Origin of the sequence: Sphingomonas sp. 4RDLI-65 (genome assembly GCF_049472435.1) — a bacterium.
GTDB lineage: Bacteria > Pseudomonadota > Alphaproteobacteria > Sphingomonadales > Sphingomonadaceae > Sphingomonas.
Genome location: NZ_JBCEBT010000012.1, coordinates 1 through 57,191 on the forward strand (window position 1 = coordinate 1; position 57,191 = coordinate 57,191).

The following is a 57,191-nucleotide window of genomic DNA, read 5'->3' on the forward strand; positions in this document are numbered from 1 at the left end:
GGGGTGGGSCATAGCCGCAACCGCGACGCTTGCGGCTATGCCCCCCGGATCCCTCCCCCGAAGAGGAGGGGTTCCCGCTCCCGTTACGCCTCGTCCTTGCCCTCATACGCCTCGACGACGCGCCCGACGATCGGATGCCTGACCACGTCGCCGACGGTGAAGCGGCACATCGAGATGCTCTCGAGCCCCTCCAGTCGCCGCACCGCATCCCCCAGCCCAGACGCGGCCACGCCCCCAGGGATATCCACCTGCTTGGGATCGCCGCAGATCACCATGCGGCTGTTCTGGCCGAAGCGCGTCAGGAACATCTTCATCTGCGCGGGCGTGGTGTTTTGCGCCTCGTCGAGGATCACGAACGCATCCGCCAGCGTCCGGCCGCGCATGAAGGCGATCGGCGCGACCTCGATCTCGCCGCTGGCGATCCGCCGCTCGACCTGCTCGGCGGGGAGACAGTCGTACAGCGCATCGTACAGCGGACGCAGATACGGATCGACCTTCTCCTTCATGTCGCCGGGCAGGAAGCCCAGCCGCTCGCCCGCCTCGACCGCGGGCCGCGACAGGATCAGCCGCTGGACGCTGCCGGTGATGAGCTGCTGCACCGCCTGCGCGACCGCGACGTAGGTCTTGCCCGTGCCTGCCGGCCCGAGCGCGAAGATCATGTCGTTGTTGGCCAGCTCGCGCATGTAGTGCGCCTGTGCCGGCGTGCGCGGCACGATCGTCTTCTTCCGCGTCCGGATCATGATCGGCGGGGCGGCACCACCGCCTGCATCGGCGCGGATGATGCCGGCCAACACCGGCTCGTCCGCCATCGCGATCGACGCATCGACGAGGCCGGTATCGACATCCTCGCCGCGCTGGATCCGCGCATAGAGATCGTGGAGCACGTCGCGCGCCTTGGCGACCTGTTCGGCGGTGCCCTCCAGGCCGATCTTGTTCCCTCGCGCGGTGATGTAGACGCCGAGGCGGTTTTCGAGCGCCACCAAATTCTGATCGTACTGGCCGAAGAGCCGGACGAGGAGCTGGGGCTTGTCGAACAGCAGCTCGACACGGGCGCGGTCACCGGACTGGGCGGGAACGGGTTTACGGCTCATACGGTCCTTTCAGGGTGTCAAAGGTTACGCCTGGAAGCGTCGAACCGTAACCTTTGAAAGGAAGATGAGGAGCGGGGCGGCGACCTTCAACCAGCGCCGCGACGGCGGGGTGGAAGAGCATCGGATCGCACGGGCGCATCTGCATCGCAGACGAGTGTGACAGGTGGTCGGGGTGTAGGACAGAGGAATCTTTTGTGGAGCGCGGGAACGTCGGGTGTCATTGCCCGGGGGCTTAAGCAAGCCGCACGCAAATGAGCGGAATGTCGAGTATGGCACGGTAATCGCAGCGAAAACTCGTACCACCCCGGCGAAGGCCGGGGCCCAATTGGAAAGGTCGATGTAACGAGGGATCGTCCGCCGTTATTTCCGTCCCCCAATTGGGCCCCGGCCTTCGCCGGGGTGGTGTCAATTGGACGGTATCAGGCAGCCTCGCGCACCCGCTCGATCCCGGTCAGGGAATTGGGTCCAGCAGCCGCGAGCGTCACCTTGACAAGATCGCCGATCGCATGGTCACCAATCAGGTGGACCGATTGCAGCCACGGCGACTTGCCGATCAGCTGGCCGGGGAGCTTGCCGGTCCGTTCGAGCAGGACGGTACATGTCCGCCCGACGGTAGCGGCATTGAACGCGTGCTGGTCGCGGTTGAGCGCGGCCTGGAGGCGCTGGAGGCGTTCGTCCATCACCGATTCCGGGACCTGCTCGACGATCGATGCCGCAGGCGTGCCGGGGCGGGGGCTGTATTTGAAGCTGTACGCCTGCGCATAGCCGACGGCGTCGACGAGGCTCAGCGTGTCCTCGAACTCGGCGTCGGTCTCGCCGGGAAAGCCGACGATGAAGTCGCCCGACAGCGCGATGTCGGGGCGGACTGCGCGGACGCGGTCGAGCAGGCGGAGATAGGAGTCACGGGTGTGGCTCCGGTTCATCGCCTTCAGTACACGGTCGCTGCCGGCCTGCACGGGGAGGTGGAGGAAGGGCATCAGGCTCTCGATGTCGCGGTGCGCGTCGATCAGGCCCTGCGTCATGTCGTTGGGGTGGCTGGTGGTGTAGCGGATCCGCGCAAGGCCGGGGATGCGGTCGAGGTCGCGGATCAGGTCGTGCAGCCCGCGCTCATTCTCCGACCACGCGTTGACGTTCTGGCCGAGCAACGTGATCTCGCGCGCGCCGGCATCGACCAGCGCCTTCGCCTCATCGACGATCGCTGCGAACGGGCGGCTGATCTCCGCGCCGCGCGTGTAGGGGACGACGCAATAGGTGCAGAATTTATCACACCCTTCCTGCACGGTGAGGAACGCCGAGGGCGCGACCTTCCGCCGCGCCGGCAGCGCGCCGAATTTCGACAGCAGCGGCATGTCGGTGTCGAGTGACGGCGTCCCCGCGGCGGCCTTCGCGACGAGGTCTGGCAAATTATGATAGGCCTGCGGGCCGACGACGATGTCGACCTTGGCGCGGGTGAAGATCTCCTCGCCCTCGGCCTGCGCGACGCAGCCGGCGACCGCGATCATCGGCGTCTTGCCCGACTTGCGACGCTGGTCCTTCCGCAGCCGACCGATGTCCGAATAGACCTTTTCGGTGGCGCGTTCGCGGATGTGACACGTGTTGAGGACGACGACATCAGCGTCGACCGCGTCGGCCTGGGTGAGGCCCTGCGCGGCCATCAGCTCGGCCATGCGCTCGCCGTCATAGACGTTCATCTGGCAGCCGAACGACTTTACGTGGAAGGTTTTGGGAGGGGACATGCCGGGGGCCCTACCAAATTTGCGGGGCCGGGGGGAGGGGGCTCTCGAACCCCTCTCCCGTACGGGGAGAGGGAGGGGCCCGCCCGCGCTTGCGGGTGGGAGGGTGAGGGCACGCCCGCCAAGACACGTGCCCTCACCCTCCCGTCGCCAAGCGGCTCCTCCTTCCCTCTCCCCCGAGGGGAGAGGGGTTAAGTGATCACTTCTTCGCAGCCGCCGGCACGACCGCCATCGTCCAGTCCTTCTCCGGCCGCAGATACTTCGCCGCGGTCGCCTGCAACTCGACCGGCGTGGTGGCCACCAAGTCCGAAGCGATCCGCTGCGTCGCCGCGATCCGGCGCGGATCGAACGTTGCCCCGCCAAGCTGCTGCAACCAGAACTGGTTCCCGGTCGAGGCGCGCAGGATATACTGCCCCATCGGCTTCTTGATCCGGTCGAGCTCGTCCGCCGCGATCGGCGTGGACACCAGCTCCGCCGCAATCTGCCGCGCGATTTGGAAGAAGAACGCCACCTTGTCCGGCGCCACCTGACCGATCGCGACCATCCGGCCGCCCGTCGCCATCCCCACCGGCCACTGGCTCGACACGTTGGGGCTGTAGCTCGCGCCCGCCGCCTGCCGCAGTCGCTCGAACAGCCGATCGCTGAACACCTGCGCCAGCACGTCGAGACGCCGCGCCTCGACGATATTGTCGATCCCGCCACCGGTCGGCCAGGCGATCACCGCCGCCGCCTGGTTCTCGGGCCCGGTATGCGCACGCATCACCGGGGTCGTGTTGTGCGCGGGGAAGCCGACCGGCGCACCGACCGTCGACACCGCCGTCCGCGGCTTCATCGCCCCGAACGACTTGGCGACCGCGGCGATCGCCTCTTCTGTCTTCACGTCGCCGAAGATCGAGACCTCGATCGGCCCGGTCTTCAGGATCGGTTCCCAGAACGCCCGGAAGTCCTTCGCATTCAGCGCCTCGACCGTATCCTTCGACGGCGTCCCCCAGCGCGGATCGCCCGCGCGGAGCAGCCCTTCGAGATCACGCGACAACACGCCGTCGGGCGACGAATCATACCCTGCGAACCCGGCGAGTGCCGCCACCCGAGCGCGCGCGATCGGAGCGGGATCCCAAGCCGGGAACGCCAGCTTCGATGCCATCAGCCGCAACTGGTCCGAATAATCCGCCGGCGACGTGATCGCGCCGAGCGTGAACGCATCGTCGTCGATCCCGAAATCGAGCCCGATCCGGCGCCCGGCGGTCAACTGATCGAGATCGCCCTGGTCGAGCTTGCCGATACCCCCTGCGACCAGCGCGAGATCACCCGCCCACGCCGGGGTCGGCCGGTTCGACGGGATCGCGGTATAGCCGCCGCCGAACCGCACGCGCACATACACGCGCCCCGTTTCGCCGGCGTTCGGGAACAGCAGCACGCGCGTGCCGTTGACGAAGTTCACCTGCTCCATGTCGAACGCGGCGATCTTCTCGCGGCTGGCGACCTTGCCCGGCGTGCCGAGCGACGGCAGCTTCGAGAAGTCGACCGCAGCCTGCGCGCGACGCTTGCCCGCCAGCCCCGAAACGTCCGCCTTGAGCGCCGTCGCCAGCTTGTTCGCAGCCCCCGCATCGGGCGTCTGCGTATTCACCAAGGCGCGCGTTGCGGTGCCTTCGAAGATCGCCTTGCTCGACGCGAGCAGCGTGGCGGGCGTGAACATGCCTTTCGCCTTGGCGTCCTGCAAAATCTTGTACGAGGTCTCAGGCCCCGCCACCGTCTCACGGATGTCGAGCGCGCCGACCATGTCGTCCGCCTGCTTGGCGCCCGCCTCGACACGCGCAGTCTCGACGCTGGTCCGCATGATGGTGTCGAAATCGGCGTATTCGCGGTCGACCTCGGCCTGGCTCGGCGCGTTGGTCTGCGCGTCGGCGATCACCGCGCGGACGTCTTTCAACGCCGCCTCCCAGTCGGTCCCGATCGGTACGATGTTGACGCTGGTGAGGTTGGCCGAACGCGAGACGTCGTCGATCGATACGCCGGCTTGCAGGTAACTGCCGCCCGCCCGCGCGCGCGTTTCCAGACGCCGGCTGATCAGGCGGGTGGCGAGCACATCGACCAGCCGCTTCTGGTTCATAATCGCGGTGTCGTCCTTATACTCCCAAGGCCGCACCACGCCGAGCGTCACCACCGCCGGTATCGCCGGCTCGGCGATCGTCGCGGAGACCGGCGCCTTCGGGTCGGGCTTGCCGAAATCGGGCGCAGGCGTGACCGGGTCGGTGCGTTTCCAGTCGGCGAAGTTCTTGACGATCAGCCGCCCGAACAGTGCCGGATCCATGTCGCCCGAAATGATGACGACGGTGTTCTCGGGCCGATACCAGCGGTCGTGGAACGCCTTCACCGTGGCGCCGGTCGCCGCCTCCAGCGTCTTGATATTACCGATCGGCGAGCGATCCGCGAGCGGCTGCCCGGCAAAGAAGGTCGAGCGGATCGCATCGCCGAAGCGCACCTGCGGCCCCGGCTGCTCGCGCTGTTCGGCGAGCACGATAGGACGTTCGGCGGCGACCGATGCGTCGGTGATCGTCGGCTTCTCCATCATGCCCGACATGATCTTCAAACTCTCGTCGAGCCCTGCCTCGGTCGCCGACGGAAGGTCGAGCTTGAACGTGGTCGAGGTCGGCGTGGTCTGCGCGTTGGTGTCCGAGCCGAAGGTCGCGCCGAACCGCTGCCAGACGCGCTTGGCCTCACCGTCCGGCACATATTCGGAGCCGCGGAACGAGAGATGCTCGATGAAATGCGCGAATCCGCGTTCGCTGTCGGTCTCGTTCAGCGAGCCTGCGTCGATCCGCACGCGCACCGACACCTGGCCAGGCGGCACGCCGTTCTTGCGCACCGCAAAGCGCATGCCGTTGGGCAGCGTGCCGAACTTCCACTCGGGGTCCCGCGTAAGATCGCTGCCCTTATACAGCCATGCGGTCGTATCGATCCCGGTCAGCTCGGGAAGCGTCGGTGCTTCTTTTGCAGGCGTCGAGGCGACCGGTTGCGTCGCCATCTGGCCGCTCGCCGGGATAGCGAGGCCGAGGATGACGGGGAGCAGGACGGGAGCGCGATACAGGCGCGATAAGGATACCATGGCGCATCTGTAGCGTCCCCGCGCGCGCTTCGCCAGCGTCGCACCATAGAGGGCCAGCGTCGCACCACAGAGGGTGGTCGCGGCTGCCATCATTTCGTCCAACACCCGCGGTATGTCGTGGAGGAACAAGGGGATCGGCGCGGGCGACGCGCAGGGATGCAGGGTAGCAATGACGGTCGAAGCCGAACTGGGGCACGAACTGGGCCACGAATTGGGGCAGTCTTCAATGTGGCGGGATTTGGGCGAGCCGGCGGTACGGCGCAGCGCCCGCGTGCCCGATCTGAACGTCATCTCCGGCGCACCCCGGCCCGGCGCGCCGATGGTCGCCGACACCAACCGCCCGCTGATCATCCGCGTCGGCAAGCATTTGCGCGGCGTATTCGACCGGATGATCGCGTCGTCCTCGCTGGTGTCGAACGATCCGGTGCTCGACGTCCGCGATTTCGCCTGGACCGCGGGCCTGCGCGATAACTGGGCCGCGATCCGCGACGAGGCGGTCCACGTCGCGCTCCAGGGCGAGGCATCGCCCAGCCTCGCGACGATCTCGCCCGATCACCGCTCGATCGCCGAGATCGACAAATGGCGCTCGTTCTTCCTCTACGGCTACGGCTATCCGATCGAGGAGAGCCTCGCGCGCTGCCCACACACCGCGGCGGCGGTCGCACGCATCCCCGGCCTCAACAGCGCGTTCTTCTCGATCCTCGCGCCCGGCACGCACATCCCCGAGCATCGCGGCGTGACCAAAGGGCTGATCACCTGCCACCTCGGCCTGATCGTGCCGCGCGACGGCGACGTGCGTATGCGCGTCCACGACCGCGTGGTGCGCTGGGCCGAGGGTGAGACCCTGGTGTTCGACGACACGTATCAGCACGAGGTGTGGAACGACACGTGCGGCACCCGCGTGGTGTTGCTGATCCAGTTCGAACGCCCGTTACGCAACCCGGGCAAGTGGATCGCCGACCTGTTCCTCGGCATCGTCCGCCGCTCCGCCTTCGTTCAGGACGCGGTCCGCAACATCGGCAGCTGGAACGCCGCAGTGAAACAGCTCGACGTCTGACTGTTGCGTTCCCTCTAGGATGTTCCCCCGCGAAGGCGGGGGCCCAGTCTGGGCTCCCGCCTTCGCGGGAGAACAATTTTCTTCTCGAGGTTGAGCCCCTCCACACCCCCGGAAAGAATCCGTTTCCCGTTCCGCGCTTGATCCGCCGACCCCGCCGGGCCACATGCCCCTCATGCTCATCGAAACGGAATCCACTCCAAACCCGTCGACGTTGAAGTTCCTGCCGGGACGCACCGTCATGGAAGCCGGTACGCGCGACTTCGCCACGCCTGAGGAAGCCGAGGCCAGTTCGCTCGCCGATGCGATCTTCGGTCTCGGCGACGTCACCGGCGTGTTCTTCGGCCGCGATTTCGTCTCGGTCACCGCCGCGCCGGGCACCGCCTGGTCGGACCTCAAGCCCGACGTGCTAGCGATCCTGCTCGATCACTTCTCCGCCGCGATGCCACTGTTCAAGCCTGCGCGCGCCGGCTTCTCGGTGCCCTCCGACGAGCCCGCGCTGTCGGACGATCCCGCCGATGCCGACATCGTCGCGCAAATTCGTGAACTGATCGAAACGCGCGTCCGTCCGGCGGTGGCGAACGACGGCGGCGACATCGTCTATCGCGGCTTCGACAAGGGCAAGGTGTTCCTCCAATTGCAGGGCGCCTGCGCCGGCTGCCCGTCGTCGAGCGCGACGCTCAAGAATGGCATCGAGCAGCTGCTGAAATATTACGTCCCCGAAGTCACCGAAGTGAGAGCCGTTTGATGCGCGAGAAACTCGACGACGCCGTACTGGATACCGTCTTCCGCGAAGCGCGCAGCTATAACGGCTATACCGACCAGCCGGTCGCCGAGTCCGAACTGCACGCGATCTGGGACCTGATGAAGTGGGGCCCGACCTCGGCTAACCAGCTTCCCGCGCGCCTGATCTGGGTGACCAGCGACGAGGCCAAGCAGAAGCTCGCCGACGCCTGCAGCGCGCAAAACAAGCCGAAGATCCTCAACGCGCCCGTGTCGGTGATCATCGGCATGGACACCAATTTCCACGAACATCTCCCCGAGTTGTTCCCGCACGCCGATGCGAAGTCGTGGTTCGACGGCAACGCCGAACTGCGCGAGGCCTCGGCTTTCCGGAACTCGTCGTTGCAGGGTGCGTATTTCATTATCGCCGCGCGGATGCTCGGGCTCGATACCGGGCCGATGTCTGGCTTCGACGCGGGCAAGGTCGACGCGGCGTTCTTTCAAGATACGCCGGCGGTGCGGACGAACTTCATCTCGACGCTCGGGCACGGCGATCCCGCGACGATCTACGCCCGCTCGCCGCGCCCCGACTTCGCGAAGTTCAACAGTATCGCTTGATTGGGAGGGACCTGCTCCCTCTCCCTTGCGGGGAGAGGGTCGGGGTGAGGGGCGGTTGGTAAGGGCAGCGCTCGCGGCGCCCCTCACCCTACCCTCTCCCCTGAGGGGAGAGGGTAAGAAGTCATGCGCACTTTAGTCATCGAGACATCCACCACCGCCTGCTCGGTTGCGCTGATCGAGTCCGGCGCCATCATCGCCCGCGCGCACGAAGTCGTCGGTCGCGGTCATGCCGAGCGGCTCATCCCGATGATCGCCGAGCTTCCGGAAGGTGGCCGAGCAGACAAAATCCTGGTCGATTGCGGCCCCGGCAGCTTCACCGGCGTCCGTGTCGGTATCGCGGCCGCCCGCGGCCTGGCGCTCGGCTGGGGTGCGGAGATCGCTGGCTTTTCCTCTCTCCCCCTTGTCGCCGCCGCCGGTTTTTCGGACCGAGCAACCCACGATATTGCGGTCGTCATGGAAGGCGGGCATGGCGAGGTCTTCATGCAGGCCTTTGCCGCCGATCTGTCGCCGCGATCCGACATGGTATCGCTGAAGCCCGCCGCCGCGCTCGCCGCGCTGGCGGGGCGACGCGCGGTCGGCAACGGCGTCCGCTGGCTCGCTGCATTGGAAGCCCAGTTCGAAGGGGTGCTCGACCTCACCGAAGCGCTGCCCGACGCAGCCTCCGCAATCCTGCTCCCCGCGGAACTGACCGCGCTGCCGCCAAGCCCGATCTACGGCCGCGCACCCGACGCCAAGCCGTCGGTGCCGAAATAATGGCCACGCGCCAAGCCGCCACGCGTGCCGTCACGCTTCGCACCGGGGACGCACGCGATCTCGCGATCGTCGACGCGCTGATGACCGATGCGTTCGACCCGCGCTACGGCGAGGCGTGGACGCGTAGCCAATCGCTCGGCGTGCTGGCGCTCACCGGCGTTCACCTGACGCTCGCCTTCGTCGACGACGTCCCCGCCGGCTTCACGATGACCCGGTCGGTCGCCGACGAAGCCGAATTGCTCCTGATCGCGGTCGCACCCGATTATCGTCGCCGCGGCGTCGGCACCGCGCTGATCCGCGCCGCGATCACCGACTGCTCGGTCGGCAACATCGCCAAGCTCCATCTCGAAGTCCGGGCCGGCAACGACGCGGTCAAGATGTACGGCGCCCACGGCTTCACCAAGGTCGGCGAGCGCCGCGCCTATTACCGCGGCAAGACCGGCGTCGCGTATGACGCACATACATATTCGAAAGATATCAACAGCTAAGCCTTATTGCGAGTCACTATCCCTTTTCGCAACAGCGCGAACGTCCTACATGGGGTGCAACGAGGGAACACATCATGCCGCGCAAGATCGATCTGGAAGCACTCTGCAACGAGAAGGGCCTGCGCATCACCGAGCAGCGCCGCGTCATCGCGCGCGTGCTGTCGGAGGCGGACGACCATCCCGACGTCGAGAAGGTCTATGAGCGCGCATCGCAGATCGACCCCGGCATCTCGATCGCGACCGTGTACCGCACCGTTCGATTGTTCGAGGAAGCCGGCATCCTCGACCGCCACGATTTCGGCGACGGCCGCGCGCGTTACGAGCCTGCGCCCGAGGCGCATCACGATCATTTGATCGACGTCGAGAGCGGCAAGGTGATCGAATTCGTCGATCCCGAGCTCGAGCAGTTGCAGAAGGCGATCGCGGAGAAGCTCGGCTTCCGGCTGGTCGATCACCGCATGGAACTCTACGGCGTCGCGCTCGCCCGCAAGGACTGACGCGATCGGCGGCATCCGCCTTGGCGCGCGGCTGGCGGCATTGCTGCTCGCGGTGATCCTGGCGCTGCCGTTGCATGCGATGTGGCGGCTGTTCGGGCGAAAGTCGCCATGGCCGCCGCGCTTTCTGGGGCTGGTCGCGCGGATCGTTGGCGCGCGGGTTCGGGTGGTCGGCAAGCCCCTGCGTCACCACGTCGTCTTCGTCTCGAACCACCTGAGCTGGATCGACATCCTCCTCCTGTCCGGCGCGACCGGCACCGCGTTCGTCGCCAAATCCGAACTCCGCACCGCCCCGCTGGTCGGTTGGCTCTGCACGCTCAACCACACCATCTTCGTGAGCCGCGCAGACCGCATGGCGGTGACCGATCAGATCGCACAGGTCCGCGATACGCTCGCGCAGGACTGGCCGGTGACGCTGTTTCCCGAGGGCACGACGGGGGACGGCGTGACGCTACTCCCGTTCAAGGCCGCGCTGCTCGCCGCGCTCGATCCGCCGCCGCCCGGCGTGAAGGTGCAGCCGGTGCGGATCGACTATGGTGCGGCGACGCACGAACTGGCCTGGGTGGGCGACGAACTCGGCCAACATCACGCGGCACGCGTATTGAGGCGTAAAGGCACGTTCGTACCGACGCTGCACTTTGCCGAACCGTTCGACCCCGCGGAGTATGGCGACCGAAAAGCCATAGCCGCCGAAGCCCGCCGCCGCATGGAAGCGCTGTAAATCACGAATAAAGAGTGTTTCCCCGCGAAGGCGGGGACCCAGACTGGACTCCCGCCTTCGCGGGAGAACAAGGGAGTGCGTACGGCCGCCACTACAACACTAACACCACCCCGGCGAAGGCCGGGGCCCAATTGGGGGACGGTGCTAACGGAGGTTCGCGCTTCGTTACCGCGACCTTTCCAATTGGGCCCCGGCCTCCGCCGGGGTGGCGTAGCTACCGGTCGGGGTAACTCCCATCCTCAACCGCCATACAAACCGTCCAGCCGTTCCCCATAAACCTGCTTCAACACATGCCGCCGGATCTTCAAACTCGGCGTCAACTGCTCGTTCTCGATCGTGAACGGCCCATCCGCCAGCACGAACCGCCGGATCCGTTCAGTCACCGTCAGCTCCTTGTTCACCCGCTCGACCGCCGCGCCCAGCGCAGTCCGGAACTCGCTGTTCTCCGCCAGCCGCGCGAAGCTGCACGCATCGCCGTTGGCCGCGCACCATTCCTGCGTCCACTCGGGATCGGGCGCGATCAGCGCGACCATGTACGGCCGCTTGTCGCCCGCGATCATCGCCTGCGCGATCTCGGGCTGTAGCGTCAGCATGCCCTCGACCTTCTGGGGCGCGACGTTCTCGCCCTTGTCGTTGATGATCAGGTCCTTCTTGCGGTCGGTGATGCGGATCCGCCCGCGGTCGTCGATCTCGCCGATGTCGCCGGTGTGGAGCCAGCCATCCTTCAGCACCTTGGCGGTCTCGGCGTCGTTGCGCCAATAGCCGTGCATGACGAGTTCGCCGCGCACCAGGATCTCGCCGTCCTCGGCGATCCGGACCTCGGTGTCGTTGAGCGCCGGGCCAACCGAATCCATCCGGACGCCGGCCTTCGGGCGGTTGCACGAGATGACCGGCGCGGCTTCGGTCTGCCCATAGCCTTGCAGGAAGGTGAGGCCGAGCGCTTCGAAGAACAGGCCGACCTCAGGGTTGAGCGGCGCGCCGCCCGAGATCATCGCCTTCAGCCGGCCACCGAACTTCTTCGAGATCTTGGGCTTGAAGAGGGTCGCGACGGCGGCCTGCATCGGTCGGTCGATCAGGCGGAGGCGGCCGGCGTAGCGCTTGCCGCCGATGTCGAGCGCGCGGGCGAGGAGATAGGCCGAAGCGCCGCCCTGTTTCTCTATCGTCTTGGATATGCGCGTGCGGAGGACTTCGAACAGGCGGGGGACGACGAACATGATCGTCGGGCGCGTCTCCTCGATATTGGCGGCGAGCTTTTCGAGGCCTTCCGCGTAGTAGATCTGGCCGCCGAGCGAGATCGGGAAATGCTGCCCGCCGGTGTGTTCGTAGGCGTGGCTCAAGGGTAGGAACGAGAGGAAGACCTCGTCGTCCCAGCCGAAATCCTCCGAGATCACGCTCGCGCAGCCGGCGCAATTGTGGAGGATCGCGCCGTGGTGCTGCATGACGCCCCGCGGCGCGCCGCCGGTACCGCTCGTGTAGATGATGCAAGCGAGGTCTTCGCGGGCGAAGTCGGCGCGGGCGGCGGCGGTTTCGGGCGCGGTCGGGTGCGCGGCGATCAGTGCGTGCCAGTTGTGGAAGTCGATCGAAGCAGGGACCTTCATGTCCTCGAGCCCGATGACGGTCTGCGCCTGGTTCGAACGAATCACTGCGGGAAGCAGCGTTTTCGCGAGCTTGGCGGTCGAGACGATGATCGCGCAGGCGCCCGCATTCTCGATGATATGCAGGTGATCGCGTTCGGTGTTGGTGACGTAGGTCGGCACGGTAATGCACCCTGCCGCCATGATCGCGAGGTCGCTAAGGCACCATTCCGGCCGGTTCTCGCTGACCAGCATCACGCGGTCGCCGCGCTTCAGGCCGATCGTGGTTAGGGCGGTGGCGAGGCTGGCGACCTGGCGCGCGGCTTCGGCCCAGCTTGTGGCGACCCAGGTACCGCTGGTCTTGGTCCACAGGAACGGGGCGTCGCCCTTCTCCGCGGCGCGCGTGAAGAACATCGTGACGAGGTTCGGGAAGCGTTCGAGCTGGCGGGCCATTGTCTCTCCTGAACTGCTCTCTGACCGGCATTCATGCGGCTGGTCTTACGACGGCTTTGTAGCGGGCTATACCGCGTTGGATCTCCCCCGTCATGCCGGGCTTGTTCCGGCATCCACCGTTCCACGCACTCTCCGGCCTTGAATGATGCGGGACCGTGGACCCCGGAACAAGTCCGGGGTGACGGAGAGAATTATTCCGGCGCGCGCTGGAGGGTGCCGACGCGTACGATCTGGGTGACGGTACCGTCCTGGCTGATAGCGACACCTTCGCTGCGAGGGTCCGCAGCGCCGACCCATTTGCCGCCTACGCGCTCGATCGCGTTTGCCTTGAGGCCGAGCGCCGCGACCTGGACGGTCTCGCCGAGCGCCTGCAACGCCGGCACCATCGCCTCGCGCTCCGTGCCCTTTTCGACAGCGGCAACGTGGCCGGGCGCATAGAGCAGCCCCAGCGCGATCGAGTCCTGCGCGGACAGTTTCCAGTCGACCACGCCGACGATCGCCTTGGCCACCTGCGCGATGATCGTTGAACCGCCTGCCGCGCCGACTGCAAGGCGAACTTTGCCGTCGGGGCCGTAGACGATGGTAGGCGACATCGAGCTGCGCGGTCGCTTGCCGCCCTCGACACGGTTGGCGACGAGCGCGCCGTCCTTCTCGGGGACGATATCGAAGTCGGTGAGCTGGTTGTTCAGCACGGTGCCATCGACCGTCAGACCAGAGCCGAAATAGCCCTCCACGGTGGTCGTGACCTCGACGACGTTGCCGAGCGCATCGACGGTGGCAATGTCGGTCGTGCCTGCGACTTCGCTGACCGGTGCGCGGACGCGGGCAGGGGCGCCGGGGGGCGAACCGGCCGACACGTTCGCCATCGTCGTGGTCGGCGAGATCAGCGCCGAGCGTTTGGCGAGATAGGCGGGGTCGAGCATGCCCTGCACCGGCACGCGGACGAAATCGGGATCGCCGACGTACAAGTCGCGGTCGGCATAAGCGAGGCGCGAGGATTCGGCGAACAGATGCCAGGCTTGGGCGCTGTCCTTGCCGAGCTTGCCCATGTCGAAGCGTTCGAGCTGCTTCAGGATCATCAGCACGGTGATGCCGCCGGACGAGGGCGGGCCCATGCCACACACGCGGTAGACGCGGTATTTGACGCAGACCGGCGGCCGCGACTTGGCGTCGTAGCTGGCGAGATCGCCCAGCGTCATCTTCGACGGATTGCGCGCGGCGGTGTTGACCGCGGTGACGATCTTCTGCGCCTCAGGACCGACGTAGAAGCTGTCCGGACCGCGGGTGGCGATGCGCTGGAGGAGCGCGGCCTGCTCCGGATTCTTGATGATGGCGCCGATCGTCACCGGCGAGCCGTCGGGGGCGGAGAAGAGTTTCCGCGTCTCGGGCGTGATGTGGTCGCCATACGCCTTCATGCCGTTGACGAGGCGGGGGGAGGCCTGGAAACCGTTCGTCGCCAAGCGGATCGCGGGGGCGAACAGTTGCGCCCAGGAAAGCTTGCCTGACGCGCGGTGCGCGAGCGCCATGCCGCGGAGTGCGCCGGGAATCCCGACGCTGCGGCCGCCGGGTACTGCGTCCGAATGGCTGAGCGGCGTGCCGTCGGGCGCGTAGAACCAGCGCGCATCGGCAGCGGCGGGGGCCTCTTCGCGCGCGTCGATCGTGTTGAGCGTGCCGCCCGCGGCGTGGGAAATCCAGAAGCTGCCGCCGCCGATGCCGGAGCTTTGCGGCTCGACGACGTTGAGGGCGAGCATGGTGGCGATCGCCGCGTCGGTGGCGCTGCCGCCGGCACGGAGAATCTCGACGCCGGCGGCGGCCGCGCGGGGGTCTGCGGCGCTGACCATGCCTTGCTCTTTTGCCGGGGCAAGGGCCGGTTGGCGTGCCTCGGCAGCGGCGGGGGCGAGAAGGGCGAGCGCTAGGAGGGAGATCTTCATCGAGCGCGAGCCTAGCGCGGTTCGGATATGAGGCAAGCGGTCTCGCGCCCTTGCGATCCTCCCCCGCCAGGGGGAGGTGGCGCCGAAGGCGACGGAGGGGGAGGATACGGCGCAGAGGTTCCCTTTCCTCCCCCTCCGTCTGGCAAGCGCCAGCCACCTCCCCCTGGCGGGGGAGGATCGTTAAGCGTCTGTCCCTACCGCATTGGCGACCGAGGCGATGCCGTCTCGGGTCAGCAGCGCATCCAGTTCGCGCAGGATGCGGGCGGGGAGGCCTGGCCCCTCGTACACCAAAGCGGTGTAGAGCTGGACGAGGCTCGCGCCGGCGCGGAGGCGGGCATAGGCTTCGGCGCCGCTGTCGATCCCGCCGACCGAGATTAGTGGGATCGCTGCGCCGGTGGCCTTGCGGAAGTCGGCCAGGCGCTGGCGGGCCAGCGGGGCTAGCGGCGCGCCGGAGAGGCCGCCGGTTTCCTTGGCGTTGGCCGAGCGCAATCCAGGGCGAGAGATCGTCGTATTGTTGACGATCAGCGCGTCGATCCGGTTGTCGAGCGCGGCGCGGGCGATGTCGTCGATGTCGGCGGGTTCGAGGTCGGGGGCGACCTTGAGGAAGATTGGCGTCGTGCCCTTGGCGCCGGTGCAGGCGGCGAGGAGGTCGCGGAGCGCTGCACCGTGCTGGAGATCGCGCAGGCCGGGGGTGTTCGGGGAGCTGATGTTGATGGTGATGTAATCGGCGTGGGGTGCCGCTCGGGTTACGCCGTGGACGTAGTCGGCGGTGCGATCGGTCGCGTCCTTGTTCGCCCCGACGTTGATGCCGAGCACCTTGTTTCCCCGCGAAGGCGGTGACCCAGACTGGGCACCCGCCTTCGCGGGTGAACACACTCGGGCGAGTGCCGCGTCGAGGCCACCATTGTTGAAGCCGAGGCGGTTGATGACTGCACGGTCTTCGGGAAGGCGGAAGATGCGGGGCTTGGGGTTGCCGGGCTGCGCGAGCGGCGTGAGCGTGCCGATCTCGACGCTGCCCAGCCCCAACCCAAAGAACCCGTCGATCGCACGCCCATCCTTATCGACGCCTGCCGCCAGTCCGACAGGGTTAGGGAAGGCGATCCCCGCCACCGTCGTCGCGAGCCGCGGCACGCTGGGGGCGAGCGGCGTGCCGGCCTTCCCCCATGCGCCGAGCGCGGCGATGGTGAGGGTATGCGCGCGCTCGGCGTCGAGGCGGAAGAGGATCGGGTGGTAGAAGGCCATGCGCGCTCTTCGCATCGGTTAGCGCGCAGGTCAAAATCCCGCGCAAAACCGCGCTCCAGTTGCGAGTCGTTAGCATGGCTCTGCGGGTTGACGATGCACTGCACAAAGCCCATTTGTCCAATCGGATCATATCGGTCCGATTGGACTCCTAAGCCACCATGCGTCTTTCCAGCCTTGCCGACTATGCGGTCGTGATGATGAGCGCCGCGGCGCGTCATTGCGGCGGTATCGCGCGGCTGAACGCGACGCTGCTCGCCGAGGAGACCGGCGTGCCACTGCCGACCGTGCAGAAGCTGGTGAGCCGGCTATCCGCCGCAGGGCTGATCGAGAGCACGCGCGGCACTGGGGGCGGCTTCCGCCTGTCGCGCCCGCCCGCGATGATCTCGCTCGCCGACATCATCGAGGCGGTCGAGGGGCCGATCGCGCTGACCTCGTGCGTCGATGGCGCATCGCAGGATTGCTGCGTCGAGCAGACGTGCAAGGTGAAGCCGCACTGGAACGCCGTCAACGGCGCGGTCCGCGGTGCGCTTGCCGGTGTGTCGCTCGCCAGCCTTTCGCAAGCCCCGGTTTTACAGGTGCCCGCATGACGCGCGCAGCTTACCCCTTCCTCCGCGATCTCTGCGCCTCTGCGCGCAAAGATTCTTGTTCGCGCAGAGGCGCAGAGATCGCAGAGTTTTTTGAGAGCCGCGTTGCGGCGGAGATGGAATGATGGCTACCCGGAACGCAGAGGCCTATGCCGCCGCGAACAAGACGTACGAGTGGGGTTTCTCCTCGGACATCGAACAGGAATTCGCGCCGAAAGGTCTGTCGGAAGACACGGTGCGCTTCATTTCCGCCAAGAAGGGCGAGCCGCAGTGGATGCTCGACTGGCGGCTGAAGGCGTTCGCGTTGTGGCAGACGATGGAGGCGCCCGACTGGTCGAAGCTCAACGTGCCGCCGATCGATTACCAGGACGCGTATTATTACGCGGAGCCCAAGGCGAAGCCGAAGCTCGGCTCACTCGACGAGGTCGATCCGGAGATCCTGCGCGTCTACGAGAAGCTCGGCATTCCGATCGGCGAGCAGAAGATGCTGGCGGGCGTGGTCGAGGATCCGCTGAACGAGGACGGCACGCCCAAGCGGCGCGTCGCGGTGGATGCGGTGTTCGACAGCGTCTCGGTCGCGACCACGTTCCGCAAGGAATTGGAGGCCGCGGGCGTGATCTTCCGCTCGATCTCCGAGGCGATCAAGGAATATCCCGATCTCGTCCGGAAATGGCTCGGCAAGGTCGTGCCGCAGCGTGATAACTATTTCGCGACGCTGAACTCGGCGGTCTTCTCCGACGGCACGTTCGTCTACATCCCGGAGGGTGTGCGCTGCCCGATGGAGCTGTCGACGTACTTCCGCATCAACGCCGAGAATACCGGGCAGTTCGAGCGGACGCTGATCGTTGCCGACAAGGGGTCGTACGTCTCGTATCTCGAAGGCTGCACCGCGCCGATGCGCGACGAGAACCAGCTGCATGCCGCCGTGGTCGAACTGGTCGTGCTCGACGATGCCGAGATCAAATATTCGACCGTGCAGAACTGGTATCCGGGCGACGAGAACGGCGTCGGCGGGATCTATAACTTCGTCACCAAGCGCGCGCTGTGCCAGGGCAAGAACTCGAAGGTCAGCTGGACCCAGGTCGAGACCGGCAGCGCGATCACGTGGAAATACCCGTCGTGCGTGTTGCTCGGCGATGGCTCGGTCGGCGAGTTCTATTCGGTCGCGGTGACGAACAATCGCCAGCAGGCCGATACCGGCACGAAGATGATCCACCTCGGCAAGAACACGCGATCCACGATCGTGTCGAAGGGGATTTCGGCCGGGCGTTCGGACAACACGTACCGCGGGCTGGTGCGCGTCGCGCCGACCGCGGAGGGCGTCCGGAACTTCACGCAGTGCGACAGCCTGCTGCTGGGAGACCAGTGCGGCGCGCATACCGTGCCGTATATCGAGGTCCGCAACCCGTCGGCGCAGATCGAGCATGAGGCGACGACGTCGAAGATCTCCGAGGACCAGCTGTTCTACGCGATGTCGCGCGGGCTGGACCAGGAGGCGGCGGTCGCGCTGATCGTGAACGGCTTCGCGCGGGAGGTGTTGCAGCAGCTGCCGATGGAGTTCGCGGTCGAAGCGCAGAAGCTGCTGGGAATTTCGTTGGAAGGCTCGGTGGGGTGATGTCAGAAACCGAAAATTTGAGCGTCCGGTTTGAGATCGAGATTGATGGCGAATTTACATCAATGGAAATTGATAACCTGACCGTTCTTCCGCGAACCGGGGACGTCGTTGAATGTAACTACGTTCATGGAACGAAGGTTGAATTCAAAGTGACTGCGGTTCGCCATTTTTTATTCAACAGCGGACACGACATCATCCAAAGCATAACTGTTCGCGGTAGGGCTATTTAACGTGCTGAAAATTGAAAACCTTCACGCCGAGATCGACGGCAAGGAAATCCTCAAGGGCCTGTCGCTCGAAGTGAACGCGGGCGAGGTGCACGCGATCATGGGGCCGAACGGGGCGGGCAAGTCGACGCTGGGCTATGTGCTCGGCGGGCGGCCCGGCTATGAGATCACGGCGGGCTCGGTGACGTTTGACGGCGTCGACCTGCTCGAACTGGAGGCGCATGAGCGCGCCGCGGCGGGCGTGTTCCTCGGCTTCCAGTATCCGGTCGAGATCCCCGGCGTGTCGAACGTCCAGTTCCTCCGCGAGGCGCTCAATGCGCAGCGCGCGACGCGGGACGAGAAGCCTTTGTCGGGTGGCGAGTTTCTGAAGCTCGCGCGCGGGCAGGCGGATCTGCTCGGCATGGATTACGACATGCTCAAGCGGCCGGTGAACGTCGGCTTTTCGGGTGGCGAGAAGAAGCGCAACGAGATGGTCCAGATGGGCATCGTCAACCCGAAGTTCGCGATCCTCGACGAGACCGATTCGGGGCTGGACATCGATGCGCTGCGCGTCGTCGGCGACGGCATCAACCGCATCATGCGTGCGCCCGACAAGGCCGTGCTGCTGATCACGCATTACCAGCGGCTGCTCGATTACGTGGAGCCGGACTTCGTCCACGTCCTTGCCGACGGCCGCATCGTCCGCTCGGGCGGCAAGGATCTCGCCAAGCAGCTCGAGAGCGAAGGCTATGTGGGGATCGCGGCGTGATGTCTATCGGCGCCGCAGGCAGGAAGAAGTTTGTTCGCGCAGAGGCGCAGAGGCGCGGAGATGCCATCGCGAAGACGGTGCTCCCGCGACCCATTGTTGACCGTGAGATCAATGCCCTGATGGGCGGTTCTTCTCCTCTTCTCTGCGCCTCTGCGCCTCTGCGCGAACCACTTTTCTTCTTTTCGAGTGAGCACGTGCGATGACCGCGGTTCTCCAACTTCCCTCGACGCGTGAGGAGTCCTGGCGCTGGGGTGATCCGGCGGCGATCGCGGCGGCGGCTGAACTGCCGCGCGGCGTTGCGCTGGATGCTGGCGAGTGGTTTCTCGACTTGCCGGGTGCACGGGCGGTGTTCGTCGATGGCGTGCTCGACGAAGGTCGCAGCGACCTGCGGCACGTCACGATCGTACCGATCGACGGCGGATCGCACGCGCTCGGGCGTCGGACGACTGGCATGGGCTGGTCGTTGCGGGTCGAGGCGGATGCGACGGCCGAACTGATCCAGATCGTCCACATCGCCACGGGTGGCGACAATCAGCTTCCTGCGGAGATCGTTCTCGTCGCCGGCGCGAGCGCGTCGGTGGTTGAGACCTATGTCGGGGCTGGTTGGTCGAACCGGTCGACGCGGATGTCGCTCGGCAAGGGTGCGAAGCTGGCGCGTGCATTGCGGTTGCTTCAGGCCGATGGTTTCGTGTCGTTGCGCGACGAGGTCGAGATCGGTGCGGAGGCTAGCCTGATCGTGACCGTGCTTGGCGCGGGCGATGCCGGGACGCGGGTCGATGGCGCGATTACCGTGTCGGGTGACGATGCGTTTGCCGAATATGGCGGCGCTTTGCTGACGCGGAACGACCAGCGGCAGGAGTGCGCGGTGTCGGTGCGGCATGCGGCGCTGAACGGGCAGAGCAAGCAGATCTGGCGTGCGGTGGCTGCGGACAAGTCAACCGCGAGCCTTGCGGCGCGGGTCGAGGTGGCGCGCGATGCGCAGAAGACCGACGGGGTGCAGTCGTTGCGCGGGTTGCTGTTGCAGCGGACCGCTACGGTCAATTTGAAGCCCGAGCTGGAGATTTTTGCCGACGACGTGAAGTGTGCGCACGGCGCGACGGTTGGCGAACTCGACCAGCGCGCGCTGTTCTATATGCAGAGCCGCGGCATCCCGCATGCCAAGGCACAGGCGCTGCTCACGCGGGCGTTCGTCGGCGATGCGTTCGTGCAGATTGCGGACGAGACGGTGCGCGAGGCGTTAGTGGCGGATGCGGATGCGTGGTTGGAGCGGGCGTTGTGAACGGCGTGACGCAAATCCTCCCCGGCACGGGGAGGGGGACCAGCGCAGCTGGTGGAGGGGGCTCTCCACTGGGCGTCGCGTCTGTGGAAGCCCCCCTCCACCCCGCCGCTTCGCGTCGCGGTCCCCCTCCCCGTGCCGGAGAGGATGCGCTCGACCGGCTCTCGGATTTCCCTGCGATCCCCGAGGGTTGGGCGTATCTCGACACCGCCGCGACCGCGCAGAAGCCGCAGGTCGTGGTCGACGCGATCACGCGTGCGTATGGCGAGACCTACGCCACCGTGCATCGCGGCGTGTACCAGCGCTCGGCCGACATGACGGTGGCCTATGAGGCCGCGCGGAAAGCCGTCGCGCGGTTCATCGGCGCCGGCTCGCCCGACGAGGTCGTGTTCGTCCGCGGCGCCACCGAAGGCATCAACCTTGTCGCGCAATGCTGGGTCGGCGAGCAGTTGAAGGCGGGCGACCGCATCCTGCTGTCGCTGCTGGAGCATCACTCGAACATCGTGCCGTGGCAGATGGTCGCCGAACGCGTCGGCGCGGCGATCGACGTGATCCCGCTCACCCCCGACCACCGCATCGATCTCGACGCGATGGAGGCGATGATCACGCCGGCGCACAAGCTGGTCGCGCTCGGGCATGTCTCGAACGTGCTCGGCTCGGTGCTCGACGCGAAGCGCGCAACCGAGATCGCGCATTCGGTCGGCGCGAAGATCCTCCTCGACGGCTGCCAATCGGTGCCGCGGATTGCGGTCGACGTGAAGGCGATCGGCTGCGATTTCTACGTCTTCTCCGGGCACAAGCTCTACGGCCCGACCGGGATCGGCGTGCTGTGGGCCAAACCCGAGTTGCTCGACGCGATGCCGCCCTACCAGGGGGGCGGGTCGATGATCGACAAGGTGTCGTTCGCCAGGACCACCTACGCGCCGCCGCCGGGGCGGTTCGAGGCGGGCACGCCGCATATCGTCGGCGCACTCGGACTGCATGCGGCGATCGACTATGTCGAGAGCATCGGGCTCGACGCGATCCACGCGCACGAGACGGCGCTGGTGACGGCGACGCGTGACGCGCTGTCGGGGATCAATTCAGTGCGTCTGTATGGCCCGTCGAACTCGGCGGGGATCGTGAGCTTTACGATCGAAGGGGTTCATCCGCACGACATCGGCACCATATTGGACGAGGAGCGCGTCGCGATCCGTGCCGGGCATCACTGCGCGCAACCGTTGATGGAGGCGCTGGGCGTCGAGGCGACGGCACGTGCGAGCTTCGGCGTGTATAACGGGCCGGCGGACGTCGAGGCGCTGGTGCGCGGTATCGAGCGAGTAACGAGGATATTCGGATGAGCGATCGGTTCGAGATCGAGGAAGTGGATGCAGTCGCATCGCCGCCCAAGGCGCGCGTCGTCATGGAGACGGACTCCGATGCGGAGCGCAAGCGCGATTATCTTGCCGGGTTTCTGGCGCAGAAGCCGCAGGTGGATTCGCCCGGCGAGCCCGGCGGTGCGGTGTACGATGCGATCATCGATGCGCTGAAGGAGATCTACGATCCCGAGATCCCGGTGAACATCTATGACCTGGGGCTGATCTACGGCGTCGAGGTGACCGAGGACGGGCATGCGGTGGTGGCGATGACGCTGACCACGCCGAACTGTCCTGTCGCGGAGTCGATGCCGGCGGAGGTCGAGATGCGCGTCGGGTCGGTGCCTGGGGTCGGGTTCGCGGAAGTGAACCTGGTCTGGGATCCGCCCTGGGATCCGCAGAAGATGTCGGACGAGGCTAAGCTAGAGCTGGGTATGCTGTAACTTCTGCTTCCCCTCCCGCGAGCGGGAGGGGGCAGGGGGTGGGCTCGCGCTCACCTCGCGAACGACGGTTATGAGTGGCTTGCCGGGAGCCCACCCCCGGCCCCTCCCGCTTGCGGGAGGGGGGAAGGAAGAAGACATGGCGACGACATTGCGAGCACGGCCGGCGGCGCTGAACCTCACGGCGACGGCGCATGCGCGGATCGCCGACCTGATGGCGCGCGCGCCGGCGGACGCGATCGGCGTGAAGCTGTCGACGCCCAAGCGCGGGTGTTCGGGGCTGGCCTATTCGGTCGACTACGTTACCGAGGCGAAGCCGTTCGACGAGCGCATCGATACGCCCGGCGGCACCTTGTTCGTCGACGGCGGGTCGATCCTGTACCTGATCGGGTCGACGATGGACTGGGTCGAGGACGACTTCACCGCTGGCTTCGTGTTCCAGAACCCCAACGCCAAGGGTGCGTGCGGGTGCGGCGAGAGCTTCACCGTTTAAGGATTGCCGTAAGGTAGCTTGTTCTCCCGCGAAGGCGGGGACCCAGACTGGGCTCCCGCCTTCGCGGGAGAACAAGGGGGCAGCTACCGTTCGGACGAAGCCCTTCGCTTTGCGATCGGATCGTGACCGATCCAAACCCACTCCGTCACCCCGGACTGGTTCCGGGGTCCACCGTTCCGCGAACTCGGACTTCTCGGATGTACGGAACCGTGGATGCCGGAACGAGCCCGGCATGACGGAGGGTGAGGGCGAGTAGCGAACTTGCCCCCCGCCGCCCTCCTGTGCCACTCCCCGCGCCAAAGAAGAGGGGATATAAGTGGCCAGTCTGTTTCGCCGAAAAATCGTCACCGAGCAGCCGCCCGAGCACCAACTCGCGCGGACCTTGTCGTGGCCGCATCTCGTCGCGATGGGTGTAGGCGGGATTGTCGGCACCGGCATCCTGACGCTGATCGGCGTCGGCGCGGGGCTCGCCGGACCCGCGGTGATCCTGTCGTTCGTCATCGCCGGCGGGATCTGTGCTTGCGCGGCGCTCGCTTATGCCGAGATGGCGACGATGATCCCGGCCTCGGGCAGCGCCTACACCTACAGCTATGTCGTGCTCGGCGAGCTGATCGCCTGGGTGATCGGCTGGTCGCTGATCCTGGAATATTCTCTCGTCGTGTCGACCGTCGCAGTCGGCTGGTCGGGCTATGCGACGCCGTTGCTGCAACATTGGCTACCGATCGATCCAGCAGTATTCGTCGCAATGACCCGGGGTCCCGAGCTTGGCGGCTACGTCAACCTGCCCGCCGTGTTCATCATCGCCGTCGTCGCTGGGCTGCTGTCGTTCGGTACGCGCGAGAGCGCCACGCTGAACGCGGTCCTCGTCGGGGTGAAGATGATCGCGCTGGCCGTGTTCGTGTTCATCACGCTGCATTACTTCAACAGCGCCAACCTGCACCCGTTCATGCCCTACGGCTTCCCCAAGGCCGTCCAGCCCGACGGCGCCGAACGCGGCGTCATGGCCGCGGCGGCGATCATCTTCTTCGCGTTCTACGGCTTCGACGCGATCTCCACCGCGGCGGAGGAAACCAAGAACCCCGGCCGCGATCTCGCGATCGGCATCGTCGGGTCGATGGTCGCGTGCATCGCGATCTATATTCTCGTCGCGGTCGCCGCAGTCGGCGCGCTGTCGTACACGAAGTTCGCCGGCAGCGCCGAGCCGCTCGCGCTGATTCTGCGCGAGATCGGCCGGCCCGGGTTCGCGACCTTCCTCGGCGCCTCCGCGGTGATCGCGCTCCCGACCGTGCTGCTCGCGTTCCTGTTTGGCCAGAGCCGGATCTTCTTCACGATGGCCCGCGACGGACTGCTCCCCCTGAGCCTCGCCAAGGTCTCGCGGCGGGGCGCCCCCGTTCGGATCACCTGGATCACCGCGGCGATCGTCGCGGTGATCGCCGGCCTGTTGCCGCTCGCCGAGATCGCCGCGCTCGCCAACGCGGGCACGCTCGCCGCGTTCGTCGCGGTGTGTGCGTGCATGCTGGTGATGCGTCGCCGCGCACCCGACGCGATCCGGACGTTCCGCGCACCGGCCGCGACGCTGGTCGGCACGATAGGCATCCTCGGCTGCCTGTATCTGTTCTTCAGCCTGCCCTCGAAGACGCAGCTGTATTTCGGGCTCTGGAACCTGCTCGGACTGGTGATCTACTTCGTCTACGCGCGGCCAAGAGCACTCGCCGAATGACCGGCTGGACGATCGGCATCATCGGCGGCTCGGGGCTGTACGCGGTCGACGGCATCGAGGACGGTCGCTGGCAAACCGTCGAGACGCCCTGGGGTGAGCCGTCCGACGCGATCTACACCGGTCGTGTCGGCCATGTCGGCGTCGCGTTCCTGCCGCGGCATGGTCGAGGCCATCGCATTTCCCCGTCCGCGTTGAACGCGCGCGCGAACATCGATGCGCTAAAACGCCTCGGCGTGACCGACGTGCTCGCCGTGTCGTCGGTCGGCTCGCTGTTGGAGGCTCGCCCGCCCGGCAGCTTCACAATCGTCGACCAGATCATCGACCGTACCAAGGGCCGCCCATCGAGCTTCTTCGGCACCGGCCTGGTCGCGCACGTCTCGATGGCCGACCCGGTCTGTCCGCGGCTCTCGCGCTATGCGGCGGACGCAGCGCGCGAAGCCGGCGCGCAGATCGACGACCGCGGCACGTATCTGGCGATGGAAGGCCCGCAATTCTCGACGCGCGCGGAAAGCCGGCTCTACCGGCAATGGGGCTGCGACGTGATCGGCATGACCGCGATGCCCGAGGCGAAACTCGCGCGAGAGGCGGAGCTTCCTTACGCACTGGTCGGCATGGTGACCGATTACGATTGCTGGCGCGAGGACGAAGCCGGCGTCGACGTCGCGCAGGTGATCGCGCAGCTCGGTGCAAACGCGGCCAAGGCGCGCGCGATGGTGATGGCGTTGCTTCGCGCGCTACCGGCGGAACGTGAGGCCTCGCCGATCGACACGGGCCTCGACAGCGCCATCATTACCGCGCGTGACGCGCGGGATCCGGCGTTGGTCGCCAAGCTGGATGCGATCGCAGGGCGGGCGTTGCGCGGCTGAGGGAGGGCGTTTGCGGGGCGGGGCGACACCAGGATGTCGTCCCGCAGCGCACCGCGTCACTTCTGCGCGAGCATCGTCGCCTTCGGCATGTCGAGCCCCTCGGCGCTCCACTGCGTTGCCGTCTTGCAGGTGATCCGCTCGAGGCGGCTGCCGGTGACGGCGGGATCTGTCATGCAATATTTCCCGCTCTTCGCATCGTATTTGAGCACGGTCTTGGTCGGCGATGCGGAGGCGGCGAGCACCGGCGCGCCGGCGATGAGGGCGGTGGCGGCGGCGAGGTTCAGGATGATCGATGGCATGACGGCGTCCTTCGCATGATTGGTGTCGAAGCAGCCCGGTCGGGCGGCATGAGGACCAATGCATCGAGTGTGCCAGTTATATAATACAGTGCAGCAGTTGCCGTAACTGCCTATTGTAACGAGGTATTTTAATAGGGCCGGTCGGCAGTTGGCGACGCCGTAATGACGTGGTTCCCACCATCAATTGGTGCGAACCGCGCCGAATTGGCGTTTTTACCGCTCCAGCAGCCGCGGCATCAGTTCGACGAAGTTGCATGGCCGGTGGCGGCTGTCGAGCTGGTCGCGCAGGATCCCGTCCCAGCCGTCCTTCACCGCACCCGTCGAGCCCGGCAGCGCAAAGATATAGGTGCCGTGCGACACGCAGGCGCACGCGCGCGACTGCACCGTCGAGGTGCCGATCGTCTGGTAGCTCAGCATGCGGAAGAGTTCGCCAAACCCAGGTATCATCTTCTCCGCGACCTGTTCGATCGCCTCGGGGGTCACGTCGCGGCCCGTCACGCCGGTGCCGCCGGTGGTGATAACGCAGTCGACTTCCGGATCGCCGATCCACGCGTGAAGGCGCGAGACGATCGTCTCGACATCGTCCTTCTCGATCCGCCGGTCGGCGAGCACGTGGCCGGCTTCGGTCAGTCGCGCGACGAGGGTGTCGCCCGAGCGATCCTCGGCCAGCCCGCGCGTGTCCGACACGGTGAGCACGGCGATACGGACCGGCAGGAAAATCCGGCTTTCGTCGATCGGCATGACGCTCAGTCCGTCCGCGTGATGGTCGTGGACCGTGGCCCGACGCTGGCATTTACCGCGACGGTCGCCTGCAAGGGCACCGTGCTCGCCTGGTATTGCGTGTAAGGCTTGGCCGCCATCCGCACCGCGGTCGCGCCCGGCAGGCCGGGGAAACGCGGCCACATGCCCTGTGCGAGTGCGTTGCGGCTGACCGAGGCCTTCTTGCCGCCCTGCGCCTCGTACATCCAGTAATTGCGCAGCACGGTGGTCACGTAGCCACGCGTCTCCCAATACGGAATGCTCTCGATATACATCAGCGGATCGCCGTTATCGTGGACGATCGCGTTCCAGTCGCCGACCGGTCGCGGCCCCGCATTATACGCGGCGATCACCTTCGGCAGCAGCCCGCCGGTGACGCCCGCCATGTCGCGCAGCCGCTCCAGATGACGCTGGCCGATATCCATGTTGGTCGACGGCTTGGTCAGCGCCTTCATGTCGATCGAAGTGCCGCGCTCGCGCGCGAAGTCGGTCGCGGCGGCGGGCATGATCTGCATCAGGCCATACGCGCCGGCCGGGCTCTTCACGGTGTTGCGGAACCGCGACTCCTCAAGCGTGTGCGCATAGACCAGCGCCTTGTCGATGTGCCAGCCGCTGTCGGGTGTCCAGTTCGGCGTCGGATAGCGCGCTTCGGCGGTCGACGTGATCCCCTGCGGGCAATTATGCGCGAGCCACACCGTGGTCGCCGGCAGGCTCAACGCTTCCGCCACGCGGACCAGATTGCCGAACTCGCGCGGATCGCCGATCTTCGCCTGCTGGCGGATCACGGTATCGGCCAGATCGGTCTCGCCGACCTCGACCAAGGCGGCAGCGACGCGAACGTTCGGACGCTTGCCGACGACCTTCCAGTCGCTGGCGACGAGGCCACCGACCGACGTGCCCTTGTCCTTCATCGCGAGCTGCTGGCGCGCAAGCTGGCCGTAGAAGCTCTCGCCGAACTGCGCCGCCGCCTTCAGCCGACCCTCGATCTTGTCGGGCCGCGAACACACCATGTCCGCACGCGACGCCCAGTACAAAGCCGCCGCACGGAGATCGACGTCGCCGGCACGTGCCGCGACGCCCTCGAACCCGGTCTCGGCATTCGCGCAGTCGTTCTGCCGCCACGCCGACAGCGCCCCGACCCAGCGACCCTGGACCGCCCAGTCGCCGACGCCGTCCTGCGCCTTCGCTGCCATCACGCGCGCGTTCACGTCGTCGCCCTGGAGGAAATAGATCCACGCGATCTTCTGCTGCCACTCGGTCAGCGCCTCGGGCGTCAGCCCCGGCGTGCTTTCGAGCAGCGACTGCGCCTCGCGGCCCATGTCCGCCTTGACGTAGGGCTGCATCTTGAGCGCGAGATCTGCGGCGATCAGGTCGCCCTGCAGGCTCTTGGCGCGGACGCGACGCGGCGCGCCATCCTGCCAGATCAGTCGCTGTGCGGCGGGCAGGGGGGGCAGGTCGACCGCCCCGCGCACCTTGGCCAGCCGTGAAATCTGTTCGGCCTCGGGCAACTCGGGCGCTTCGTTGAGCAGCGCGACGAGCGGCTCCATCTCGATCCGGGGCGAACCCTTCGCGGTATACATTTCCGCGCGCGCGATCGCGTGCAGCGGGCCGGGCTTCATCGTGTCGAGCCCGATCTGCGCGTCGGTCCACTTGCCGTCGCGGATCGCTGCGAACACCGTCTTGTAGGCTTCACGCTGGCCCGCATCGAGCTGGTCCGGAATCTGCTCCAGCGTCGGCGCGCCGACCAGTTGCGTCGTCCCGAGCCGCGCATCGGCGCCGGGCTCGCCCGCAGCGGTCGCCGCGAACGCAGGGAGGGGGAGGGCGCTCAAGCCCAATACGATAGCCAGAGTCCGAATCATTCCGCGCCCTTTTGCGACATCTGTCCGCCCATCAGCATCTGCAAATCCTTCCAGGCCTCGGCCTTGGCCGCCGGCTTCTCGATCAGGAACCGCGGATGGAAGCTCGCGACCACAGCCGTGGAACCGATACCCGTTTCTCCGGTCTTATGGTTAAACCCGTGTAAACGCCCGCGCGCCGCCTGTAATTCCGTCCCGAGGATCGCACGGCTCGCCGCATTGCCCAGCAGCAGCAGCCGCTCGGGCGCAACCAAACCGATGTGATGCTTGGCGATTTCCGCGAGCCGCTCCTCGACATCGCTGTGAATCCGCCCCGCCGTCGGCCGCTTCGCGCAGACCGCTGCAAGGTGCACTTCGTCGCGGGTCAAGCCGATCGCCGCGAGCATCTTGTCGAGTAGCCGACCCGACGCCCCACTCAGCAACGCTCCCGCATCGCCGTCGTCGCGGTCCGGGCAATCGACAAGCACCATGACCGTAGCGTCAGCGGGCCCGCTAGCGGCCAGCGAAACCCCGCTCCAGTCCGCTTCGGGAACCTCCGCACTGCTCCGCCAGTTGAGGAAGTCGGAAAGCAAAAGCGGCATCGCGGACGGTGCTACGACCGGCGCAACAGGTGTTGCGGCGGGCACGACAAGCGGCTCCGGCGCCGCAAACCAGTCGCGCGGCGCGTCGTCGACCAGCGTGTCGACGCCAGCCTCGTGCCACCAGTCGAGCGCACTCGCCGCGGCGTTTCGCCAGTCGATGGTTTGGTCCGCCCCCACAGGGTAACCTATGCTGCACGGTTGACGTGGCGGTCAACTCGCGCAATCGCCTAAATGGACAAGACGGTCCCGGCCCGAGCCCGAACGAGGGGCCGGGTCGTAAAGCTCGGCAAAGAGGGGACATCCCCCGGGAGACGATGATGACGACACGTGAATCGATGCCCTATGATGTGGTGATCGTCGGCGCAGGTCCGGCGGGGCTTTCGGCAGCGATCCGTCTCAAACAATTGGCGGCCGAGAAGGACGCCGAGATCAGCGTCTGCGTGCTCGAAAAGGGCTCCGAAGTCGGCGCGCACATCCTCTCCGGCGCGGTCATCGACCCGAAGAGCCTCGACGAACTTCTGCCGAACTGGCGCGAGGACGGTTGCCCGCTTGCCGAGGTGCCGGTGACCGAGAACCACCACTGGATCCTCAGCAAGACGAAGAAGAGCGAGATGCCGCACTTCGTCACGCCGTCGTTCCTGCACAACAAGGGCACGTACACGGGCTCGCTCGGCAACCTCTGCCGCTGGCTCGCGGGCAAGGCGGAGGAACTCGGCGTCGAGATCTTCCCAGGCTTCGCCGCCGCCGAAATCCTGTTCAACGAGGACGGTTCGGTCAAGGGCGTCGCGACCGGCGACATGGGCGTCGCGCGCGACGGCACGCACAAGGGCGACTACACCCCGGGTCTTGAACTCCACGCCAAATACACCTTCTTCTCCGAGGGTTGCCGCGGTCACCTCACCAAGGAGCTGATCCGGACGTTCGCGCTCGACAAGGACAGCGATCCGCAGGTCTACGGCCTCGGCATCAAGGAGCTCTGGGACATCGATCCCGAACTCCACGTCCCCGGTCGCGTGATCCACACGCAGGGCTGGCCGCTGTCCGAGACCGAAGGCTCGAACGGCGGCGGCTGGATCTATCACCAGGCGAACGGCCAGGTCTCGATCGGCTTCGTCACGTGGCTCAACTACACCAACCCGCATCTCTCGCCGTTCCACGAGATGCAGCGCTGGAAGACGCACCCCGAGATCGCCGCGCTGCTGAAGGGCGCCAAGCGCGTCAGCTACGGCGCGCGCGCGATCAGCGACGGCGGGCTTCAGTCGATCCCCAAGCTGGTCATGCCCGGCGCGGCCCTCATCGGCGACAGCGCCGGTTTCCTCAACGTGCCACGGATCAAGGGCACGCATACCGCGATGAAGTCCGGCATGATGGCCGCCGAAGCCGCGGTCGAGGCGATCGTATCGCAGCGCGGCCACGACGAACTCGCCGCCTATCCCGAGGCGTTCGAGAAGTCGTGGGTCAAGAAGGAGCTGTCGGTCGTCCGCAACGTCGTGCCGCTGGTCAAGAAGTTCGGCGACCTGATCGGTTCCGGGCTCGCCGGCATCACGATGTGGCTTGAGCATCTGGGGATCAAGGTGCCCTTCACGATGCACCATCATCCCGACCACGAGAGCCTCTGGCGCAAGGATCTCGTCAAGCCGATCGTCTATCCCAAGGCCGACGGCGTGCTGACCTTCGATCGCCTGTCGTCGGTGTTCATCTCGAACACAAACCACGAGGAGGACCAGCCGGTCCACCTGACGCTCAAGGACCCGGCGGTACCGATCGCCTACAACCTGCCGATGTACGACGAGCCCGCGCAACGCTATTGCCCGGCCGGCGTTTACGAGGTTGTGGGTGTAGAAGAGGGCGACCCCAAGTTCGTCATCAACGCGCAGAACTGCGTCCACTGCAAGACCTGCGACATCAAGGACCCCACCCAGAACATCAACTGGGTCGTACCCGAGGGCGGCGGAGGCCCCAATTATCCCAACATGTAAGCCCGTATTCTTCGCACTCGGTCTCGTCCTGGCGGCGCCCGCAACGGCCGGCGCCACGGCGGGAGCGGGTGATCTCCCCGCCTATCTGAAGGCGCGTGTCGCCGATGCCGCAGGGCGACCGGACCTCGCCGCCGCCAGCTATACCAAGGTGCTGGCGGCATCGCCCGCCGATCCCGTCATTGCGATCCGCGCCTACCGCGAGGCGCTGGAGGCCGGCGACATGCCGCTCGCCACGCGCGCCGTCGCCGTCCTGAACAAGGCCGGTGTTGCTCCCGCCGATGCCGCGCTCCTGCCACTCGCCGACGCCGCGCGCGCGAACGATACCAAGGCTGCCGACGCTGCGATCGGCACCCTCGCCACCGGGCCGCTCGTCGTCCTCGCACCTTCGCTCTACGCCTGGGTCGCGCACGGCGAAGGCCGCGATCCTGGCCCCGCGCTCGCCACCGCCGCGAAGGACCCGGTCGCCAGCCGCTTCGCCACCGAAACCCGCGACCTGATCGCCAAGGCACCCGCCAAGCAGCCGCTCGCGATCGGCGTCTCGCGCCTGCTCGCGCACCTCGCCAGCGACCTCGCGCTCGGCGAACCCTCGCCGCTGTCGATCGCACTGGCCCAGGCATCGCTGCGCGCCGATCCCGGCTACGACCGCGCCCGCATCCTCCTCGCCCACGCGCTGGCCCGCAACATGCTGGTCGACCGTGCGCTCGTCGTCCTCGCCCAGGTCGGTCCGAAGAGCCCGTTCGCGGTCGCCGCGGCTGCCGAACGGATCGACATCCTCGCCAACGCCGACCGCGACGGCGAAGCGCTTGCGGCGGCCAAGAATCGCGTCGACCAGCAGGGCGCGGACGCCGCCGACTGGCAACGCTACGCCGACCTGCTCCTGACCACCGGCAACCCCGCCGAAGCCGCGACCTGGTACCAGCGCATCATCGCCGCGGACGGCGAGACCGGCGGCAGTTGGGGCGCATGGCTGCAATATGGCGGCGCGCTCGACCAGGCCGGCCGCTGGCCCGAAGCCCGCGCCGCGCTCGAAAAAGCGGTCGCCCGCGGGCCCGCGCAACCGCTCGCACTCAACTATCTCGGCTTCGCGCAGGTCGAGCACGGCGACGACATCCCCGCCTCGATAAAGCTTTTGGAGCGCGCCAGCCACCTCGACCCCACCAACGCCTCGATCATCGACTCGCTGGGCTGGGCGTATCATCTGTCGGGCGACACGGCGCGCGCGCTCCCCCTGCTCGAACGCGCCGCGCAGGGCGAACCCGCCAATACCGAGATCGGCGACCATCTCGGCGACGCCTATTGGAGTATCGGCCGAAACTACGAAGCCCGCTACGCCTGGCGCGCCGCGCTCCTCACCGCCGAACCCACCGAAACCGCACGCTTAACCGCAAAGATCGCCAACGGCCTCCCCCCAAAAGCCAAGCGCTGACCTTACCACCCTCTCCCTGAAGGGGAGAGGGAAGGGGCCCGCTCGGCAAAGCCGGGTGGGAAGGGTGAGGGCACGCGTTGTAATTTGCAGCATGGCGGACCTTCTCAATCGTTCCCCTCCGGCGTCCGTCACCGCGGCGAAAGCTGGGGGATCCCACGAGGCACGCAACGCCTGCCAAACCACGAGATCCCAGCGTGCGCTGGGATGACGGGCACTTCTTGGCTAAGCCGCGGGAAACAACCGGCCCGAAATCAAACCCCGAGACTCGCAATGCCCACCATCACAGAACCCGCACCCGCCAAGATCAATCTGGCGCTCCACGTTCGCCGCCGCCGCCCCGACGGCTACCACGACCTCGAAACCCTCTTCGCCTTCGCCACCGGCGGCGACCTGATCACGGTAGAACCCGCCGAGGCCAACTGCCTCACCATAACCGGCCCGTTCGCCGCGGCTCTCCTACCCCCCCAGAGCACTACCCCGACCCCCAGCACCACCCCGGCGAAGGCCGGGGCCCAATTGGGAGCCGACAATGAAGACGCGCACGGCTCGCCCAACGCCGCTCCAGGCGCCGCCCCCTGGCAAGGCAATCTCGTAACCGCTGCCGCAGACGCCTTCACCACCGCATTCGCCCCAAGCACCCACCACGCGCTAACACTCGAAAAGCACCTCCCGATCGCCTCGGGCATAGGCGGAGGCTCGGCCGACGCCGCCGCCACGCTCCGCGCGCTGGCCCGCCTCCACGGCGTCACGTCAACCGACCCCCGCCTCCACGAAATCGCCGCAAAGCTCGGCGCAGACGTCCCCGCCTGCCTCGCCAACCGCACCACGCTCGGCACCGGCAAAGGCGACACCCTGACCACTCTCGAAGGCCTGCCCGGCACGCCACTGCTTCTCGTAAACCCGGGCGTAGCCGTCTCCACAGCCGCCGTCTTCAAGACTTGGGACGGCCAGGACCGAGGCCCGATCCCCGAAGGCGCCCTCCTCGATCGCGCCAAAGCCGGCCGCAACGACCTCGAGCCCCCCGCGCTGGCGCTGGCCCCCGAAATCGCCCAGGTCCGCGCGCTCCTCGGCGCGGCGCACGGCGTCCTCCTGTCCAGAATGTCCGGCTCCGGCGCCACCTGCTTCGCCCTGTTCGAAACCCCCCAGGCCAGAGACACCGCCGCAATCGCCGCGCAAGCCCGCGGTTGGTGGATCCTCGCAACGACGCTCGCCTGATAAAACGCGGCCCCTAAAAAGCCCGGCCCGGATAAAGATTGAGCCGATCTCGATCAAAAGTCCCCCCCCACCCCGTCATTCCCGCGGAGGCGGGAACCCATACTGGTTGGCGTAGCAATAGGATCGCTGGCCCTTCAGGCTATGGATCCACGCCTGCGCGAGGACGACGACCGATCATATCTTAAGGCGGCCGATTTCGCGGCGCCGTGCCCAGCCCCTCCGCGACCCCCGACCAAACCCCAAATCTTTCCCCATAAATCCGCCGTTCCCCACTTGTTCCACAAGAACAAAGAGAATACATGGGTTTGACGCGTTGAATGGCACGCGCGCTTGCTTTAGCGATGGGAGCTTATCAATGGCCGCTAATCTGAAAGTGATCGACACCGGCATGGCAACCGCAACCAACGACCGCCAGAAGGCGCTCGACGCCGCGCTCGCGCAGATCGACCGCGCGTTCGGCAAGGGCTCGGCGATGCGCCTCGGCTCGAAGGAAACCATGCAGGTCGAGGTCATCTCGACCGGCTCGCTCGGGCTCGACATCGCGCTCGGCGTCGGCGGCCTGCCGCGCGGCCGCGTGATCGAGATCTACGGTCCGGAATCGTCGGGCAAGACCACGCTCGCGCTCCATGTGATCGCCGAAGCGCAGAAGGGCGGCGGCACCGCGGCGTTCGTCGATGCCGAGCATGCGCTCGACCCGGTCTACGCCAAGAAGCTCGGCGTCAACATCGACGAACTGATCGTCTCGCAGCCCGACACCGGCGAGCAGGCGCTCGAGATCGTCGACACGCTGGTCCGCTCGAACGCGATCGACGTGCTCGTGGTCGACTCGGTCGCAGCGCTCGTGCCGCGCGCCGAAATCGAAGGCGAGATGGGCGACAGCCATGTCGGCCTCCAGGCGCGTCTCATGTCGCAGTCGCTGCGCAAGCTGACCGGCTCGATCAGCCGCTCGCGCTGCATGGTGATCTTCATCAACCAGCTCCGCATGAAGATCGGCGTGATGTACGGCAACCCCGAGACGACGACGGGCGGCAACGCGTTGAAGTTCTACGCCTCGGTCCGCCTCGACATCCGCCGCATCGGCGCGATCAAGGCCGGCGAGGAAGTGACCGGCAACCAGACGCGCGTGAAGGTCGTAAAGAACAAGGTCGCACCGCCGTTCAAGCAGGTCGAGTTCGACATCATGTACGGGCAGGGCGTCTCGAAGCTCGGCGAGATCCTCGATCTCGGCGTGAAGGCCGGGCTCGTCGAGAAGTCCGGCGCCTGGTTCAGCTACGACAGCGTGCGTCTCGGCCAAGGTCGCGAGAACTCGAAGACCTTCCTGAAAGACAACCCCGAAACCGCCGACCGCCTCGAAAAGCAGATCCGCGCGCGCACCGACAAGGTCGCCGAGGAAATGATGGCCGGCCCCGACGCCGAAGACGACGCCTGATCTTCTTTACCCTCTCCCTCCGGGGAGAGGGAGGGACCCATTGCTCTCGCAATGGGAGGGTGAGGGCACGCGGTTGATCGTGCAGGGGCCGGGGCGGCATCGGGCTTTCATCGACGTCGGCATCGGCTTTGTGCCGGCGTAGGATCTCTATGTAGGCACCGCACCGCACCATCCCAACATTCCACCCCGGCGAAGGCCGGGGCCCAGTTGGAAAGGTGGCAATAACGGAACGCGATCTTTAGTTACGATCGGCTCCCAGTTGGGCCCCGGCCTCCGCCAGAGTGGCGGCTCCCATCGAACCGCAGCACCTGCCCCCTTGTTCTCCCGCGAAGGCGGGAGCCCAGTCTGGATCCCCGCCTTCGCGGGGAAACAAGGAATTGCAGACCGCTGCATGGCGCTCACACTGCCGCGCAGAGAACGCAACGGGCTCGACGAAGCCTTCAAATACCCAACGCCAATCCCACGCGAACGTCTATATCTCACCCAGAACCGACGTCCCCAGATCCGACCATGAGGCACCCCAACCCATGACCACCGCCTACGACTGGACCGGCAGAATAGGCGACGTCTGGGCCGCGGAATGGCGCAGAACTGACCGCAGCTTCACCAACCTGACCCCGCATTTGAACGCAGCTATCCTCGCCACCGCTCCCCTCCGAACTCGAAAGATCATCGACATAGGCTGCGGCGCCGGTGCCACTACGCTGGCCACGGCCCAGGCTCTCCCTACCACGACCGTAACCGGCATAGATCTCTCGCCAAACCTGATCGAGATCGCCAAACACCGCGCCGAAGCTCAAGCCAACGCCAGCTTCGAATGCGCCGACATCACCGTCGTCGCCCCGAGCCATGCCTCCGTCGATCTCTACGTCTCGCGCCACGGCGTCATGTTCTTCACCAACCCCACAGCCGCCTTCGCCACACTCGCCGAAGCCGCCGCCCCCGACGCATCGCTCGTCTTTTCCTGTTTCGCCGAACGCGCCGCCAATCGCTGGGCCACCGAAACCATCATCGCAACGGGCGGCGACGCGGACGCTCCAACGTCGATCACCCCAGGCCCGTTCGCCTTCGCCGATCCCCGCTATGTTGCCGATATTCTCGCGACCTCCGGCTGGCACGCCGCTGCGCCCCAGCGTATCGACTTCGCCTACCGCGCAGGCGAGGGCAGCGACTCCGTCACGGACGCGGTCGACTATTTTCGCCGCATTGGCCCCGCCGCCTCCGCAATCCGCGACGCCGCCCCGGAGGAACGCGAGCGCCACATCGCGCGTCTCACCGAAGTCTGCGCGCGTCATAGCAACGGCGACACGGTGGAATTCCCCGCCGCCGCCTGGATCTGGACCGCGCGCAAATCGGCCGAATAAACCAGGGGGAGCCCGCATGATCATCGTCCACCACCTCGAAAACTCACGATCGCAGCGGATCCTGTGGATGCTCGAGGAACTCGGTCTTCCCTACGAAATCAAACGCTACGAGCGGAACGAGCAGACCATGCTCGCCCCGCCCGAACTCAAGCGGGTCCACCCGCTCGGCAAGTCGCCGGTGATCGAAGATGACGGTCAGGTGGTCGCCGAAACCGGCGCGATCGTCGAATATCTCGTCGACAAGGCGGACGGCAAACTCGGCGCCCCCGCCAACCGCGCCGACGCGCTCCGCTACCGCTTCTGGCTCCACTATGCCGAAGGCTCGATGATGCCGCCGCTGCTGTTGAAGCTCGTCCTCGCGCGCATCCCGATCATGGGCAAGGTCGCGGTGAAGAAGATCCAGCCGATGATCGACGTCCATCTCGACTATGTTGAATCCGAACTGTCGCAACGCCCCTGGTTCGCCGGCAACGAGATGACCGCCGCCGACATCATGATGAGCTTTCCCTTGGAAGCCGCGCGCAGCCGCGGCGGCCTCGACGAGTCCCGCCCCGCAACGATCGCCTGGCTCGCCAAGGTCCACGCGCGGCCGGCGTATCAAGCGGGCCTCAAGAAAGGCGGCCCCTACGCCTACGCTTGAAGGCTTCAGATCAGAAACCGCATCGAGGCTGAGAACGCAACCTTCCCCTAAACACCACCCCGGCGAAGGCCGGGGCCCAATTGGAAAGGTTGGAGTAACGAGGTGCGGCGGTCACCATAGCGTCCCCCAATTGGACCCCGGCCTTCGCCGGGGCGGTACTTCTCTATTAAACCGCCAGCGTGGAGGGGCATCCTCGAGACGTCATCGGTTCAACATCGCCGTCCAACCTCAAGCCTGCCCCGGCCCGATCTTCTCGTAACTATCCACATCCACCTTCGGCCCATGCCCAGTAGGCGCATGCGGGAAATCCCGGTCCGCCGGCTCGCGCTCGTCGAGTCCGCCCTCCCATTTCGCCACCACGGTCGCCGCCACCGCATTGCCGATCACGTTCGTCGCCGAGCGCCCCATATCCAAGAAGTGATCCACCGCCAGGATCAGCAAGATCCCAGCCTCCGGAATCTTGAACATCGACAGCGTCCCCGCGATCACCACCAGCGACGCGCGAGGGACCCCCGCAATCCCCTTAGACGTCACCATCAGCACGAGCAGCATCGCGATCTGCTGCCCGATCGGCATGTCGATGCCGTACGCCTGCGCGATGAACAGCGACGCGAACGTCATGTACATCATCGACCCGTCGAGGTTGAACGAATAGCCGAGCGGCAGCACGAAGCTCGCGATCCGCGGCGGCACGCCGAACCGATCGAGCGCCTCCAGCGTCCGCGGATACGCCGCCTCCGACGACGCCGCCGAGAACGCCAGGATCAGCGGATCGCGGATATAGCGCACCAGCAACCGCGTTCGCGGCCCGATCAGCAGGAACGCGATCCCGATCAGCATCGCCCACAGCAGCGCAAGGCCGATATAGAAGGTCAGCATGAAATAGCCGAGCTGGCCGAGAATGGTCGGCCCCCGCTCGGCGAGCGTCGCGGTTACCGCCGCGAACACCGCGAACGGCGCGAACCGCATCACGTAATTGGTGATCTGGAGCATCACCGCGACCAGCGCCTCGATCGCCTTGACCAGCGGCGCGGCCTTCTCGCCGACCGCGGTGATCGCGACGCCGACGAACACCGAGAACACGACGATCTGCAGGATCTCGTTGCTCGCCATCGCTGCGATCATCGAATCGGGGACGATATGCGAGATGAATTTGGCGAGATCGAACGCCGCAGCATCGACGCCGCTCGACGCGGTCGCCGGCGGGATCGCGAGTTCGAGCCCGACGCCCGGCTGCAACACATTGACCAGGATCATGCCCAGGGTGAGCGACAACAGACTCGCGCAGATGAACCACCCGAGGCTTCGCAAACCCACCCGCCCGAGCGCGCCGGTGTCGCCCATATGCGCGATCCCGACGACCAGCGTCGAGAACACCAACGGCGCGATGATCATCTTGATCAGCCGCAGGAACAGCGACGTCACGATCGAGAAATAGCCGGCGATGTCCTTCAACCGCGCGGCGGACTCGGCCGTGCCGTCGTCGATCGACGCGTTCAGGATCCAGCCGACGACCATCCCCGCGACGAGGCCGAACAAGATGTAATAGGTTAGCCGCTTGGCCATTAATCGCTCCCGAGAAGTGCCGACAGGGAAGGGGATTGCGGCGCCCGGGTCAAGGACCCTATCGTCTGGCGATGTCGACCACACCCCGTAAATCCGCCTTCGGTCCCTCGCGCCGCGACCTGATCGGCCTCGCGATCGCGGCCCCGCTACTGTCGATCCCCGCGATCCTGCGCGCCGCCGAGCCTGACCTCTCGGCGCTGTCCGACATCACCGGCACGACCAAGCCGATCGACGCTGCCGAACGCGCCGCGAGGCTAGTGCGCGCGCAATCGCTGATGAAGACGGCGGGCATCGGCGCAGTGCTGATCGAGCCGGGATCGTCGTTGATCTACTTCACCGGCGTCCGTTGGCACACGAGCGAGCGGCTGACGCTGGCGATCCTCCCGGTCGAGGGCGAGCCGTGCATCGTCACGCCGTTCTTCGAGGAGCCGTCGGTGCGCGAGACACTCGCCGTCCCCGCCGAGGTCCGCGTGTGGCAGGAGGACGAGAACCCGCTCGCCGTGGTCGCGGGTTTCCTGCGCGACCGGAAGCTCGCCACGCGGCCGATCGGGCTGGAGGCGGAAGTGCGCTATTTCGCTTATGCCGGTCTCCAGCGCGTGCTTCCTGAGGCGAAGATCGTCTCCGCCGACCCCGTCGTCCGCGCCTGCCGGATGATCAAGACGCCCGCCGAGATCGCGCTGATGCAGGCGGCGACCGAGGTCACGCTCGCCGCCTATCGCTGGACCTATGCGCGAGTCGAGAAGGGCATGACCGGCCCCGAGATCGGCGCGCTGATGAACGCTGCAACCAAGAAGCTCGGCGGCGCGCCCGAGTTCGCGCTTGCGTTGATCGGCGAGGCGTCCGCCTATCCACACGGCAGTCGCGAGATCCACCGCGTCGCCGACGGCCAAGTCGTGCTGATGGACTGCGGCTGCACCGTGCAGGGCTATCAGTCCGACATCTCGCGCACCTGGGTCCACGGCACCGCGACCGCCGACCAGCGCAAGACCTGGGACCAGGTCGCTCGCGGCCAGCAGATCGCGTTCGCCGCCGCCCGGATCGGCGCGACCGCGGGCAGCGTCGACGACGCGGTGCGGCGGCATTACGAAACGCTAGGCTACGGCCCCGGCTACAAACTCCCCGGCCTGTCGCACCGCACCGGCCACGGCATCGGCATGGACGGCCACGAACCCGTCAACCTCGTCCGCGGCGAGACGACGAAGCTGGCGGCGGGCATGTGCTTCTCCGACGAGCCGGGCATCTACATTCCCGGCAAATACGGCATCCGCATCGAGGATTGCTTCCACATGACTGACACGGGGCCGAAATGGTTCAGCGAACCGCCCAAGTCGCTGGATGTGCCGTTGGGGTAAGCTGATTTGGGACAGATCCGCTCACCGCGCACTCCACCACCCCGGCGAAGGCCGGGGCCCAATTGGGGGACGGCGATAACGAAGCACCGCGATCCATTATTTACACCTTTCCAATTGGGCCCCGGCCTTCGCCGGGGTGGTCTCGTTGTGGGGTGGCAGTTCTTACCGAACCGCAGCCCCCGCTTCCTTGTTCTCCCGCGAAGGCGGGAGCCCAGTCTGGGTCCCCGCCTTCGCGGAGAAACAAGCTATCTTCGTTTCAATGCGATGCGTGCGAGGCGAGCGCCACACCCGACTTGAGCGAACCGCCCCGCTCGCCTAAGTCCCGCCGCATGACATCGACGAACGACATCCGCCGCGGCTTCCTCGACTATTTCGGATCGCAGGGGCACCAGATCGTACCCTCTGCACCGCTCGTGCCGCAGAACGACCCGACGCTGATGTTCGTCAACGCCGGGATGGTGCCGTTCAAGAACGTCTTCACCGGCCTGGAATCGCGCCCCTACACGACCGCCACCTCGTCCCAGAAATGCGTCCGCGCCGGCGGCAAGCACAATGATCTCGACAATGTCGGCTACACCGCGCGCCACCACACCTTCTTCGAAATGCTCGGCAATTTCTCTTTCGGCGATTATTTCAAGGAACAGGCGATCGTCCACGCCTGGACGCTGCTCACGCGCGAATGGGGCCTGTCGCCCGACAAATTGACCGCCACCGTCTATCACACCGACGACGAGGCGTTCGACCTCTGGAAGAAGGTCGCCGGCCTCCCCGATCACCGCATCATCCGCATTCCGACCAAGGACAATTTCTGGTCGATGGGCGACAACGGGCCGTGCGGGCCGTGCTCGGAGATCTTCTACGACCACGGCGACCACATTTTCGGCGGCCCTCCAGGCTCCCCCGACGAGGACGGCGATCGCTTCGTCGAGATCTGGAACCTCGTGTTCATGCAATATGAGCAGGAGAACGCCGAGATCGTCGGCAACCTGCCCAAACCCTCGATCGACACCGGCATGGGTCTCGAGCGCATCGCCGCGGTCATGCAGGGCGTCACCGACAATTACGACACCGACACGTTCAAGGCGCTGATCGCCGCCTCCGGCGCGCTGACGCACACCGCCACCGACGGCGCCAACACTGCCAGCCACCGCGTGATCGCCGATCACCTGCGCACCGCGGGCTTCCTGATCGCAGACGGCGTGCTGCCCGCCAGCGAAGGCCGCGGCTACGTGCTCCGCCGGATCATGCGCCGCGCGATGCGCCACGCGCATATCCTTGGCGCCAAGCAGCCGCTGATGCACCGCCTCGTCCCCGCGCTTGTCACCGAGATGGGCGCCGCCTATCCCGAGCTGGCGCGTGCACGTCCGCTGATCGAAGCGACGTTGCAGCAGGAGGAAACGCGCTTCCGCCAGACGCTCGACAAGGGGCTGAAGCTGCTCGACGAGGCGACCACCGGGATGACCGACGGTACGCTGGCGGGCGACGTCGCGTTCAAGCTCTACGACACCTACGGCTTCCCGTACGACCTGACCGAGGACGCGCTGCGTGAACGCAACATCGCGGTCGACCGCGCAGGCTTCGACACCGCGATGGCCGAGCAGAAGCGCGCCGCCCGCGCCGCCTGGAAGGGCTCGGGCGCGAAGGCCTCGGACGACATCTGGTTCGACATCGTCGAGCAGACCGGCGGCACGGAGTTCCTCGGCTACGCATCGGATACCGGCGAGGGTGAGGTCGTCGCGCTGGTCAAGGACGGCGCGCGCGTCGACCACGCGACCACCGGCGACACGGTCGCGATCGTCGTCAACCAGACGCCGTTCTATGGCGAAAGTGGTGGGCAGGTCGGCGATGCCGGCCACATCTCGAACGACACCGGCCTGCACGCGAACGTCACCGAGACGTCGAAGCAACTCGGCCGCGTGTTCGTCCACCACGCGATCGTCGACGCCGGCGAGATCAAGGTCGGCGACCCGGTCAAGCTCCAGATCGACGTCGCCCGCCGCGCGCAGATCCGCGCCAACCACTCCGCGACGCACCTCCTGCACGAGGCCCTCCGCGAACGCCTCGGCACGCACGTCGCGCAGAAGGGGAGCCTTGTAGCCCCCGACCGCCTGCGCTTCGACTTCTCGCAGCCGGTCGCGATGACCCCCGCCGACATCGCGCAGGTCGAGGCCGACGTGAACGCGCAGGTCCGCGGCAACGGCGCCGTCACGACGCTGTTGATGACCCCCGACGACGCGATTGCGATGGGCGCGATGGCGCTGTTCGGCGAGAAATACGGCGACGAGGTGCGTGTCGTGTCGATGGGCTCGACCGAGGACGGCACCTATTCGATCGAGCTCTGCGGCGGCACGCACGTCAACGCGCTCGGCGACATCGGCCTGTTCAAGGTCGTCGGCGAGGGCGCGGTCTCAAGCGGCATTCGCCGTGTCGAAGCGCTCACCGGCGAAGCCGCGCGCGCGTATCTGACCAGCCGTGACGATCGCCTGCGCGAGGCGGCCGCGGTACTGAAGTCGACCCCCGACGAGGTCCCGGCACGCGTTGCGTCCCTGCTTGAAGACCGCCGCCGCCTCGAACGCGAACTCGCCGACGCGAAGAAGGCGCTGGCGCTCGGCGGCGGTGGCTCGGGCGAGGCGGCAGGCCCGGAGCAGGTCGGCGGCGTAGCGTTCATCGGCCAGGTGCTCAACGACTTCGAAGCCAAGGGCCTGCGCGGCGCGGTCGACGAAGCCAAGCAGCGCCTCGGCTCGGGCATCGCGGTGATGGTAGCGATCAACGACGGCCGCGCCTCGGTCGCGGTTGGCGTGACCGCGGACTTGGTGGCCAGCCACAACGCAGTCGACCTGCTCAAGATCGCGGTGGCGACGCTGGGCGGGCAGGGCGGCGGTGGTCGGCCTGATATGGCTCAGGGCGGTGGGCCTGAAGGCGACAAGGCCGCGGAAGCAGTCGCGGCTGTGCGGGCAAAGCTGGAGGCGGCGGGCGCCTGAAACTCGCCGCCGTCATACGCTAAACCCCAAGCAATGTTCCCCCGCGGACGCGGGGGCACAGCTAAGTATCGCTAGCTGCCTTTGCTCCTGGACCCCCGCCTTCGCGGGGGAACAGTGGCTGCGCTGATGAAGTCACTCGCTACCATTACCTCCACCCCGGCGAAGGCCGGGGCCCAATTGGCACGTCCGGAGTAACGAAGGACTGCCCTTCATCATCACCGTCCCCCAATTGGGCCCCGGCCTTCGCCGGGGTGGTGTTTCTCATTGGGTGGTCTCGAAAAGATCAGCCGCCACGCACCTTCGCCAGCGTAGTCCCGGCAGTAATCGCCTCGATATCCGTCACCAGGTGCAGCAACCGCACCCCGGACCGAGACATCGCCCGGTCCAGCGCCCCGGCAAAATCCTCGGTCCGAGAAACAGTCTCCGCCCAGCACCCATAAGCCCGCCCCAGCGCGGCAAAGTCCGGGTTCCGCAACCCGGTCCCCGAAACCCGCCCCGGATACTCCCGCTCCTGATGCATACGGATCGTGCCATAATTGCCGTTATCCACGACCACCACCAGCATGTCCGCGCCATGCGCTACCGCGGTCGCGAGTTCCTGCCCGTTCATCAAAAAACACCCGTCCCCGGCCAGCGCCACGACCGTCCGCTCCGGATGACGCAAAGAAGCGGCCACCGCCGCCGGCACGCCATACCCCATCGCCCCGGCGGTCGGCGCAAGCTGCGTCCCCGGCCCAGCATACGCCCAGTAGCGATGCCACCACCCCGAGTAATTCCCCGCCCCGTTGCAGATGACCGCATCCGCCGGCAGCCGCTCGCGCATCGCCGCGACGCACGGCCCGAGGTCCATCGCCAGATCGCGCGGCGCCGGCGTAGACCATTCCAGCCACTCCGCATGTGCCTCCGCCCCAGCACTCCGCGGCGGCAGGTCGACCACCAGCAACGCCTCCGCAAACTCCGCCATCCCCGCACACACGGCCACATCCGCGCGGTACGCCCGGTGCAACTCGTCCGGATCGGGATACACATGGATCAGCCGCTGCCCCGGATGATCGGGTGTAATCAGCGCATAGCCATCGGTCGTCGCCTCCCCCAGCCGCGGCCCGACGACCAGCAGCAGATCCGCCGCTTTGACCCGCTCGACCAGCTTCGGATTGGGCCCATACCCAAGGTTCCCCGCCCAAACCGGGCAGTCGTTCGGAATAGCATCCTGCCGCCGAAACGCCGCCGCCACCGGGATCCCGTTACGATCCGCCCATGTCGAGAACGCCCCCGACGCCGCGACATCCCAGCCCGCACCGCCGACGATCGCCACGGGCCGCTCGGCAGTCGTCAGCAGATCGGCGAGCAAATCCATCGTATCGGCATCACACCCTTGCGCCACCCGCTCGACCCGCGGCCGATCGACCGCGTCGACGATGTCCAGCAGCATGTCCTCGGGCAACGCCAGCACCACCGGCCCCGGCCGCCCCGACATCGCCGTCGCATAGGCGCGCGCGACATATTCCGGGATCCGCCGCGCATCGTCGATCCGTGCCGCCCACTTGGCGATCGGCGCGAACATCGCCTGGAAATCAATCTCCTGGAACGCCTCTCGATCGCGCGTGCCGCGGTCGATATCGCCCACGAACAGGATCATCGGCTGCGAATCCTGCATCGCGACGTGCACGCCGATCGACGCGTTGGTCGCGCCCGGCCCGCGGGTCACGAACGCCACCCCCGGCCGGTGCGTCAGCGTCCCGTCCGCGCACGCCATGAACCCGACGCCGCCCTCTTGCCGGCACACGACGAGGTCGATCGCGGGCGTGTCGTGCAGCGCGTCGAGCACCGCCAGGAAGCTCTCCCCCGGCACGGTGAAGATCCGGTCGCAGCCCTGTGCGACGAGTTGGTCGACCAGGATACGGCCGCCGGTGCGTGGTGTGATCATCGACGCATCCTGCCGTCCGTTGTGCGCGAAGTCGAGAAACGGTTACGCTGGCGTCGAAGCCGGGACCAACCCGACTCGCCCGGAGAGGATCATGACCGACTTCACCACCGTCGCCGACGGCCTGCGTTTTCCCGAAGGCCCGGTGGCGATGCCCGACGGCAGCATCATCCTCGTCGAGATAGAGGCGGGCCGCATCACTCGCATCGCCCCTGACGGCACCAAGTCGACGGTCGCCGAGCCCGGCGGCGGCCCCAACGGCCTGGCAATCGGCCCCGACGGCAAGCTCTATTGCTGCAACAATGGCGGCTTTGCATGGCGCGAAACCAACGGCTTCCTCACCCCGCACGGCCAGCCGGACGACTATTCGGCCGGCCGTATCGAGCGGATCGACATCGCCACCGGCGCGGTCGAGATCCTCTACAAGGACGGCGATTTCGGCTGTTCGCTGCGAGGTCCCAACGACATCGTCTTCGATTCGCATGGCGGCTTCTGGTTCACCGACCACGGCAAATCGCGCGACCGGGCCCGCGACATCACCGGCATCTTCTACGCCAAAGCCGATGGCAGCCATCTGGAAGAAGTCATCTTCCCGAGCGAAAACCCCAACGGCATCGGCCTCTCGCCCGACGGCAAGACGTTGTACGCAGCGGAAACCTACACCTGCCGCCTGATGGCGTTCGACGTCGTCACACCGGGCAAAGTCGCCAGCGCCGCGGGCACGCCGCTCTACCGCCCCGCCGGCTACAAGTTCTTCGATTCGCTCGGCGTCGAGGCGTGCGGCAACATCTGCGTCGCGACGATCGGCGAATGCGGGATCAGTGTCATCTCGCCCGGCGGAGAACTGGTCGAGTTCGTCGCCACCGACGACGTCTTCACCACCAACATCTGCTGGGGCGGCGCGGACGGCATGGACGCGTACATAACCTGCTCGGGCAGCGGCCGGCTGGTCAAGACACGGTGGAAGCGCCCTGGCCTGATGCTCGCATACTGAACTGTCGTGCGCAGCGACGTTGCCGAGCGATTGGCGGCGCCTTATGCGGTGACCAGGATTTGAGGAGGATGCATGGCGAACAAGCGCTACACCGATGCGGCGACGGCACTCGAAGGCGTGCTGTTCGACGGCATGACGATCTGTGCGGGCGGGTTCGGGCTGTGCGGCATTCCCGAACGGCTGATCGACGCGATCGAGGCGTCGGGCGTCAAGGACCTGACGATCGCCAGCAACAATGCCGGGATCGACGGGCAGGGCCTCGGCAAGCTGCTCCGCTCGCGCCAGGTGAAGAAGATGATCTCGTCCTATGTCGGCGAGAACAAGGAGTTCGAGCGGCAATATCTCAGCGGCGAACTCGAGGTCGAGTTCTGTCCACAGGGCACGCTCGCCGAACGCTGCCGGGCAGGGGGCGCAGGCATCCCCGGCTTCTACACCAAGACCGGCGTCGGCACGCTGGTCGCCGAGGGCAAGGAAGTGAAGACCTTCGACGGCGAGGAGTACATCCTCGAACGCGGCATCCGTGTCGATCTCGCGATCATCAAGGGCTGGAAGGCGGACGAGAGCGGCAACCTCATCTTCCGCAAGACCGCGCGCAACTTCAACCAGCCGATGGCAACGGCAGGGAAAATCTGCGTCGCCGAGGTCGAGGAGATCGTCCCCGTCGGCAGTCTCGATCCCGACACGATCCACCTGCCGGGCATCTACGTGAAGCGGATGATCGTCGGCTCGCCGTACGACAAGCAGATCGAATTCCGCACCGTCCGCGAGCGCGCGGCGGCATGAACGCTCTGCCGTTCTCCTGCGCACGCAGGAGCCCAGGGTCACGAGCGCTACGGACGGTATCCTGGGCCCCTGCGTTCGCAGGGGCACTGGTTTTGCAAGGCTGCGTCAGCGTATCGGCGCCGACCTCGATCGCGTCTTCGCCAAGCGTTACCGCGCCCATCACCGTGAACGGTGTCCCCGCCGGTATGCAGTATCTCTACGCCTCGGGCGAAGCCGCAGCGGTCAGCATCCAGGCCTGGAACGCGCTGGTCGGCTACGTCCGTGCACAACGCACCCCAACCTCCGTCGTGCTCGCACAAGGCGCCTCGCTCGCCGCGCCGACCTTCACCACCTGCGGCACCAAGCCAAAGGCCGCGGTGTTCGATGTCGATGAGACCGTCCTCCTCAACCTCGGCTTCGAATACGACGCGTCCTCCGGCCAACCCTGGTCCGATCCTCGCTGGCAGGAGTGGGAGCGCACTGGCGTCAAGCAGGTCGCCCCCGTCCCAGGCGCCCTCGCCGCGCTCACCGCCCTCCGCGCGATGGGCGTCACGGTCATCTTCAACACCAACCGCTCCGCCGCCAACGCCGCACAGACTGAGGCCACGATCGAAGCCGCTGGCATCGGCCCAGCCCGCCACGGCGAAACGCTGTTCCTCGCCGGCGACGATGCAACAGGCTCGAAGAAGGACGGCCGCCGCGCGACGATCGCCGCGAAATACTGCGTCGTAGCGATGGGCGGCGACCAGCTCGGCGACTTCAGCGACCTCTTCAACGCCGGCCAGACCCCCGCCGCGCGCCGCGTCGCCGTCCAGTCGCCCGCGATCACGGCGAAATGGGGCGCAGGGTGGTTCGTGCTGCCCAACCCCGTCTACGGCACCGCGCTGAAGGGCAACCGCGACGAGGTGTTCCCGCCAGCAGTCCGCTGGGCCCCGACTGGAGGCGTACGCTAATGGCCGATCATCCCAACGCGATCGCGCTCGACAAGGGCGCAAAACTCACCGGCGAATCGGTCGAGGTCGCGCGCATCTGGATCACCAGCGCCGCCGGTAGCAACGTCCTGATCGACGCGGGCATCCTCGAGGACCCGACCGTGTTCGGCTACCTCCTCGCCGACACGATCCGCCATGCCGCGCGCGCCTATGCGGGCACCTGGGGCCTCGACGAAGATGCCGCATTGCAGGCGATCGTCGACGGCGTCGGCACCGAGCTCCGCGAACAATTCACGACCATCACCACCATCCAGGAAGGAACGATCAACTGATGCCCTGGGACCGTAACCAGATGGCCGCGCGCGCCGCCAAGGAACTGAAGGACGGCTATTACGTCAATCTCGGCATCGGTATCCCGACGCTGGTCGCGAACAACATCCCCGAGGGCATGACCGTCACGCTCCAGTCGGAGAACGGCATGCTCGGGATCGGCCCGTTCCCTTACGCGGGCGAGGAAGACGCCGACCTGATCAACGCCGGCAAGCAGACGATCAGCGAACTCCCCTCGTCGGTGTATTTCAGCTCGTCGGACAGCTTCGCGATGATCCGCGGCGGCCATATCGATCTCACGGTGCTCGGTGCGATGGAGGTCAGCGAAGGCGGCGACATCGCCAACTGGATGATCCCCGGCAAGATGATCAAGGGCATGGGCGGCGCGATGGACCTCGTCGCAGGGGTCAAGCAGATCATCGTCGTGATGGACCACACCGCCAAGGACGGGACGCCGAAGTTCATCCCGTCCTGCACGCTGCCGCTGACCGGCAAGAACGTCGTCGACATGATCGTGACCGACCTGGCCGTGTTCCAGCGCCCCGATCACGACAGCCCGTTCAAGCTGGTCGAACTCGCGCCCGGTGTGACCGCGGACGAGGTCGCTGCGAAGACGACGGCGCACTACACCGCCTGATGAAACGCGCCGCCATCGTCATCGCGCTGATCGTGATCCTGATCGCGGGCACGGCGTTCACCGCAGGCCCCGGCACGCTCAGCGTGCTCGACGGCGTGATGGGCGGCGGTCGCGGCACTGCGCGGGTGAGGGAAGGCGTCCCGTTCGGCACGCACGGCCAGAAGCTCGACGTGTGGCGTCCCTCCGGTGGCGCGAAGACCGGCCTGCCGGTGCTGATCTTCTGGTACGGCGGCGGCTGGGTCCACGGCTCGCGCGGCGCCTACGCGTTCGCGGCGCGGGCCTATGCGAAGGCGGGCTACGTCGTCGTCATGCCCGATTACCGCAAGGTGCCCGACGTGCGTTTCCCCGCCTTCCTCCAGGATGGCGCCGAAGCGGTGAAATGGACGCGCGACCACATCGCGCAGTCGGGCGGCGACCCGAACCGGATCGCCGTCGCCGGCCATTCCGCAGGCGCCTACACCGTCGCGATGCTGACGCTCGACCAGCGCTGGCTGAAGGCGGAGGGCGTCGACCCTCGCATCATCAAGGCCGCGGTCGGCCTGTGCGGTCCGTACGACTTCTACCCCTTCACCGCCAAGCGCGCGATCGACGCGATGCAGGGCGCTGCCGACCCGGTGATGACCCAGCCGATCCACTTTGCACGGGCGGACGCGCCGCCGATGCTGCTGATCACCGCGGGCGACGACACGCAGGTAAAGCCCCACAACGCGATCAACCTCACCGCGCGGCTGAAGTCGCTCGGCGCGCCGGTAACGCACATCGACTATCCCGGCCTCAGCCACGAGAACGTCGCGATGGCGCTGTCGAAGCCGTTCCGCGGCAAGGCGCCGGTACTGGCCGACAGCGTCGCGTTCCTCCATGTTGCGATGCCTGCGCGGTAGCCAGTCCGGCCGACGCGACCCCCGTCAGTCTTTCTCCCCCGTCATGCCGGGCTTGTTCCGGCATCCACGGTGCCGCACTATCTACGGCGTCGAGCGTGCGGGACGGTGGACCCCGGAACAGGTCCGGGGTGACAGAGCGGATGGGGCAATGCCGCCAATACGCTTTTCAGGTCCCAACGACCGAAAATTACATCGAACCTCGACCTCGCACCCCTTTTCGGTTAACGCGCCAGCATCATGGCCACTCCACAAACCTTGTACGAAAAGATCTGGGCGGCGCATGTCGTCGAACGCCGCGACGACGGCACCTGCCTGATCTACATCGACCGCCACCTCGTCCACGAAGTCACCAGCCCACAGGCCTTCGAAGGTCTCCGCGTGGCAGGCCGCAAGGTCCGCCGCCCCGACCTGACGCTAGCCGTCCCCGATCATAACCTCCCGACCACAGCGCGCAAAGACGCCGCCGGCCGCGTCCTGCCGATCGCCGATCCCGAGAGCGCGCAACAGCTCGACGCGCTCCGCCGCAACACGTCCGAGTTCGGCATCGACTATATCGACGCGACCGCCGCCGAGCAGGGCATCGTCCACGTCGTCGGCCCCGAGCAGGGCTTCACGCTGCCCGGCACGACGCTGGTCTGCGGCGACAGCCACACGTCGGCGCACGGCGCACTCGGCGCGCTCGCGTTCGGGATCGGCACCAGCGAGGTCGAGCATGTCCTCGCCACGCAGACGCTGCTGTTGTCGCAGGCCAAGACGATGGAAGTCCGCGTCGACGGCGAACTCGGCTTCGGCGTCAGCCCGAAGGACGTCATCCTCGCGATCATCGGCAAGATCGGCGCGGCGGGCGGCACCGGCCACGTCATCGAATTCACCGGCAGCGTGATCCGCAACATGTCGATCGAAGGCCGCCTGACGATCGCCAACATGTCGATCGAGGCGGGTGCCCGCGCCGGCCTCATCGCGCCCGACGACACGACCTTCGCGTATCTCAAGGGCCGCCCGATGGCCCCCACCGGCGAGCATTGGGACCGCGCGGTCGCCTGGTGGCGCAGCCTCGCGACCGATCCAGGCGCGAAATACGACAAGTCCGTCGTGCTCGACGCCGCCGATATCGCCCCGGGTCTCACCTGGGGCACCAGCCCCGAGGACGTCGTGCCGATCACCGGCGTGGTCCCCGAACCATCGAGCTTCGCCGATCCCGCCAAGCAGGCAGCGGCACAGAAGTCGCTCGATTACATGGGCCTCACCGCCGGCACCGCGATGCGCGACGTGCCGATCCAGCACGTCTTCATCGGCAGCTGCACCAACAGCCGCATCGAGGACCTCCGCGCCGCCGCAGCGATCGCCGATGGCCGCCATGTCGCAACCGGTGTCCGCGCGCTCGTCGTCCCCGGCTCTGGCCTGGTGAAGCGCCAGGCGGAAGCCGAGGGGCTCGATCGGATCTTCATCACCGCCGGGTTCGAATGGCGCGAACCGGGCTGTTCGATGTGCCTCGCGATGAACCCGGACAAAGTCCCTGCGGGGGAGCGTTGCGCTTCCACGTCGAACCGTAATTTCGTTGGCCGACAGGGTCCCGGAGCGCGCACGCATCTGGTATCACCCGCGATGGCGGCGGCAGCGGCGGTAACCGGCAAGCTGAGCGACGTCAGAGAGTTGATGGGGGCAAGAACATGAAGAAGGTTTTCGTACTGCTGGCGGCTGGCGCAATGCTCAGCGGCGTCGCGGCCTATGTCGCATCGGCGCGTGTTGTCCCGGAGCACACGGAACAGCGATGACCCCCGTCACGACCGTCTCGGGCCGCGCCTATCCTTGGGGCGCGAAGAACATCGACACCGACGTCATCATCCCGGCGCATTGGCTGAAGACGATCACGCGCACCGGCCTCGGCCGCGGCGCGTTCGAGACTGTGCGTGCCGACCCTGCCAACATCTTCGACGATCCGCGCTATGCCGGATCGCCGATCCTCATTGCCGGCGATAATTTCGGCTGCGGTTCCAGCCGCGAGCACGCCGCTTGGGCACTCGCCGATATGGGCATCACCGCGGTGATCGCGCCGAGTTTCTCCGACATCTTCTCGGGCAACGCGTTCAAGAATGGCATCGTCCCGGTCGTGCTTCCCCAGGAAGCGATCGATCGTCTGCTGGAAGTCGCCAAGGACCAGATCGTCACCGTCGACCTCGAGACGATGACCGTCACCACCCCGTTCCAGGACCGCTTCACCTTCGAACTGGACGCATTCCGCCGTCAGTGCCTGATGGAAGGGCTGGACGAAGTCGGCCTGACGCTGGCAAGGGATACCCAGATTTCAAATTTCGAGGAGGCGGTCGCATCGAATCGCCCCTGGATGACGGTGGAGAGCGGGTATGCGAGCATTGGTGTCGAAGGCAGTCGGCGGACCTGAAACTCTGGAAATGGTCGAGCTGCCCGATCTGGTGGCTGGCCCCGGACAGGTGGTCGTCGCGGTCAAGGCCTGCGCGATCAACTTCCCCGACGTCCTGATCATCGAGGACAAATACCAGTTCAAGCCGCAGCGCCCGTTCGCACCGGGCGGCGAGATCGCCGGCACGATCGCGTCGATCGGCGAGGGTGTCACAGGCTGGGAGATCGGCGACCGCGTCATCGCGATGCTCGGCCACGGCGGGCTGTGCGAGCAGGTCATCGCCGACCCCGCCAAGCTCTACCGCCTCCCCGAAGGCCGCAGCTTCGCCGAGGGCGCCTCGCTGATCCTCACCTACGGCACGACGATCCACGCACTTCTCGACCGCGGCCACATCCAGGCGGGGCAGACGTTGCTCGTCCTAGGCGCGGCCGGCGGGGTAGGCCTCGCGGCGATCGAGCTCGGCAAGGCGTTCGGCGCGAAGGTCGTCGCCGCCGTCTCGTCCGAGGAAAAAGCCGCCGCCGCCAAATCCGCTGGCGCCGACGACACGCTGATCTACGCGCGTGCCCCGTTCGACAAGGACCAGTCGAAGGCCCTCGCCGAGCAGTTCAAGGCGGCAGTCGGTCGCGACGGCGCGCATGTGATCTACGATCCGGTCGGCGGCGATTACGCGGAACCCGCCCTGCGATCTATCGCATGGGAGGGCAAGTACCTCGTCGTCGGCTTCCCCGCCGGCATCCCAAAACTCCCGCTCAACCTCACGCTGCTAAAAAGCTGCGACGTCTGCGGCGTTTTCTGGGGCGCGTTCGCGGCACGCGATCCAAAGGCGAATCAGGCACATATCGAGACGCTGTTCGATCTGTGGGCGAAGGGAAAGATCGCGCCGCGCGTGACGGAAGTTTTCGCGTTCGAAGACGGTGGCAAGGCGATCGCCAAGATGGCGGCACGCGGCGCCATCGGCAAACTCGTGGTGGAGGTCGGCTGAGCCCAGCCGACCTACGGTCCGGTCAGACCAGCTGGTAGATCGCCAGGGCGATGATCGCCCAGATCAACATCGACACGAGCAGGCCATATGCCAGCCCCTGGACGAATTTCGGCTCCGAGCTTTGCTGTGCCGCCTGTGGCGGTGGGACGTTCGAGGATGCCGTTATGCTTGCCATGATCGCTCTCCTGTCCGTGCAATTTGTCACGTGACTGACTTATATATGATTACGATCTCGCCTTTGTTCCACCGTTTTTTGTAAGGATTCGCGGAATATTGCGCGCGGGCGGTCGGCGACCTATCTCAGGGACGAATACGAGACTGAACGGGGACCCGCGCAATGACCATTTTCGAGGATCGCGAACGCGCCAGCGAGGCGCATTTCGCGCGCGAGGAGGAGATGGCGTTCCGGATCACCGCACGCCGCAATCGCCTGCTCGGGGCGTGGGCCGCGCACGAGATGGCGCTGACGCCGGAAGAGACCGACGCCTATGCCACCGCGCTCGTCCATGCCGACATGGAAGGCGGCGGCGACGATGACGTCGTGCGCAAACTGGTCGGCGACCTGACCGCCGCTGGGCTCGATCACGACGAAGCCACCGTCCGCCGCGCGCTCGCGCAGCAGATGATCGAGGCACGTCGCCAGTTGCTGGAGTCGCACTGATATGCCGATGGCTGCCGACGACATCGCGACGATGATCCGCGACGCAATTCCCGATGCCCAGGTCGAGATTACCGATCTCGCGGGCGACGGCGATCATTATGCCGCCAAGGTGACCGCCGCGAGCTTTGCCGGCCTCAGCCGCGTGAAGCAGCATCAGGCCGTCTACGCCGCGCTCGGCGGGCGCATGGGCGGCGTCCTGCACGCCCTTCAGCTTACCACCGCAATTTCCTGAGGACCTACCAATGACCGACGATTCCAACGCCCGCATCGACGCTCTCGTGAAAGCGAGCCCCGTCGTCCTGTTCATGAAGGGCAGCCCGCTGTTCCCGCAGTGCGGCTTCTCGAGCCGCGCGATCGCGATTCTCAACCATCTCGAGGTCGAATTCGAGAGCGTCGACGTGCTCCAGGACCAGGGCATCCGCCAGGGCATCAAGGCCTATTCGGACTGGCCGACCATCCCGCAGCTCTATGTCGACGGCGAGTTCGTCGGCGGCTCTGACATCATGATGGAGATGTACGAGAGCGGTGAGCTGAAGCAGTTGTTCGAGACGCAGAAGGCGAACTGAGGGTCGAGCCTCATAGCGTCCCGTTTTTTCCACCGTCACCCCAGCTGTCTCCACCGTCACCCCAGCGAAAGCTGGGGTCTCATCGTGTGGCGGACGACATCTGCATCGAGGGATACCCCAGCTTCCGCTGGGGAGACGGCTCGAAAAGCCGCGCGACTCGATTTGAAAATGACACCGGGGAGGGTGGATCGACGCGAGACCGGAAGGAAGCGGTCGATCCACCCTGCATGAACGTGGGTACGTTCGGTGACATCCCACACATTGCATCCTGCGTGCCAAGTTCCGATCGCCGCGGATTTGTGGGCGCCTCGATAGTTAACGCCGATTTCAGGCGTTGCCGACTTGTAAAGAACGGCGACAATCGGCCGAATTGCCGAGGGTCTTGCCATCGCCCCATGAAGCCGCCATCTCGCGTCCATGGCTGAGCATCCGACCGGTATCCCGATCCAGCTCGAGCCGCTCGTCGTTCGCGTGCTCGCGCCCAATCCGTCGCCGTATACGTATACCGGCACGCAGACGCACATCGTTGGTACCACCGATCTGGCCGTGATCGATCCCGGTCCCGACGATCCCGCGCATCTCGACGCGCTAGTCCGCGCGATCGACGGCCGCCCGGTGACCGCGATCGTCGTCACGCACCATCACCGCGATCACAGCCCCGCCACGCGCCCGCTCAAGGCGCTCACCGGCGCCCCGATAGTTGGCGCCGCCCCCTTTGATCTCGACGACGCGGGCGCGCGCGCGGACGCGTCGTTCGACGCCGACTACGTCCCCGATCGGGTCCTTGCCGAAGGTGACGCGATCCGCGGTGACGGCTGGACCCTGGAGGCGATCGCGACGCCCGGCCACACCTCGAACCATCTCGCCTTCGCGCTGACCGATACGAACGCGCTGTTCTCCGGCGATCATGTCATGGGCTGGTCGACGACGATCGTCTCGCCGCCCGATGGCGACATGACGGCGTACATGGCGAGCCTCGAAAAACTCATGCGTCGCGACGACCGCATCTATTATCCCGGCCACGGCGAGGCGGTGAAAAAGCCGCAACGCCTCGTCCGCGGCATGCTCGGCCATCGCAAGCAGCGCGAGGGGCAGATCCTCCGGCTGCTCCGCGAGGCCGCGCGGACGATCCCCGCGCTGGTCGATCGCATGTATGTGGGGCTCGACGCGCGCCTCGTGCCCGCCGCCGCGCGATCGGTGCTGGCGCATCTCTACGACCTGCAAACCCGCGGACTGGTGATCGAGGAAAGCGAGACATGGCGGACGACCTGACCCCCGCACCCAAATCGGGCCTGGGCCCCTTCCTCGCAAAGGCGGTCGGCGTGGTCGTCATCTTGATCCTTGCCGGTCTGCTCGCGCTGTGGGGCGTGCAGCGCTATGTCAGCGACCGGTTGACGCCCGATCCGACGACGATCGCCAGCGCCAGCCTCCAGGGCCTGCGTGAGCAGAACCGGCTCTCCGCGTTCGCCGCGCGCTATGTCGCGGTCGTCACGTCGAGGCAGTCGCAATTGGGCTTCACCACCGAGAAGACGCTGATCATGCCCGGCATGGTGCGCTACGACGTCGACATGGCCAAGCTCACGCAAGCCGACGTCGCGTGGGATGGCACCACCAAGACCTTGTCGGTGCGCCTGCCTGCGGTCGAGGCTGATGGCCCGCAGGTCGATCTGACCGCGGTTCGCGAATATGGCTCGGGTGGCGTGTTGACCACCTTCACCGACGCCGAGAAGCGCCTCGACGCCGCCAACCGTCGCGCCGGCCAGATCGAGCTGATCCGCCAGGCACGCGAGCCGGCGATGATCAAGCTCGCGCGCGACGCAACCCGGCGTGCCGTGGAGCGCAGTTTCGCGATGCCGCTGCGTGCCGCCGGGATCGATGCGACCGTCGCGGTTCGCTTCGCCGACGAGCCGACCGCGAGCACCGAACGCTGGGACACCTCGCGCTCGCTGCAGGACGTGCTAGGGAACGCGAGCTAAACTCGGGATACGACCATGGAATTGAACCAGAACTTCGCCGGCATCGACATCCGCGCCGAGATCGAGCGCCTCCGCAAGGAGAAGAACGCCGTCATCCTCGCGCATTATTACCAGAAGCCCGAGCTTCAGGATCTCGCCGATTTCGTCGGCGACAGCCTCGATCTGTCGCGCAAGGCGGCGGCCACCGACGCCGACGTCATCGCGTTCTGCGGCGTGCGCTTCATGGCCGAAACCGCCAAGATCCTCTCGCCCGACAAGATCGTCGTGCTGCCCGACATGGACGCCGGGTGCAGCCTGGAAGACAGTTGTCCGCCCGAGCAGTTCGCCGCGTTCCGTGCGAAGCATCCCGATCACATCGCGCTGACCTACATCAACTGCTCGACCGAGGTGAAGGCGCTCTCCGACATCATCGTCACCTCGTCGTCGGCGGACACGATCCTCGCGCAGATCCCGCTCGACCAGAAGATCATCTTCGGCCCCGACCGCAATCTCGGCGGCTATCTCGCGCGGAAGACTGGTCGCGACATGCTGCTGTGGCCGGGCGTCTGTATCGTCCACGAGGCGTTCAGCGAGACCGAACTGATGAAGCTCAAGGCGCAGCATCTGGGCGCGCCTGTGGTGGCGCATCCCGAATGCCCGCCGATCATCCTCGACCACGCGGATTATGTCGGCTCGACGCGCGGCATCCTTGATTACGCGCTGGCGATGCCGGGCGACACGCTGATCGTCGCGACCGAGCCGCACATCATCCACCAGATGGAAAAGGCGCTGCCGAACAAGCGCTTCATCGGTGCGCCGGGCGCGGACGGCAACTGCAACTGCAACATCTGCCCGTACATGGCGCTCAACACGCTCGAAAAGCTGTACGTCGCGCTACGCGATCTGGCGCCGCGGATCGAGATCGAGGAGGGGCTTCGGCTCCAGGCGAAAAAGAGCCTCGACCGGATGCTGGAAATGGCCTCGAACACCGTCGGCAAGGGCGATCTGGGCGCGCGGTAAACCCAACGGTCCTCCCTCGCGAGGGGGAGGATTAGGATATTGGTGCTGGTAAGTCAGGAAATGTCGGACGGGTACGTGCCCCGTCCCCGCAATCTCACGCTGCGGGCGTATCTTCGCCAAGATGCGCCAGTGCCTGGTCGATATGGATCGCAGCGATCGGCAGCTGGAGCGCATCGGCGAGCGCAAGCGCTTCGTCGAGCAAGGCGTTCAGGCGTGCGGTATCGGCGATCGTCTTGACAGGCATCGATTTTCCCTTGGGTCTCGAACACGCAACCGACCTCGATGCATTTGGTTCCCGCGCCTCTAAATTATTTTTCGTTCGCTCGGCGGCATTGTGAATTCGCTGTCCCCATGCGACGTTTTTTGGCACCGGCACTGCCATGACGGGTTGGCATAGTCCGGGAGACTTCAGGTG

The 57,191-nt window shown here is 66.5% G+C and carries 54 protein-coding genes (1 of these 54 running past the window's edge); 40 read left to right on the plus strand and 14 right to left on the minus strand.

Features of this window, described 5'->3' with window-relative positions; all coding sequences use genetic code 11:
• Positions 1–83: 83 nt before the first annotated feature.
• From VH567_RS16960 to VH567_RS16970, 3 genes are all read right to left on the minus strand, one after another.
• Positions 84–1,091, minus strand: coding sequence for a PhoH family protein (locus tag VH567_RS16960; RefSeq protein ID WP_423327405.1), 1,008 nt, complete (start codon positions 1,089–1,091; stop codon positions 84–86).
• A gap of 419 nt (positions 1,092–1,510) precedes the next feature.
• A complete protein-coding gene (miaB, locus tag VH567_RS16965) occupies positions 1,511–2,827 on the minus strand; it encodes a tRNA (N6-isopentenyl adenosine(37)-C2)-methylthiotransferase MiaB (RefSeq protein ID WP_423327406.1) in 1,317 nt (438 codons plus the stop codon).
• Between the two features lie 196 nt (positions 2,828–3,023).
• Positions 3,024–5,930, minus strand: a complete 2,907-nt coding sequence (locus VH567_RS16970; RefSeq protein ID WP_423327407.1) for a M16 family metallopeptidase — start codon at positions 5,928–5,930, stop codon at positions 3,024–3,026.
• A 319-nt stretch (positions 5,931–6,249) separates the two neighbouring features.
• Here VH567_RS16970 and VH567_RS16975 point away from each other — a divergent pair, with 319 nt between their 5' ends.
• The 7 genes from VH567_RS16975 to VH567_RS17005 all read left to right on the plus strand — a co-directional run bounded on the left by VH567_RS16975 (position 6,250) and on the right by VH567_RS17005 (position 10,781).
• The gene (locus tag VH567_RS16975) at positions 6,250–6,987 is read left to right on the plus strand and encodes an aspartyl/asparaginyl beta-hydroxylase domain-containing protein (RefSeq protein ID WP_423327459.1); all 738 of its coding nucleotides are present in this window, start codon (positions 6,250–6,252) and stop codon (positions 6,985–6,987) included.
• A gap of 172 nt (positions 6,988–7,159) precedes the next feature.
• Positions 7,160–7,732 (plus strand): NifU family protein, encoded by a 573-nt coding sequence (locus VH567_RS16980; RefSeq protein WP_423327408.1) that lies wholly within the window; start codon positions 7,160–7,162, stop codon positions 7,730–7,732.
• The gene (locus VH567_RS16985; RefSeq protein ID WP_423327409.1) at positions 7,732–8,325 is read left to right on the plus strand and encodes a malonic semialdehyde reductase; all 594 of its coding nucleotides are present in this window, start codon (positions 7,732–7,734) and stop codon (positions 8,323–8,325) included. Before VH567_RS16980 ends, VH567_RS16985 begins: the two co-directional genes overlap by 1 nt.
• A 123-nt stretch (positions 8,326–8,448) precedes the next feature.
• A complete protein-coding gene (gene tsaB, locus VH567_RS16990) occupies positions 8,449–9,078 on the plus strand; it encodes a tRNA (adenosine(37)-N6)-threonylcarbamoyltransferase complex dimerization subunit type 1 TsaB (RefSeq protein ID WP_423327410.1) in 630 nt (209 codons plus the stop codon).
• The gene (locus tag VH567_RS16995) at positions 9,078–9,566 is read left to right on the plus strand and encodes a GNAT family N-acetyltransferase (protein ID WP_423327411.1); all 489 of its coding nucleotides are present in this window, start codon (positions 9,078–9,080) and stop codon (positions 9,564–9,566) included. Before tsaB ends, VH567_RS16995 begins: the two co-directional genes overlap by 1 nt.
• Before the next feature lie 74 nt (positions 9,567–9,640).
• Positions 9,641–10,063 carry a Fur family transcriptional regulator gene (locus VH567_RS17000; RefSeq protein ID WP_055873135.1) on the plus strand — a complete coding sequence of 141 codons (423 nt, stop codon included), beginning with the start codon at positions 9,641–9,643 and terminating at the stop codon, positions 10,061–10,063.
• 40 nt (positions 10,064–10,103) lie between these two features.
• A complete protein-coding gene (locus VH567_RS17005; protein WP_423327412.1) occupies positions 10,104–10,781 on the plus strand; it encodes a lysophospholipid acyltransferase family protein in 678 nt (225 codons plus the stop codon).
• Positions 10,782–11,020: 239 nt separating this feature from the next.
• On the opposite strand, the gene VH567_RS17010 is transcribed toward VH567_RS17005, so the two are convergent.
• The 3 genes from VH567_RS17010 to VH567_RS17020 form a co-directional block, all read right to left on the minus strand.
• Positions 11,021–12,808, minus strand: a complete 1,788-nt coding sequence (locus VH567_RS17010) for an AMP-dependent synthetase/ligase (RefSeq protein WP_423327413.1) — start codon at positions 12,806–12,808, stop codon at positions 11,021–11,023.
• Between the two features lie 191 nt (positions 12,809–12,999).
• Positions 13,000–14,739, minus strand: a complete 1,740-nt coding sequence (ggt, locus tag VH567_RS17015; protein WP_423327414.1) for a gamma-glutamyltransferase — start codon at positions 14,737–14,739, stop codon at positions 13,000–13,002.
• A 180-nt stretch (positions 14,740–14,919) separates the two neighbouring features.
• Positions 14,920–15,981, minus strand: coding sequence for a quinone-dependent dihydroorotate dehydrogenase (locus tag VH567_RS17020; RefSeq protein WP_423327415.1), 1,062 nt, complete (start codon positions 15,979–15,981; stop codon positions 14,920–14,922).
• Positions 15,982–16,139: 158 nt separating this feature from the next.
• On the opposite strand from VH567_RS17020, the gene VH567_RS17025 reads away from it, so the two are divergent.
• From VH567_RS17025 to VH567_RS17065, 9 genes are all read left to right on the plus strand, one after another.
• Positions 16,140–16,568, plus strand: a complete 429-nt coding sequence (locus tag VH567_RS17025) for an SUF system Fe-S cluster assembly regulator (protein WP_423327416.1) — start codon at positions 16,140–16,142, stop codon at positions 16,566–16,568.
• Between the two features lie 121 nt (positions 16,569–16,689).
• A complete protein-coding gene (gene sufB / locus VH567_RS17030; RefSeq protein WP_056057660.1) occupies positions 16,690–18,180 on the plus strand; it encodes a Fe-S cluster assembly protein SufB in 1,491 nt (496 codons plus the stop codon).
• Between the two features lie 231 nt (positions 18,181–18,411).
• A complete protein-coding gene (sufC, locus tag VH567_RS17035) occupies positions 18,412–19,155 on the plus strand; it encodes a Fe-S cluster assembly ATPase SufC (protein WP_423327417.1) in 744 nt (247 codons plus the stop codon).
• A gap of 199 nt (positions 19,156–19,354) precedes the next feature.
• Positions 19,355–20,434 (plus strand): SufD family Fe-S cluster assembly protein, encoded by a 1,080-nt coding sequence (locus VH567_RS17040; RefSeq protein WP_423327418.1) that lies wholly within the window; start codon positions 19,355–19,357, stop codon positions 20,432–20,434.
• A gap of 176 nt (positions 20,435–20,610) precedes the next feature.
• Positions 20,611–21,771, plus strand: a complete 1,161-nt coding sequence (locus tag VH567_RS17045) for a cysteine desulfurase (RefSeq protein ID WP_423327460.1) — start codon at positions 20,611–20,613, stop codon at positions 21,769–21,771.
• Positions 21,768–22,229, plus strand: coding sequence for an SUF system Fe-S cluster assembly protein (locus VH567_RS17050; protein WP_056057670.1), 462 nt, complete (start codon positions 21,768–21,770; stop codon positions 22,227–22,229). Before VH567_RS17045 ends, VH567_RS17050 begins: the two co-directional genes overlap by 4 nt.
• A gap of 136 nt (positions 22,230–22,365) precedes the next feature.
• Positions 22,366–22,719: a HesB/IscA family protein gene (locus VH567_RS17055; RefSeq protein ID WP_332754289.1), complete on the plus strand. Its 354-nt coding sequence runs from the start codon at positions 22,366–22,368 to the stop codon at positions 22,717–22,719.
• Positions 22,720–23,035: 316 nt separating this feature from the next.
• Entirely contained in the window at positions 23,036–24,439 is a 1,404-nt protein-coding gene (locus VH567_RS17060) for an amino acid permease (protein WP_423327419.1), read from the plus strand.
• Complete coding sequence (locus VH567_RS17065; RefSeq protein WP_423327420.1) at positions 24,436–25,305, plus strand: S-methyl-5'-thioadenosine phosphorylase; 870 nt, start codon at positions 24,436–24,438, stop codon at positions 25,303–25,305. The genes VH567_RS17060 and VH567_RS17065 overlap by 4 nt, the downstream gene beginning before the upstream one ends.
• A gap of 56 nt (positions 25,306–25,361) precedes the next feature.
• On the opposite strand, the gene VH567_RS17070 is transcribed toward VH567_RS17065, so the two are convergent.
• The 4 genes from VH567_RS17070 to VH567_RS17085 form a co-directional block, all read right to left on the minus strand.
• On the minus strand, positions 25,362–25,604 hold the full coding sequence (locus tag VH567_RS17070) for a hypothetical protein (protein WP_423327421.1): 243 nt from the start codon (positions 25,602–25,604) through the stop codon (positions 25,362–25,364).
• Positions 25,605–25,817: 213 nt separating this feature from the next.
• Positions 25,818–26,345: a molybdenum cofactor biosynthesis protein B gene (moaB, locus tag VH567_RS17075; RefSeq protein WP_423327422.1), complete on the minus strand. Its 528-nt coding sequence runs from the start codon at positions 26,343–26,345 to the stop codon at positions 25,818–25,820.
• A gap of 5 nt (positions 26,346–26,350) precedes the next feature.
• Positions 26,351–28,222, minus strand: coding sequence for a lytic transglycosylase domain-containing protein (locus VH567_RS17080; protein ID WP_423327423.1), 1,872 nt, complete (start codon positions 28,220–28,222; stop codon positions 26,351–26,353).
• Positions 28,219–28,977, minus strand: a complete 759-nt coding sequence (locus VH567_RS17085) for a uracil-DNA glycosylase (RefSeq protein ID WP_423327424.1) — start codon at positions 28,975–28,977, stop codon at positions 28,219–28,221. The genes VH567_RS17080 and VH567_RS17085 overlap by 4 nt, the downstream gene beginning before the upstream one ends.
• 140 nt (positions 28,978–29,117) lie before the next feature.
• Between VH567_RS17085 and VH567_RS17090 the strand changes: the two genes are divergently transcribed.
• The 6 genes from VH567_RS17090 (at position 29,118) to VH567_RS17115 (ending at position 36,853) form a co-directional block, all read left to right on the plus strand.
• Positions 29,118–30,779, plus strand: coding sequence for an electron transfer flavoprotein-ubiquinone oxidoreductase (locus VH567_RS17090; protein WP_423327425.1), 1,662 nt, complete (start codon positions 29,118–29,120; stop codon positions 30,777–30,779).
• A 148-nt stretch (positions 30,780–30,927) separates the two neighbouring features.
• Complete coding sequence (locus VH567_RS17095; RefSeq protein WP_423327426.1) at positions 30,928–32,205, plus strand: tetratricopeptide repeat protein; 1,278 nt, start codon at positions 30,928–30,930, stop codon at positions 32,203–32,205.
• 270 nt (positions 32,206–32,475) lie between these two features.
• Positions 32,476–33,420 carry a 4-(cytidine 5'-diphospho)-2-C-methyl-D-erythritol kinase gene (locus VH567_RS17100; RefSeq protein WP_423327427.1) on the plus strand — a complete coding sequence of 315 codons (945 nt, stop codon included), beginning with the start codon at positions 32,476–32,478 and terminating at the stop codon, positions 33,418–33,420.
• Between the two features lie 355 nt (positions 33,421–33,775).
• The gene (recA, locus tag VH567_RS17105) at positions 33,776–34,849 is read left to right on the plus strand and encodes a recombinase RecA (RefSeq protein ID WP_128455473.1); all 1,074 of its coding nucleotides are present in this window, start codon (positions 33,776–33,778) and stop codon (positions 34,847–34,849) included.
• A 527-nt stretch (positions 34,850–35,376) separates the two neighbouring features.
• On the plus strand, positions 35,377–36,213 hold the full coding sequence (locus tag VH567_RS17110) for a class I SAM-dependent methyltransferase (protein WP_423327428.1): 837 nt from the start codon (positions 35,377–35,379) through the stop codon (positions 36,211–36,213).
• 16 nt (positions 36,214–36,229) lie between these two features.
• Positions 36,230–36,853 (plus strand): glutathione S-transferase family protein, encoded by a 624-nt coding sequence (locus VH567_RS17115; protein WP_423327429.1) that lies wholly within the window; start codon positions 36,230–36,232, stop codon positions 36,851–36,853.
• 228 nt (positions 36,854–37,081) lie between these two features.
• On the opposite strand, the gene VH567_RS17120 is transcribed toward VH567_RS17115, so the two are convergent.
• Positions 37,082–38,419 (minus strand): dicarboxylate/amino acid:cation symporter, encoded by a 1,338-nt coding sequence (locus VH567_RS17120; RefSeq protein WP_423327430.1) that lies wholly within the window; start codon positions 38,417–38,419, stop codon positions 37,082–37,084.
• A 71-nt stretch (positions 38,420–38,490) separates the two neighbouring features.
• Between VH567_RS17120 and VH567_RS17125 the strand changes: the two genes are divergently transcribed.
• Entirely contained in the window at positions 38,491–39,771 is a 1,281-nt protein-coding gene (locus VH567_RS17125) for a M24 family metallopeptidase (RefSeq protein ID WP_423327431.1), read from the plus strand.
• Positions 39,772–40,100: 329 nt separating this feature from the next.
• Positions 40,101–42,752, plus strand: a complete 2,652-nt coding sequence (alaS, locus tag VH567_RS17130) for an alanine--tRNA ligase (RefSeq protein WP_423327432.1) — start codon at positions 40,101–40,103, stop codon at positions 42,750–42,752.
• Between the two features lie 283 nt (positions 42,753–43,035).
• Here the strand turns inward: alaS and VH567_RS17135 are convergent, their stop codons facing one another.
• On the minus strand, positions 43,036–44,679 hold the full coding sequence (locus tag VH567_RS17135) for a thiamine pyrophosphate-binding protein (protein ID WP_423327433.1): 1,644 nt from the start codon (positions 44,677–44,679) through the stop codon (positions 43,036–43,038).
• Between the two features lie 91 nt (positions 44,680–44,770).
• On the opposite strand from VH567_RS17135, the gene VH567_RS17140 reads away from it, so the two are divergent.
• The 9 genes from VH567_RS17140 (at position 44,771) to VH567_RS17180 (ending at position 52,574) form a co-directional block, all read left to right on the plus strand.
• Positions 44,771–45,670, plus strand: a complete 900-nt coding sequence (locus VH567_RS17140; RefSeq protein WP_423327434.1) for an SMP-30/gluconolactonase/LRE family protein — start codon at positions 44,771–44,773, stop codon at positions 45,668–45,670.
• Positions 45,671–45,742: 72 nt separating this feature from the next.
• On the plus strand, positions 45,743–46,453 hold the full coding sequence (locus VH567_RS17145; RefSeq protein WP_423327435.1) for a CoA transferase subunit A: 711 nt from the start codon (positions 45,743–45,745) through the stop codon (positions 46,451–46,453).
• Between the two features lie 164 nt (positions 46,454–46,617).
• Positions 46,618–47,385, plus strand: coding sequence for an HAD family acid phosphatase (locus VH567_RS17150; RefSeq protein WP_423327436.1), 768 nt, complete (start codon positions 46,618–46,620; stop codon positions 47,383–47,385).
• Positions 47,385–47,696, plus strand: coding sequence for a DUF5076 domain-containing protein (locus tag VH567_RS17155; RefSeq protein WP_423327437.1), 312 nt, complete (start codon positions 47,385–47,387; stop codon positions 47,694–47,696). The genes VH567_RS17150 and VH567_RS17155 overlap by 1 nt, the downstream gene beginning before the upstream one ends.
• Positions 47,696–48,331 (plus strand): 3-oxoacid CoA-transferase subunit B, encoded by a 636-nt coding sequence (locus VH567_RS17160; protein ID WP_423327438.1) that lies wholly within the window; start codon positions 47,696–47,698, stop codon positions 48,329–48,331. Before VH567_RS17155 ends, VH567_RS17160 begins: the two co-directional genes overlap by 1 nt.
• Positions 48,331–49,212 (plus strand): alpha/beta hydrolase, encoded by an 882-nt coding sequence (locus tag VH567_RS17165; protein WP_423327439.1) that lies wholly within the window; start codon positions 48,331–48,333, stop codon positions 49,210–49,212. Before VH567_RS17160 ends, VH567_RS17165 begins: the two co-directional genes overlap by 1 nt.
• Before the next feature lie 237 nt (positions 49,213–49,449).
• Positions 49,450–50,886 carry a 3-isopropylmalate dehydratase large subunit gene (gene leuC / locus VH567_RS17170; RefSeq protein WP_423327440.1) on the plus strand — a complete coding sequence of 479 codons (1,437 nt, stop codon included), beginning with the start codon at positions 49,450–49,452 and terminating at the stop codon, positions 50,884–50,886.
• 97 nt (positions 50,887–50,983) lie between these two features.
• Positions 50,984–51,613 (plus strand): 3-isopropylmalate dehydratase small subunit, encoded by a 630-nt coding sequence (leuD, locus tag VH567_RS17175; RefSeq protein WP_423327441.1) that lies wholly within the window; start codon positions 50,984–50,986, stop codon positions 51,611–51,613.
• On the plus strand, positions 51,576–52,574 hold the full coding sequence (locus tag VH567_RS17180; RefSeq protein WP_423327442.1) for an NADPH:quinone oxidoreductase family protein: 999 nt from the start codon (positions 51,576–51,578) through the stop codon (positions 52,572–52,574). Before leuD ends, VH567_RS17180 begins: the two co-directional genes overlap by 38 nt.
• 22 nt (positions 52,575–52,596) lie before the next feature.
• Here the strand turns inward: VH567_RS17180 and VH567_RS17185 are convergent, their stop codons facing one another.
• Complete coding sequence (locus tag VH567_RS17185; RefSeq protein WP_423327443.1) at positions 52,597–52,749, minus strand: hypothetical protein; 153 nt, start codon at positions 52,747–52,749, stop codon at positions 52,597–52,599.
• Positions 52,750–52,911: 162 nt separating this feature from the next.
• Between VH567_RS17185 and VH567_RS17190 the strand changes: the two genes are divergently transcribed.
• The 6 genes from VH567_RS17190 (at position 52,912) to nadA (ending at position 56,776) form a co-directional block, all read left to right on the plus strand.
• Positions 52,912–53,235: a DUF1476 domain-containing protein gene (locus tag VH567_RS17190; RefSeq protein ID WP_423327444.1), complete on the plus strand. Its 324-nt coding sequence runs from the start codon at positions 52,912–52,914 to the stop codon at positions 53,233–53,235.
• A gap of 1 nt (position 53,236) precedes the next feature.
• Positions 53,237–53,467, plus strand: a complete 231-nt coding sequence (locus tag VH567_RS17195; protein ID WP_353441262.1) for a BolA/IbaG family iron-sulfur metabolism protein — start codon at positions 53,237–53,239, stop codon at positions 53,465–53,467.
• A 10-nt stretch (positions 53,468–53,477) separates the two neighbouring features.
• Complete coding sequence (gene grxD, locus VH567_RS17200) at positions 53,478–53,801, plus strand: Grx4 family monothiol glutaredoxin (RefSeq protein ID WP_187505124.1); 324 nt, start codon at positions 53,478–53,480, stop codon at positions 53,799–53,801.
• Positions 53,802–54,218: 417 nt separating this feature from the next.
• Positions 54,219–55,073 (plus strand): MBL fold metallo-hydrolase, encoded by an 855-nt coding sequence (locus VH567_RS17205; RefSeq protein WP_423327445.1) that lies wholly within the window; start codon positions 54,219–54,221, stop codon positions 55,071–55,073.
• The gene (locus VH567_RS17210; protein ID WP_423327446.1) at positions 55,058–55,777 is read left to right on the plus strand and encodes a DUF4230 domain-containing protein; all 720 of its coding nucleotides are present in this window, start codon (positions 55,058–55,060) and stop codon (positions 55,775–55,777) included. Before VH567_RS17205 ends, VH567_RS17210 begins: the two co-directional genes overlap by 16 nt.
• A 15-nt stretch (positions 55,778–55,792) precedes the next feature.
• On the plus strand, positions 55,793–56,776 hold the full coding sequence (gene nadA / locus VH567_RS17215; protein WP_423327447.1) for a quinolinate synthase NadA: 984 nt from the start codon (positions 55,793–55,795) through the stop codon (positions 56,774–56,776).
• Between the two features lie 94 nt (positions 56,777–56,870).
• On the opposite strand, the gene VH567_RS17220 is transcribed toward nadA, so the two are convergent.
• Positions 56,871–57,020 carry a hypothetical protein gene (locus VH567_RS17220; RefSeq protein WP_423327448.1) on the minus strand — a complete coding sequence of 50 codons (150 nt, stop codon included), beginning with the start codon at positions 57,018–57,020 and terminating at the stop codon, positions 56,871–56,873.
• 168 nt (positions 57,021–57,188) lie between these two features.
• On the opposite strand from VH567_RS17220, the gene nadC reads away from it, so the two are divergent.
• Positions 57,189–57,191 carry the 5' portion of a carboxylating nicotinate-nucleotide diphosphorylase gene (nadC, locus tag VH567_RS17225; RefSeq protein WP_423327449.1) on the plus strand. The gene runs 864 nt beyond the window's last position, so 3 of the gene's 867 nt are visible here — the first part of the coding sequence; its start codon is at positions 57,189–57,191; its stop codon lies beyond the right edge, outside the window.

Coding starts and splice junctions, on each gene's coding strand:
- VH567_RS16960 (WP_423327405.1), bottom strand. CDS start 1,091: ATGAGCCGTAAACCCGTTCCCGCCCAGTCCGGTGACCGCGCCCGTGTC.
- miaB (WP_423327406.1), bottom strand. CDS start 2,827: ATGTCCCCTCCCAAAACCTTCCACGTAAAGTCGTTCGGCTGCCAGATG.
- VH567_RS16970 (WP_423327407.1), bottom strand. CDS start 5,930: ATGGTATCCTTATCGCGCCTGTATCGCGCTCCCGTCCTGCTCCCCGTC.
- VH567_RS16975 (WP_423327459.1), top strand. CDS start 6,250: ATGGTCGCCGACACCAACCGCCCGCTGATCATCCGCGTCGGCAAGCAT.
- VH567_RS16980 (WP_423327408.1), top strand. CDS start 7,160: ATGCTCATCGAAACGGAATCCACTCCAAACCCGTCGACGTTGAAGTTC.
- VH567_RS16985 (WP_423327409.1), top strand. CDS start 7,732: ATGCGCGAGAAACTCGACGACGCCGTACTGGATACCGTCTTCCGCGAA.
- tsaB (WP_423327410.1), top strand. CDS start 8,449: ATGCGCACTTTAGTCATCGAGACATCCACCACCGCCTGCTCGGTTGCG.
- VH567_RS16995 (WP_423327411.1), top strand. CDS start 9,078: ATGGCCACGCGCCAAGCCGCCACGCGTGCCGTCACGCTTCGCACCGGG.
- VH567_RS17000 (WP_055873135.1), top strand. CDS start 9,641: ATGCCGCGCAAGATCGATCTGGAAGCACTCTGCAACGAGAAGGGCCTG.
- VH567_RS17010 (WP_423327413.1), bottom strand. CDS start 12,808: ATGGCCCGCCAGCTCGAACGCTTCCCGAACCTCGTCACGATGTTCTTC.
- ggt (WP_423327414.1), bottom strand. CDS start 14,739: ATGAAGATCTCCCTCCTAGCGCTCGCCCTTCTCGCCCCCGCCGCTGCC.
- VH567_RS17020 (WP_423327415.1), bottom strand. CDS start 15,981: ATGGCCTTCTACCACCCGATCCTCTTCCGCCTCGACGCCGAGCGCGCG.
- VH567_RS17025 (WP_423327416.1), top strand. CDS start 16,140: ATGCGTCTTTCCAGCCTTGCCGACTATGCGGTCGTGATGATGAGCGCC.
- sufB (WP_056057660.1), top strand. CDS start 16,690: ATGGCTACCCGGAACGCAGAGGCCTATGCCGCCGCGAACAAGACGTAC.
- VH567_RS17040 (WP_423327418.1), top strand. CDS start 19,355: ATGACCGCGGTTCTCCAACTTCCCTCGACGCGTGAGGAGTCCTGGCGC.
- VH567_RS17050 (WP_056057670.1), top strand. CDS start 21,768: ATGAGCGATCGGTTCGAGATCGAGGAAGTGGATGCAGTCGCATCGCCG.
- VH567_RS17055 (WP_332754289.1), top strand. CDS start 22,366: ATGGCGACGACATTGCGAGCACGGCCGGCGGCGCTGAACCTCACGGCG.
- VH567_RS17065 (WP_423327420.1), top strand. CDS start 24,436: ATGACCGGCTGGACGATCGGCATCATCGGCGGCTCGGGGCTGTACGCG.
- VH567_RS17070 (WP_423327421.1), bottom strand. CDS start 25,604: ATGCCATCGATCATCCTGAACCTCGCCGCCGCCACCGCCCTCATCGCC.
- moaB (WP_423327422.1), bottom strand. CDS start 26,345: ATGCCGATCGACGAAAGCCGGATTTTCCTGCCGGTCCGTATCGCCGTG.
- VH567_RS17080 (WP_423327423.1), bottom strand. CDS start 28,222: ATGATTCGGACTCTGGCTATCGTATTGGGCTTGAGCGCCCTCCCCCTC.
- VH567_RS17090 (WP_423327425.1), top strand. CDS start 29,118: ATGACGACACGTGAATCGATGCCCTATGATGTGGTGATCGTCGGCGCA.
- VH567_RS17100 (WP_423327427.1), top strand. CDS start 32,476: ATGCCCACCATCACAGAACCCGCACCCGCCAAGATCAATCTGGCGCTC.
- recA (WP_128455473.1), top strand. CDS start 33,776: ATGGCCGCTAATCTGAAAGTGATCGACACCGGCATGGCAACCGCAACC.
- VH567_RS17110 (WP_423327428.1), top strand. CDS start 35,377: ATGACCACCGCCTACGACTGGACCGGCAGAATAGGCGACGTCTGGGCC.
- VH567_RS17115 (WP_423327429.1), top strand. CDS start 36,230: ATGATCATCGTCCACCACCTCGAAAACTCACGATCGCAGCGGATCCTG.
- VH567_RS17120 (WP_423327430.1), bottom strand. CDS start 38,419: ATGGCCAAGCGGCTAACCTATTACATCTTGTTCGGCCTCGTCGCGGGG.
- VH567_RS17125 (WP_423327431.1), top strand. CDS start 38,491: ATGTCGACCACACCCCGTAAATCCGCCTTCGGTCCCTCGCGCCGCGAC.
- alaS (WP_423327432.1), top strand. CDS start 40,101: ATGACATCGACGAACGACATCCGCCGCGGCTTCCTCGACTATTTCGGA.
- VH567_RS17135 (WP_423327433.1), bottom strand. CDS start 44,679: ATGATCACACCACGCACCGGCGGCCGTATCCTGGTCGACCAACTCGTC.
- VH567_RS17140 (WP_423327434.1), top strand. CDS start 44,771: ATGACCGACTTCACCACCGTCGCCGACGGCCTGCGTTTTCCCGAAGGC.
- VH567_RS17145 (WP_423327435.1), top strand. CDS start 45,743: ATGGCGAACAAGCGCTACACCGATGCGGCGACGGCACTCGAAGGCGTG.
- VH567_RS17155 (WP_423327437.1), top strand. CDS start 47,385: ATGGCCGATCATCCCAACGCGATCGCGCTCGACAAGGGCGCAAAACTC.
- VH567_RS17160 (WP_423327438.1), top strand. CDS start 47,696: ATGCCCTGGGACCGTAACCAGATGGCCGCGCGCGCCGCCAAGGAACTG.
- VH567_RS17165 (WP_423327439.1), top strand. CDS start 48,331: ATGAAACGCGCCGCCATCGTCATCGCGCTGATCGTGATCCTGATCGCG.
- leuC (WP_423327440.1), top strand. CDS start 49,450: ATGGCCACTCCACAAACCTTGTACGAAAAGATCTGGGCGGCGCATGTC.
- leuD (WP_423327441.1), top strand. CDS start 50,984: ATGACCCCCGTCACGACCGTCTCGGGCCGCGCCTATCCTTGGGGCGCG.
- VH567_RS17180 (WP_423327442.1), top strand. CDS start 51,576: ATGCGAGCATTGGTGTCGAAGGCAGTCGGCGGACCTGAAACTCTGGAA.
- VH567_RS17185 (WP_423327443.1), bottom strand. CDS start 52,749: ATGGCAAGCATAACGGCATCCTCGAACGTCCCACCGCCACAGGCGGCA.
- VH567_RS17190 (WP_423327444.1), top strand. CDS start 52,912: ATGACCATTTTCGAGGATCGCGAACGCGCCAGCGAGGCGCATTTCGCG.
- VH567_RS17195 (WP_353441262.1), top strand. CDS start 53,237: ATGCCGATGGCTGCCGACGACATCGCGACGATGATCCGCGACGCAATT.
- grxD (WP_187505124.1), top strand. CDS start 53,478: ATGACCGACGATTCCAACGCCCGCATCGACGCTCTCGTGAAAGCGAGC.
- VH567_RS17205 (WP_423327445.1), top strand. CDS start 54,219: ATGGCTGAGCATCCGACCGGTATCCCGATCCAGCTCGAGCCGCTCGTC.
- VH567_RS17210 (WP_423327446.1), top strand. CDS start 55,058: ATGGCGGACGACCTGACCCCCGCACCCAAATCGGGCCTGGGCCCCTTC.
- nadA (WP_423327447.1), top strand. CDS start 55,793: ATGGAATTGAACCAGAACTTCGCCGGCATCGACATCCGCGCCGAGATC.
- VH567_RS17220 (WP_423327448.1), bottom strand. CDS start 57,020: ATGCCTGTCAAGACGATCGCCGATACCGCACGCCTGAACGCCTTGCTC.